The 51,594-nt window shown below is 40.4% G+C and carries 48 protein-coding genes, 1 tRNA gene and 2 pseudogenes; 25 read left to right on the top strand and 26 right to left on the bottom strand.

All coding sequences use genetic code 11. The annotated features are described in order from the left end of the window. Positions 1–63 precede the first annotated feature (63 nt). Positions 64–216 (bottom strand): annotated as a pseudogene (locus DXB58_RS23050) (nucleotidyl transferase AbiEii/AbiGii toxin family protein); the annotation flags it as partial. Further along, positions 213–934: pseudogene (locus tag DXB58_RS23045) on the bottom strand (DUF6577 family protein). The pseudogenes DXB58_RS23045 and DXB58_RS23050, both read right to left, overlap by 4 nt. 522 nt (positions 935–1,456) lie before the next feature. On the opposite strand from DXB58_RS23045, the gene DXB58_RS23040 reads away from it, so the two are divergent. Next, positions 1,457–1,681: a hypothetical protein gene (locus DXB58_RS23040; protein ID WP_122138383.1), complete on the top strand. Its 225-nt coding sequence runs from the start codon at positions 1,457–1,459 to the stop codon at positions 1,679–1,681. A gap of 511 nt (positions 1,682–2,192) precedes the next feature. On the opposite strand, the gene DXB58_RS28275 is transcribed toward DXB58_RS23040, so the two are convergent. From DXB58_RS28275 to DXB58_RS28265, 3 genes are all read right to left on the bottom strand, one after another. Then, complete coding sequence (locus tag DXB58_RS28275; protein ID WP_255421190.1) at positions 2,193–2,519, bottom strand: transposase; 327 nt, start codon at positions 2,517–2,519, stop codon at positions 2,193–2,195. Positions 2,520–2,525: 6 nt separating this feature from the next. After that, on the bottom strand, positions 2,526–2,729 hold the full coding sequence (locus tag DXB58_RS28270; protein WP_032948242.1) for a hypothetical protein: 204 nt from the start codon (positions 2,727–2,729) through the stop codon (positions 2,526–2,528). Positions 2,730–3,016: 287 nt separating this feature from the next. Beyond that, on the bottom strand, positions 3,017–3,202 hold the full coding sequence (locus DXB58_RS28265) for a hypothetical protein (protein WP_050541345.1): 186 nt from the start codon (positions 3,200–3,202) through the stop codon (positions 3,017–3,019). A gap of 102 nt (positions 3,203–3,304) precedes the next feature. On the opposite strand from DXB58_RS28265, the gene DXB58_RS23025 reads away from it, so the two are divergent. The 5 genes from DXB58_RS23025 to DXB58_RS23010 all read left to right on the top strand — a co-directional run bounded on the left by DXB58_RS23025 (position 3,305) and on the right by DXB58_RS23010 (position 11,574). Next, positions 3,305–4,243, top strand: a complete 939-nt coding sequence (locus DXB58_RS23025; protein WP_309299923.1) for a hypothetical protein — start codon at positions 3,305–3,307, stop codon at positions 4,241–4,243. Further along, a complete protein-coding gene (locus DXB58_RS28490) occupies positions 4,188–4,562 on the top strand; it encodes a hypothetical protein (protein ID WP_309574114.1) in 375 nt (124 codons plus the stop codon). Before DXB58_RS23025 ends, DXB58_RS28490 begins: the two co-directional genes overlap by 56 nt. Before the next feature lie 1,396 nt (positions 4,563–5,958). Continuing rightward, the gene (locus DXB58_RS23020) at positions 5,959–6,585 is read left to right on the top strand and encodes a hypothetical protein (RefSeq protein ID WP_007844358.1); all 627 of its coding nucleotides are present in this window, start codon (positions 5,959–5,961) and stop codon (positions 6,583–6,585) included. Beyond that, positions 6,582–7,409: a nucleotidyl transferase AbiEii/AbiGii toxin family protein gene (locus tag DXB58_RS23015; protein WP_007844359.1), complete on the top strand. Its 828-nt coding sequence runs from the start codon at positions 6,582–6,584 to the stop codon at positions 7,407–7,409. The genes DXB58_RS23020 and DXB58_RS23015 overlap by 4 nt, the downstream gene beginning before the upstream one ends. 112 nt (positions 7,410–7,521) lie before the next feature. Further along, positions 7,522–11,574, top strand: coding sequence for a metallophosphoesterase (locus DXB58_RS23010; protein ID WP_122138382.1), 4,053 nt, complete (start codon positions 7,522–7,524; stop codon positions 11,572–11,574). A gap of 429 nt (positions 11,575–12,003) precedes the next feature. On the opposite strand, the gene mnmE is transcribed toward DXB58_RS23010, so the two are convergent. Then, positions 12,004–13,401, bottom strand: a complete 1,398-nt coding sequence (mnmE, locus tag DXB58_RS23005) for a tRNA uridine-5-carboxymethylaminomethyl(34) synthesis GTPase MnmE (protein WP_004304880.1) — start codon at positions 13,399–13,401, stop codon at positions 12,004–12,006. A gap of 134 nt (positions 13,402–13,535) precedes the next feature. Between mnmE and DXB58_RS23000 the strand changes: the two genes are divergently transcribed. Together DXB58_RS23000 and DXB58_RS22995 are read left to right on the top strand one after the other, a co-directional pair. Next, the gene (locus tag DXB58_RS23000) at positions 13,536–15,443 is read left to right on the top strand and encodes a PAS domain-containing hybrid sensor histidine kinase/response regulator (RefSeq protein WP_122138386.1); all 1,908 of its coding nucleotides are present in this window, start codon (positions 13,536–13,538) and stop codon (positions 15,441–15,443) included. 82 nt (positions 15,444–15,525) lie between these two features. Further along, positions 15,526–16,185: an NAD(P)-dependent oxidoreductase gene (locus DXB58_RS22995; protein WP_122138381.1), complete on the top strand. Its 660-nt coding sequence runs from the start codon at positions 15,526–15,528 to the stop codon at positions 16,183–16,185. A gap of 116 nt (positions 16,186–16,301) precedes the next feature. Here the strand turns inward: DXB58_RS22995 and DXB58_RS22990 are convergent, their stop codons facing one another. The 4 genes from DXB58_RS22990 to DXB58_RS22975 form a co-directional block, all read right to left on the bottom strand. Next, on the bottom strand, positions 16,302–17,180 hold the full coding sequence (locus DXB58_RS22990; protein ID WP_004302019.1) for a nucleoside phosphorylase: 879 nt from the start codon (positions 17,178–17,180) through the stop codon (positions 16,302–16,304). A 156-nt stretch (positions 17,181–17,336) separates the two neighbouring features. After that, positions 17,337–18,338: a flotillin-like protein FloA gene (gene floA, locus DXB58_RS22985; RefSeq protein WP_004302020.1), complete on the bottom strand. Its 1,002-nt coding sequence runs from the start codon at positions 18,336–18,338 to the stop codon at positions 17,337–17,339. 23 nt (positions 18,339–18,361) lie between these two features. Then, the gene (locus DXB58_RS22980) at positions 18,362–18,832 is read right to left on the bottom strand and encodes an NfeD family protein (RefSeq protein WP_004302021.1); all 471 of its coding nucleotides are present in this window, start codon (positions 18,830–18,832) and stop codon (positions 18,362–18,364) included. Between the two features lie 16 nt (positions 18,833–18,848). Next, entirely contained in the window at positions 18,849–20,270 is a 1,422-nt protein-coding gene (locus tag DXB58_RS22975; protein WP_122138380.1) for a tetratricopeptide repeat protein, read from the bottom strand. A 183-nt stretch (positions 20,271–20,453) separates the two neighbouring features. On the opposite strand from DXB58_RS22975, the gene DXB58_RS22970 reads away from it, so the two are divergent. Then, positions 20,454–21,200, top strand: a complete 747-nt coding sequence (locus DXB58_RS22970; RefSeq protein ID WP_122138379.1) for an ATP-binding protein — start codon at positions 20,454–20,456, stop codon at positions 21,198–21,200. 15 nt (positions 21,201–21,215) lie between these two features. Then, on the top strand, positions 21,216–21,587 hold the full coding sequence (locus DXB58_RS22965) for a DMT family protein (RefSeq protein ID WP_004304892.1): 372 nt from the start codon (positions 21,216–21,218) through the stop codon (positions 21,585–21,587). 67 nt (positions 21,588–21,654) lie between these two features. Here DXB58_RS22965 and DXB58_RS22960 read toward each other — a convergent pair whose 3' ends face one another. Genes DXB58_RS22960 through DXB58_RS22935 form a run of 6 tightly spaced genes read right to left on the bottom strand, consistent with a single transcriptional unit; the run spans position 21,655 to position 26,169 of the window. Next, complete coding sequence (locus tag DXB58_RS22960) at positions 21,655–22,668, bottom strand: FAD:protein FMN transferase (RefSeq protein WP_122138378.1); 1,014 nt, start codon at positions 22,666–22,668, stop codon at positions 21,655–21,657. Positions 22,669–22,698: 30 nt separating this feature from the next. Then, a complete protein-coding gene (locus DXB58_RS22955; RefSeq protein ID WP_122138377.1) occupies positions 22,699–23,283 on the bottom strand; it encodes a manganese efflux pump MntP family protein in 585 nt (194 codons plus the stop codon). 6 nt (positions 23,284–23,289) lie between these two features. Then, a complete protein-coding gene (locus DXB58_RS22950; protein ID WP_199488011.1) occupies positions 23,290–24,039 on the bottom strand; it encodes a DUF6048 family protein in 750 nt (249 codons plus the stop codon). Then, the gene (locus tag DXB58_RS22945) at positions 24,023–24,607 is read right to left on the bottom strand and encodes a DUF6452 family protein (RefSeq protein WP_004302040.1); all 585 of its coding nucleotides are present in this window, start codon (positions 24,605–24,607) and stop codon (positions 24,023–24,025) included. The genes DXB58_RS22950 and DXB58_RS22945 overlap by 17 nt, the downstream gene beginning before the upstream one ends. A 21-nt stretch (positions 24,608–24,628) precedes the next feature. Beyond that, on the bottom strand, positions 24,629–25,579 hold the full coding sequence (locus tag DXB58_RS22940) for a glycosyltransferase family 2 protein (protein WP_004302041.1): 951 nt from the start codon (positions 25,577–25,579) through the stop codon (positions 24,629–24,631). Between the two features lie 32 nt (positions 25,580–25,611). Next, positions 25,612–26,169, bottom strand: coding sequence for a DUF4199 domain-containing protein (locus tag DXB58_RS22935; RefSeq protein ID WP_015532571.1), 558 nt, complete (start codon positions 26,167–26,169; stop codon positions 25,612–25,614). A gap of 308 nt (positions 26,170–26,477) precedes the next feature. Between DXB58_RS22935 and DXB58_RS22925 the strand changes: the two genes are divergently transcribed. Beyond that, positions 26,478–26,551, top strand: a tRNA-Thr gene (locus tag DXB58_RS22925). A 159-nt stretch (positions 26,552–26,710) separates the two neighbouring features. Here DXB58_RS22925 and eno read toward each other — a convergent pair. The 5 genes from eno to DXB58_RS22900 all read right to left on the bottom strand — a co-directional run bounded on the left by eno (position 26,711) and on the right by DXB58_RS22900 (position 30,882). Further along, positions 26,711–27,991 (bottom strand): phosphopyruvate hydratase, encoded by a 1,281-nt coding sequence (gene eno / locus DXB58_RS22920; RefSeq protein WP_122138376.1) that lies wholly within the window; start codon positions 27,989–27,991, stop codon positions 26,711–26,713. A 179-nt stretch (positions 27,992–28,170) separates the two neighbouring features. Further along, entirely contained in the window at positions 28,171–28,833 is a 663-nt protein-coding gene (locus DXB58_RS22915) for a pentapeptide repeat-containing protein (protein WP_009000687.1), read from the bottom strand. 30 nt (positions 28,834–28,863) lie between these two features. Next, positions 28,864–29,241, bottom strand: a complete 378-nt coding sequence (gene crcB, locus DXB58_RS22910) for a fluoride efflux transporter CrcB (protein WP_004309778.1) — start codon at positions 29,239–29,241, stop codon at positions 28,864–28,866. 20 nt (positions 29,242–29,261) lie between these two features. Further along, the gene (locus DXB58_RS22905) at positions 29,262–30,038 is read right to left on the bottom strand and encodes a hypothetical protein (RefSeq protein WP_122138375.1); all 777 of its coding nucleotides are present in this window, start codon (positions 30,036–30,038) and stop codon (positions 29,262–29,264) included. 10 nt (positions 30,039–30,048) lie between these two features. Further along, the gene (locus tag DXB58_RS22900) at positions 30,049–30,882 is read right to left on the bottom strand and encodes a peptidoglycan DD-metalloendopeptidase family protein (protein ID WP_122138374.1); all 834 of its coding nucleotides are present in this window, start codon (positions 30,880–30,882) and stop codon (positions 30,049–30,051) included. A 268-nt stretch (positions 30,883–31,150) separates the two neighbouring features. Here DXB58_RS22900 and DXB58_RS22895 point away from each other — a divergent pair, with 268 nt between their 5' ends. From DXB58_RS22895 to DXB58_RS22870, 6 genes are all read left to right on the top strand, one after another. Next, a complete protein-coding gene (locus tag DXB58_RS22895; protein ID WP_122138373.1) occupies positions 31,151–33,310 on the top strand; it encodes a glycoside hydrolase family 97 protein in 2,160 nt (719 codons plus the stop codon). Between the two features lie 164 nt (positions 33,311–33,474). Further along, a complete protein-coding gene (locus DXB58_RS22890) occupies positions 33,475–34,884 on the top strand; it encodes an amidophosphoribosyltransferase (protein WP_122138372.1) in 1,410 nt (469 codons plus the stop codon). Between the two features lie 153 nt (positions 34,885–35,037). Next, positions 35,038–36,261 carry a peptidase T gene (gene pepT, locus DXB58_RS22885; protein ID WP_117931896.1) on the top strand — a complete coding sequence of 408 codons (1,224 nt, stop codon included), beginning with the start codon at positions 35,038–35,040 and terminating at the stop codon, positions 36,259–36,261. A gap of 68 nt (positions 36,262–36,329) precedes the next feature. Next, the gene (gene gcvT / locus DXB58_RS22880) at positions 36,330–37,415 is read left to right on the top strand and encodes a glycine cleavage system aminomethyltransferase GcvT (RefSeq protein WP_004302054.1); all 1,086 of its coding nucleotides are present in this window, start codon (positions 36,330–36,332) and stop codon (positions 37,413–37,415) included. A gap of 151 nt (positions 37,416–37,566) precedes the next feature. Continuing rightward, positions 37,567–39,840: a cation:proton antiporter gene (locus tag DXB58_RS22875; RefSeq protein WP_008644441.1), complete on the top strand. Its 2,274-nt coding sequence runs from the start codon at positions 37,567–37,569 to the stop codon at positions 39,838–39,840. Between the two features lie 49 nt (positions 39,841–39,889). After that, a complete protein-coding gene (locus tag DXB58_RS22870; protein WP_004302057.1) occupies positions 39,890–40,315 on the top strand; it encodes an HIT family protein in 426 nt (141 codons plus the stop codon). A gap of 134 nt (positions 40,316–40,449) precedes the next feature. On the opposite strand, the gene DXB58_RS22865 is transcribed toward DXB58_RS22870, so the two are convergent. From DXB58_RS22865 to DXB58_RS22850, 4 genes are all read right to left on the bottom strand, one after another. Next, positions 40,450–40,866: an RNA-binding S4 domain-containing protein gene (locus tag DXB58_RS22865; RefSeq protein ID WP_004302058.1), complete on the bottom strand. Its 417-nt coding sequence runs from the start codon at positions 40,864–40,866 to the stop codon at positions 40,450–40,452. 101 nt (positions 40,867–40,967) lie between these two features. Then, on the bottom strand, positions 40,968–41,534 hold the full coding sequence (gene pth, locus DXB58_RS22860; protein WP_199488012.1) for an aminoacyl-tRNA hydrolase: 567 nt from the start codon (positions 41,532–41,534) through the stop codon (positions 40,968–40,970). A 136-nt stretch (positions 41,535–41,670) separates the two neighbouring features. Next, a complete protein-coding gene (locus DXB58_RS22855; RefSeq protein ID WP_009000692.1) occupies positions 41,671–42,261 on the bottom strand; it encodes a 50S ribosomal protein L25/general stress protein Ctc in 591 nt (196 codons plus the stop codon). Between the two features lie 137 nt (positions 42,262–42,398). Then, positions 42,399–42,800: a PUR family DNA/RNA-binding protein gene (locus tag DXB58_RS22850; protein WP_122138371.1), complete on the bottom strand. Its 402-nt coding sequence runs from the start codon at positions 42,798–42,800 to the stop codon at positions 42,399–42,401. Positions 42,801–42,968: 168 nt separating this feature from the next. On the opposite strand from DXB58_RS22850, the gene nusB reads away from it, so the two are divergent. The 6 genes from nusB to DXB58_RS22820 all read left to right on the top strand — a co-directional run bounded on the left by nusB (position 42,969) and on the right by DXB58_RS22820 (position 47,015). Continuing rightward, positions 42,969–43,895, top strand: coding sequence for a transcription antitermination factor NusB (gene nusB / locus DXB58_RS22845; protein ID WP_009000694.1), 927 nt, complete (start codon positions 42,969–42,971; stop codon positions 43,893–43,895). Positions 43,896–43,934: 39 nt separating this feature from the next. Further along, entirely contained in the window at positions 43,935–44,258 is a 324-nt protein-coding gene (gene yajC, locus DXB58_RS22840; RefSeq protein ID WP_004302063.1) for a preprotein translocase subunit YajC, read from the top strand. A gap of 20 nt (positions 44,259–44,278) precedes the next feature. Next, entirely contained in the window at positions 44,279–45,292 is a 1,014-nt protein-coding gene (locus tag DXB58_RS22835; RefSeq protein WP_004309789.1) for a CdaR family protein, read from the top strand. After that, entirely contained in the window at positions 45,282–45,899 is a 618-nt protein-coding gene (gene coaE, locus DXB58_RS22830) for a dephospho-CoA kinase (RefSeq protein WP_122138370.1), read from the top strand. Before DXB58_RS22835 ends, coaE begins: the two co-directional genes overlap by 11 nt. 20 nt (positions 45,900–45,919) lie before the next feature. After that, entirely contained in the window at positions 45,920–46,348 is a 429-nt protein-coding gene (locus tag DXB58_RS22825) for a DUF5606 domain-containing protein (RefSeq protein WP_117931902.1), read from the top strand. Between the two features lie 418 nt (positions 46,349–46,766). Further along, on the top strand, positions 46,767–47,015 hold the full coding sequence (locus tag DXB58_RS22820) for a hypothetical protein (RefSeq protein WP_004309790.1): 249 nt from the start codon (positions 46,767–46,769) through the stop codon (positions 47,013–47,015). Positions 47,016–47,071: 56 nt separating this feature from the next. Here the strand turns inward: DXB58_RS22820 and clpB are convergent, their stop codons facing one another. Next, positions 47,072–49,660, bottom strand: a complete 2,589-nt coding sequence (gene clpB, locus DXB58_RS22815) for an ATP-dependent chaperone ClpB (protein ID WP_122138369.1) — start codon at positions 49,658–49,660, stop codon at positions 47,072–47,074. Between the two features lie 286 nt (positions 49,661–49,946). Between clpB and DXB58_RS22810 the strand changes: the two genes are divergently transcribed. Beyond that, positions 49,947–50,534, top strand: coding sequence for a DUF6621 family protein (locus tag DXB58_RS22810; RefSeq protein WP_122138368.1), 588 nt, complete (start codon positions 49,947–49,949; stop codon positions 50,532–50,534). A gap of 70 nt (positions 50,535–50,604) precedes the next feature. Continuing rightward, a complete protein-coding gene (locus DXB58_RS22805; RefSeq protein WP_122138367.1) occupies positions 50,605–51,501 on the top strand; it encodes a LysR family transcriptional regulator in 897 nt (298 codons plus the stop codon). Positions 51,502–51,594: the final 93 nt, after the last annotated feature.

Below are 51,594 nucleotides of genomic sequence, written 5' to 3'. Positions count from 1 at the left end.
TGACTCACCTTAAGTTGGTTTCAGACTGTTTTTATAAAAATGGTTATGTATAGCTATACATAAGCCTTTGAAAACCAAAGGACAGCCTGCCTCTACCAGCATTTCAAGCAGTGACAAGGCACGGATTACTTTTTCAATGAGATTCTTGTCGTTGTAGTGTAGGTCGGACGAAACTCGTTCAATCCATTCTGTCGTGAAACACTCTTTCTTTATCATACTATATTCAAATTTTCTAAGATTGTTGATAATTCTTCTTTCACTTTACGTCTGCCGGCATATCTGAAAAGTCGGCTTCGATTGATTGCATACAGATTAAAGGCATTTTCTATGATACGTTCGCTTTCACTATCTTGCAGATAAAAGAAGTCCACATCTCTCAATATGTCCACCAATAGTTTTTCCAACGTGGGCATAGGTACGCCCGATATGTGCTGTAAGGGAGCTTCTGATACAAGATTTTCACTATAAAAACACGGCTGTCCATATCTACATACCGGTATATCATCTCTTTGTTCGGCCGCAGATAAACATCTTGGTAATCGTCTTTCAGAAGATGGAAAACGGTTTCTGCTGTACCTCTATCCGTTTCCACATAAATAATGCGGTTGGGTGAAAGGTGATGCTGCAACGGTGCGATAATCTCTCCCTGATAGATGCAAAATTTGGCGAACGGGAAATGGGTTGTCAGCAAATCATAAACTTCTTTCACTTCCTCTGCCGGTTGCGGGGCAAAGGACGGTTTCAAAATTCTGGCATACATTCCACGCCCGGTTCTGACCAACTTGTTTTCATTCACGAGCTTGAATAAATACCATGCCAGGGAAGACTTGTTTATGCCAATCTTTTTGTGAAGATAGGCAAACAAATCTTCCATGCTGAATTTAAGATGGGTGTCAGCATATTCAAGTATGGATGTCGTTGTTTCGTTAGCCATATCACTTGTTTTACGTTGCAAAAATAGCAAATTTTCGGCACTAAATAGAAATAGTGCCGAAAATTTGTTGTTTGCAATCTTGAAATACAGCAATCAAAGCCAATTAATCGTCTTGCATTTGTTCATTTTATAACTCCACTCGATAGTATTGCCAACTTTATTATTTGCAAAATATCGGCACTAATTGAAAACAGTGCCGATATTTTGCAGGTGTCTACTTCTTTTTATACCATACACTGACTTATCCCTATTGTACGACTCAGGTTTTACCCGTTTGCTGGTAGGTCTGGTTTTCTCTTTTCGTCGGCAAAGGTAGGACAAAGCGCATAACGCCAAGCCGCATTTCATTCGGATAACGAAAACAGACGGTTGCACGGTCGGTTTTCTATCCGGGTTTGGCTTTTTATGCTCCACTTTATCCATTTCCTGCCTTAAAAAGCTGAAAAACAGACCTGCGAAGCAAAGCGAAAGCAGGGAAAGAAAAAACAGCTTCAAAGTTTAACCACTCAAAAACAAACTGTTATGGTAGAAGAAATTAAACAAGGCGACAAAGTTGTATTGTCGAGCGAGGACGGCTTTTCCGTACCCATGATTTTTAACAACATCTGCGGTAAGAACTTTTCAGGGGAGGAATACCGCAATTATATCAAGTATGTAGTCTATGACAGCATGGGGTTGAAACTGGGCATTGTCTCCTATTATCGGGACGGAGTTTTATACAAGAGCGGTACAATCCCGAAACTCTGAACGGACATTAACGGCGCAGTTTAGTCCTCACGAAAAGAACAAAGAAATGTGAAGTGAAATGAAAAATTGATAGATATGGAAGCAACGACAATTCATCCGGCAGGAGCCTACCTTCGTAACGCAGACAACCCGCCGTACTTGTACGTTTGGATAGAGGGAACACGGCCGACGGTGCGAACCGGGAGAAGATAGCATAAAGACTTTTAGAGATACAAACTCCGACTGTAAAGCCAGTCCGTGACAGTGTAAACAATATGGGTTAAACTTCTCTAAAAGTATCAACCTAAATCAAGGAAGGTCAATAGTGTCTTGTCCTGAAAAAAGTTGACTCATTACACTTCGGTATAATGGCGCATTGTAAGGAAATGTTTTAAGATATTCTAAAGGGTATGAAAACCGATGCCAATGAAAAGTATTTATTCTACTATTTCAGTAGATACTGACCAATTAATTGTCTCTGATAGCGGGAAAAAACCTAATTAGTTGGATAAGTAACTATTCAAAATTAATTTTATATGTATGAGTCATTCACATATAAATTCGTACCAACAGATGCAAGTGCCCTGTTTGTACAATAAAAAAGCGAGTCCTTAGTATTGTAATCAGCAGGTCTTATCCATTTGCCTTTCAATATACGCCATAGAGTTTCGGCAAGATTAAGTTCCGGAGAGTATGTTGGAAGATAGAAAAGATATAATCCTCTATCCTCCCATATCTTTCTCAGTTCCTTTATCTTCCGGTTTCTATGGACAGAAGCATTGTCAAGTATAACCACCGTTTTCTTCTTTATCTCAAAAGAGAACCTGTCAAGATAATCCACAAGTTTTTTTGCATTGATGGATTTCTATGCCAGAAAGCCTTTATACTGATTTCTTCGGGTTATCATGCCAAAGATATTAAGTCTTGCAGTTTTCTCGGATGGAATATAGACATTCTCATCTTTGAACTGCCAACCGTAAGGTACATAACCATCGGTACATACATGACTCTCATCTGCATAATAAAGTTCAATTTTCCCTTTGGAATCAAGACATTCAAGTTCTTGCAACTTCTCTTTCTTATATGCGTGGAGTTGCGGTGAGGGGATACCCCTTGGGTGTTTTCTTATTCGCCTATATCTTGCACCAATGCTCCTAAAAAACGTTTGAAAGTTATGTCACTGGCTTTTTTGCCGGAAGCCTTTTCTCAGACCTCACGCGCTTTTGAAACACTCTGACGATCTTCTTCTATAGCCTTACGGACTAATTCCTCGTCGGAACAGTCCATAATAGGCTTATGACCTTGACCGGGACGTGTTTCCAAACCTTTGATACCACTTTCTTTATAACGTTTTATTCATGCATATATTGTTGGGATTGTCACATTAAAAATTTCAGCTATTTCCGATGCAGATTTTCCAGATGACTTCAACAATATGGATTTGCATTTGATACGATAGTTATGAGTAGGGTCATTTTGATAGTCTTTCTCCAGTTTGAGGCGATCAGCCTCGGTTAATTCGAGCACTTTTATATGTTTCATGATTTACATTTTACAATGACATGATACGATATTAATATTTTGTGCTGAATATAAAAATATTTTAGATCACTTAATTAATTGTGTGTTAGAAAAAAAGTGTGGATGGACGAAAGAAAGATCATAGATAGAAGACTCCTTGCCGATTTGGCAAAGGAGATTGATCTGAATGCCTCGCATTTGGAGGAGTTGGGCGAAAGCCGCCAATGGGAGATTATCGTTGGTGGCGATATGCTTGAACGAATGGTTGAGATTCAACATCGGTTAGAGCGGCTGGCCGCAATGGGTGACGATAAGTATCGGGGATTCTATATCGAGGTGCTATGGCCTACGCCGGAAGAGTGGGGCGGTGCTGAGGAGTTGATTGCTTCGGGCGAGTATGGCAGTCGGGAGGCATTCCTTGTGGACTGGCTTGCGTTCAACCCGATGGAGACCAAGTGGTTCTATGTCGCTTCGAGCTTATACGGGGATTCTTGGTCAATTCGTGTTACAGATCAGAAACATACTCGCTTTATCATTACGAATCGCTCCAAGTGTTCGGATGTAGAGCCAGATGATACGTGGTGCAGGGAGAACCTAACTCGTTTCTTCGACTATTTGCAACGGATGATTGATGTAGTTGTTGCGAATCCCGGCGGGTCTAATGATTATGTGGCACGCAATCTGCCATACCAGCAGCGTACAGGACGTATTGCACAAAAGGAATTTAACCACATAGTACCGAATTTCAAAATCGAGGTGGAAGAGTATGAAACGGCCATCAAGGCTTTGGAAGACTCAGTACACGGGCATTCCGCCCCTCTTTGGGAAACCATGACCATCCGAAGGTGTTGTACTTATTACCGTATTGCCAACGAGGTATATGAAGATTATTACAGGAAACGGGGATTCAGTGGGCTCATCTATACAGATTCACAGGATGTTCTGGAAGAGTTGCGTGATGTGGCCTATTACAAGCGGAAGAAGTTCGTGGATGTGACGGAAATGTATGACATTGACAGACCGGAGGATTTCATGCAGTTTTGCAACGGACCATTACGGTGAACTGGGACTTTCGCGTCTGAATGTCTTTGCCTCAAATGACCGGCAGCAGGGGTTGAAAATTGTTGTTTCCAACAGTTATTCTGCCAATGCTGGATTAACCATTGAAGTAGCTACCGCCTTATATAAGGCAGGAGTGCCACTACTGATATACGACGCAGAGAAGCTCCTAAGAATACTGTGTGAAGAGGGTACTGTCTATGAGCTGCCGTGGGAATATGAATGCTTGGGTGATGGCAATTCGGCTATGACTCAGGAGCAATACCATGCGATTGTTTCACTTATAGAATGGCAGCCAGAGGCAAGAATAAGAATTCATTAAACGAGTGTATTTGAAAATCTACAAGCTAAGCGGCAATATGCAAATTATTAGCACAAATTTGACATAGTGCCGATAGTTTGTATAATTTCATATTTGAAAAACGAATTTTAATATGTTGGATTGAATCAAACATCTTCTGCATTGATAAGTAAGAAGGTAGAATATTCTAAAAACAGGAATTTTATTTTGCTCGTATGAAAGTATCATTGACAGACTTACTTCGTTGTATAGGAAAGTTGGTCTGGACTGCTTAATATTTTCTTTAGCAGAAATCATACAAGAAAATAACCCAAGAACGCTACAATATCTTATTTTTTATGACTTCATTTATATGTCAATAATATGTTTGCATATCTGTATATTGAATAATTGTAAGAAAAATTGTCTATGTTCTTACTTGAATAGATATAGCCTTCAACCACAAAATAATAAGTCATAAGGCAATACTGAAATATTTTGTTAGTGCATCAAAGGTCAATTTCTTTAAACTTGAAGCCGTAGATGCTAATATATAAGAGTAAAGACAAATATTTCAATAGAATGTTATTTGTTTTTATAATAGAATATCATCTGTCGTAATTTCCGTTCCGAATATTTTTTAATGTATATATCTGTTTATCAGTGTTATAAAAATTGAATATGTTCGAGACTGAGAAATAAAAAATATTATTCAGACATCAAATATTTATGATTTTGACAGATTTTATAGAGAAAATCTCAAAAATACATCGGGGGACATAATTTTGTCCCCCGATGCCACTATAGGGGACAAACTGGGGACAAAAATGTGGAAAACATAAGCTAAAAAGAGAAAATATGGTTCTCAAAACAGTTTATTTTATATCTATATAAGTTATTTTCTATCAGAAAATTACAAGTTGCTATTATATAACCATATGATTATTAATACGTTAATCCACTCACCAATGCAATATGTATTATAAAATCGTAACATATTGATAATCAGATATGCATTTGGAGGTTTTTCATACCGGGGGACAAACGGGGGACAAAAAAATAGAGACAATCTGCAAAGAAAACACTAATACATTTTCATTTTTGAAATACGTGGTTAAGGAGCCTGTCAAATCTCCTTTGTCCCTCGTGTCTCTCATGATTTGAAGCGGTGTATTTGCTCTTTGTACCTCTTTTCTTTCGTCACCTCTTATGTATAGAAGTTTAGTCTTGTTTATTGTATATCTATCAAAATTCTAAACCAAACTATTTGCCTACCAAAAGATACAGAGCCTTTTCTTTTTTTGGCAGGCAATACTTCGAAGATTATGAATGTTGCGTATGACTATATCTATTTCTTAAGATAGCTTGATAGTAATATTCTGAATAGAAAAAGAAGTATTATTTCTTTTATTGTTCAAATAATTGCTATATTTGCAGTATGGATAGAAAATTAAGTGAAATAGGAACCATTCCAGTAACGACTTCAATCATTGAATCGTTATATCCGGAACTTAAGTCTGCTAATAAGAAAGTAACCTGGCTCGAAAAACAAGGGGTTATCATCAGATTGAAGCGAGGACTTTATGTGATCAACCCCGAGTATTCTGGAAAGGCTCTATCAAGTGAGTTGATAGCCAATCATCTCTATACACCTTCATATATTTCAATGTCTACTGCACTACGATATTATGGACTTATCCCCGAGGCTGTATATGTTCATCAATCGATGACAGTAAAACATCCCCGAAGCTTTCAAACTCCAGTCGGCAGTTATGACTACAAATATATTTCAAGAAAGGCATTTTCGATAGGAGTAAGAAGTATGAATAAAGGTGACTATGCATTTCTTATTGCATCACCGGAAAAGGCTTTGTGCGATTTGATTGCCAATTCCTCAAAAGTCATTCTTCGTTATATGAAGGATGTAGAGATATATTTTGAGCAGGATATTCGTATGGATATGGATGAGTTCTATAAGATGGATGCAACCATATTTGAAGATTATATTCATGTGGGTAAAAAGGCTGATTCAATTTCGACACTTTTAAAATTCTTAAGGCGATGAAAAATGAAATATTCGACAATATGCTCTCCCTTTATGATTTAACAACGGAGCAACATAAGAGAAACGCCATATTTGAAGTTAACCAACAAATGATACTTGCAGGCCTGTATGCTGGAGGCTTCTTTGAGTCAGCTGCGTTCTATGGCGGAACTTGCTTGAGAATCTTTCATGGCTTGCAGCGTTTCAGTGAGGATATGGATTTCTCACTACTTATGCAAGATGATAAGTTCAATTTTACGAAATATTTCCCTGCTATCATTGACGCCTTTACAATGGTAGGTCGTGAGGTTGAAATAAAGAAAAAAGATAAGAAGAATTTCGGAAAAGTCGAATCGGCATTTCTTAAAGATAATACCGATGTGTATGATGTGACTTTCCAAACAGAAAAGTCAATAAAGATAAAGATTGAAGTAGATACTTGTCCACCGTTGAACTTCAAGACGGAACAAAAGCTATTGCTTCAGCCACATTCATTTATGTCCCGTTGTTTTACACTTCCAGACTTGTTTGCAGGCAAGATGCACGCACTGGTCTATCGTGTGTGGAAGAATAGAGTCAAAGGTCGTGATTGGTACGATTTTGAATGGTATGTACGCCATAATGTTCCGTTAGATTTTACTCATTTGGCAGAACGATGCAAGCAGTTTAACAATGAGGATATTACTCCAGAGTTATTCAAAGAGAAACTCATTGAGCGTCTCTCTACAGCTGATATAAAACAAGTGAAAGAAGATGTATTGCCTTTCGTACGCAATCCAAAGGAACTTGATATTTGGTCAAATGATTATTTTGTACAGTTGGCAGGGATGGTAAGAATGGGATAATGTTGGGTGAAATAGAGGGGGTATGAAGTGGAAAGAACCTTTTCTATCACACAATCCAAGGGTATTACGAATATGAAAAAAAATAACAAAGAACTAAATAACAACGACAATTATGGTTAATTGGCTGCATATATCTGATTTGCATTTAGGGAGTGGAGGTACCATAACGAACATAATGCGCGATGAATTACCTATCTACTTGAAAAGGCTGGGAGTAAAATGTGATTATGTATTCTGTACGGGTGATATCCGAACAGCGAATGTAAATCCCCATTTATTTACTGATGATATGGCAGCATATTTGATTTCAATATGCGAAGCTGTTCAAACGTCAGTAGATAGATTGTATATAGTTCCTGGTAATCATGATGTGGATAGAGATGTTGATGGTCGTCATGATGTTATCAGGAAAGTATTCTATGATGGCAAAGGATACTATCACCCGGATAATGGCATTATAGAGCCAGAAGACCTGTCGGTCATTATGACAGGAGAGAAAGATTTTCTTTCTTTTCTTAGCAAAATATACGACGCAGACCGACTGAAATTATATGGCAATCCGAAAATGCCGCATTTTAATATAGAGACAGAGCATTTCAATATTCTGCATGTAGATACCAACTTAGCATACACCAGCGGACAGGAACATAACGACTTGTTCGTTGGTACAAAGTTATTATATGATGCAATACATACGCTTAATAAGAATAAGCCTACTATATTGCTTAGCCATTATCCGGTTACTTCGTTTCTGCAAGGAGAGAAGAAAGTACTCTCGACGATGCTGCAACATAATGGAGTTCGCCTATGGCTGGCTGGTCACGAACATGACCAAGTTCTACAGAAAGTTCATTATATCTATTCTTTACAAGCGGGTGTTCTGCGCAATGAACAAGGTGTGCGTTCTTCGGTCCTTTTAGGACAATACGACCCGACAACTTGTAAGTGTTTTGTAAATGCGCATACATGGTTTGAAGAAGGTTGGGCTAAGTATCCTTATGTTGATTTGGAGAACACGCCTCAAGATGTTTTTTCCATAAATTTAAGTTCTAAATTAAATGATACGACCGCTATTCCTCAAGATTTGAAACAAGTGATGAACGGCCTTACATTAAGAGACGTTAATGTAGATTTAATTCAGCAGGAGCCGTTGCTTCCTGTAATTCAGAGCGATAATATCATAGAACGTACAGCTTTGTTGAATCGTTGCCTTAATGCATTGAATGATGGTAAAATACTCGTGATTTTTGGTTCTTTGAAAATAGGAAAGTCGACTTTAGCAGCACAAATACATCAGCACAGGCCAAAGACTGCCATATATGATTCTGTTCTGCAGACGGATTTGGAAAATAAGGTAAAAATACTGCTACAGGAAGGAAAGGGAGGTGAAAGTGTGTTGGTTAGCTCCGGAGCATTAAATCTAAATTTATCAGGGCTTGATGATAGAAGAGTTTTTCAGATTGAAGTACCTTTATTAACACTAACTGAAACCAAAGAACTTGTTGATACGTATGGACCAGAGCAGAACCCACATATGTTCATTTATGCACATAGTTGTGGACATCCTGCTCTTGTGCGAACACTTTGCGAATATTTGAAAGCTAATCATTGGCAATTAGATGAAAAACATTTTTCCAATCTTTTAGCTTATAGTTTTGACTATAATCTGAGTAGAACAATGGCTGAATTAATGCGGACATTGTTACCAGATACAACAGATCGTGCATTGCTAAATCGTTTGCTGATAGTGAATGGAAGTTTCACGGAAGAAGATGCCTGCAAATTAGCCGAAATTACTCCATCTATTGAAGAGCCAAGAATGCGCTTAAATGGATTGATTCCTACATGGGTAATGTCTTTAGATAATTGTTTTAAAACGAACCCACTTATCAGTAAATTATGGAAGCCCGATGTGTCAGAACAGACTTTCAAAGATGCCAATTTAGTATTGGCAGAAGGTATTTTGACTAAGAAAAAAGTACTTGGAGAACATGATGTATTGAATTATATCCTATACAGTATTAGAGGTGGTGCAGATGACAATGCTGGAAGAATGTACATTACAATCTTAATGAAATTGGATGATATTGGAGAATTGCCACATGGAAGCCTCCTTTGTAAATTATGGATGGATGTCCCCTTACCCGAGGGAATGTCTATTGATGTCAAGATAGGAGTACGTTATCTTCAAATTGCACTTATCAAAGATCTGAGTGCAACTCAACGATCATTCTTGATAAAGGATTTAAAAGACAATGTCTCTAAATGTACTGATGCAGAAAAAATACCGTTCTATAGTAGCATGATTACAATGATTTGCTGGATGGAAGGTGACATTGAGGGTGGGTTGTCACATTATCATCGATACCTGGAAAGTAAAGGTGATGACAACAAACTATTAAAGACTATTGGAGATGTAAAACCTGTTTTTGATAATAACATTTGGTTTTTCCTTCTGCTTTTGTCTAATGAACAAGCTTTCATTAACTGGCTTGATGTATTCAAGGCAGATGATGTTGAATACTCACATAACGACTATGTAATTTGCGAGTGTTGTTATCTTGCAATAGAACGACTTTGGAGGTATCATTTAGTGGGTGAACCCGTTAATGATCGTGTGGAAATATTATTCAGAATTTTGGCAAAAGCAGAACTTAAGCGCTGTTCAGAACTTGCTATCGCTTGTGTTTTTGCAATTATGGAGATTTTTAACTCTGAACACCGTTATGAAGAAGCTCGGTCGCTATATGAAAGCAAGTATTCTAAGTATGAGGAATTGCCATTTGCGCAGTTGATTTTGAATGGTTCAATGGGGAATAGCTACTTCCGAGATGTTGCTGAAGTACATGGTCATGCTCTTGATTACTTTAAAAGGTCACTTTCGATTGCAGATACCGAGTTGATTCCCAATATTATGTTGCATGTTAAGCAGATGATGGCATACGTTCTGGCTGAGACTAATATTAATGCGGCAGTAAAAGAACTTGAAGAGGCACTACAATATGTTTCTGATGTTAAACATCGTATAGATATATATGAATACTATCAGTGCATAGGAGAGTTGTCATATACATATTGGTGTGCGGGCAATAGACAGAAAGCTGTTGAAAAACTATCAGAATGTGTGCGTTTTGTCACGAATGACCTTCAAGATGGCAAAGAAAAATTTGCCAAGAGTTTTATCTGTTTATTAGGGTGTCTAATAATAAAGTATCAGTGTGATTTGGATAACAAACCTATGCCTAAAGATCAAGCGATTCCTCGTCATGGGATGTTCACTGAAAATGACTTAAGTTCATTTGATGATCTATATAGCGAAGACCGTATCTATACATCCAGTTATCAGATGTGTCAGCTGTGTAAAATGGTCGGCTTAAGGGATTTGGCTCGTGAATGGGCGCATAGAACACTGGACGCATGCAAGAAAAGAGGCGAAGTTCGCGAGATTCATTATCTACTCTTCCTGTTATTACCATATTTTATTGAGGATAATGATAAAGATGCCATACTTTTTGTAATTAATCATACATGTGAAGCGCAGCGCATTAGTTATGAGAATCACCCTGAACTGCATAAAGAAAATGCAGACTTTGAGTTTGTTGAGTTTCGTATAGTGCCTCTTCTAATGGCGTCGCTTGGTCAGAATCTTCGTGGAGATGATAGTGGTTTGAAACTCATTAAGAAGGTATTGGACAATTATCATCCGGTGAATAATTCTGAAAAATTTGAACTTGTGAAATCTGTGTTTGATAGACCTTCGTATGATAAAGACTATATAGCGGAAATTAATAAGTTGGACATGAATGATAACTATGTTGTCTATATTTGTGCTTATCTGATGACAGCTTATCAGAGTGAGGCAGATTATGCATTCTCACTTCTAATTGCACTTTTGCCTATGTTGGAGAAACAATTGATTCAAATCTTGGGTAAAGAGATAAAACCTATTATTAATCATTTTGTGACTGATTTTTGGAAGGCTAAAATTCTAACAGCTCCTAACGAATTCAAAGATTACAAGTTCCTTCGAGAAAAGGGGCTCCCACATATTGAAAAGTATGAAGGAACGATAAATCAGGCAAATCATACGATGCTTGTCGTTAGTAATCATGTAAATAAACTAGTTAAACTTAATGACTCACAGGAGGATTGGATGGATAGGTGATCTTTTTGTTATAGGGATAGTCGGTAGTGTAAAATTTAAACAGGCTCTAAGGTACAGTTTTAAATATTCCTTGGTCTTTTTCCATTACGATAAATGTTAAGGCACAGGCTAATGTTTCCCATTTGTCAGCTTCTTTTCTCTAAGTTTAACGAGCTCTTTCTTGGTTATCGCTTTCTTTGCCATATCTGTATTCTGCTTCAAGGAGTTATTACTATTGTTTTTGATTTTTGTTTGAGGGACATAATTTTGTCCCCAGTCTGACTTTTAGAGGACAAACTGGGGACAAAATTATAAAATTTAATACGGTATTTTAGGTTTCTTTATGTATATAAAATGCTGATTATTAGCTATATGGTGGTTGATTTTATTATTATTGAATTTTCCAAGGTGTATTTTGTAATCAGCTGATAATAAGCGGTTTAAATTTTGCTATTTCCCGATGCAAAAATGTTGAAAGATATTTTGAAGTACCATGTCATTCGTAACCTCACCCGCTATGTCCGAAATGAAGAAGATACACTCTCGTATGTCTTGCGAAAGAAAATCCCCAGAAATCTGCGAATCAAGTCCGTTTTGTACTCTATGAATAGCTTCCAAAGCTTTATTTAAAGCTTCGTAATGCCTTACATTTGTTACAATAATATCATTCTGTGTCACTGTAGGCAAGTGTGCTGCATCAATAAGCATTTTTTGTAACTCACTTGTATTCTCCCGTTGTTTGGCCGAGATGAAAATAGATTCCGTAGATTCTTTGGGGAAGTCTTTTAATAAAGATAATAAATCCTCTTTCTGTTTACCTTCAATCAAATCAGCCTTATTGAATACAACAATCAAATGTTTTCCTTCGCAACGTGGAATTATCTTCTCCGATAACTGTTCAATTTGAGAGGCGGCATTCACAGCATCTACCATCCAAAGAACAATCTCCGCCTGATCTAACTTCTGAAAAGTACGTTCAATACCCAAACTTTCAATCGTGTCATTGGTTTCCCGGATTCCGGCGGTATCAATGAACCGGAAAGTGATTCCTCCGATATTGACAGTATCTTCGATTACATCACGTGTTGTCCCGTGAATATCACTGACAATGGCTTTATCCTCATTCAATAATACATTCAGTAAAGTCGATTTTCCGGCATTTGTTTCACCGATGATAGCTACGGGAACACCATTCTTAATAGCGTTGCCGACACTAAATGAATGAGCCAACCGCGAAATGACCTGTTCAATTTCATCTGCCAGCTTCCTTAATGCCGAACGATCGGCAAATTCCACATCCTCTTCGCTGAAATCCAGCTCCAATTCAATCATGGAAGTGAAATTCAACAACTTGTTGCGTAGATCTGTCAGCTCTTTACTGAATCCACCCCGCATCTGGCTCATTGCCAATCGGTGAGTGGCAGCAGATGAAGAAGCAATCAAGTCCGCCACAGCTTCTGCCTGACTTAAATCCATCTTTCCATTGAGGAAAGCACGTTGCGTATATTCTCCCGGTTGGGCCATGCGGCAACCATTTTTAATAAGCAACTGCATCACCTGTTGAAGAATATAAGTGGAACCATGACACGTGATTTCCGTACTGTCTTCTCCCGTATACGAATGAGGAGCACGGAAAAGGCTGACGAGCACTTCATCAATCATCTCATCTCCGTCATAAATACGCCCGAATGTCAAAGTATATGGTTTTTGTTCGCTTAATAATTTGCCAGCTTTGGCTGGCTTGAAGATGCTGCCGGTAATAGAAATAGCTTCCGGACCGGAAACGCGGATGCTTCCGATAGCACCGCCTTGAGCGGTAGCGATGGCGCAGATAGTATCTTGAATCATTGTTTTTTCTTTTTGGATGAGCAAAGATAATTGTTTCTAAGTAAAAAACAGAAAATTGAGCACAACTTGTGCTTTATTTGTTTATATTTGCTGCCGTGCAGTGGTACACCAAACAAAATAAAACAATAATGCTTATGGAACCAGCGATTAATTTATATTCTTCCAATGAAAAGAGTGAACTCATACGGGAGAACTCACAAGAAATACTTTCTGTCCTTGCAGCTCATCAAATAGCTTTGTGGGAATATGATATCATTACGGGCAAATGCTCTTTTTCTGACGACTATTTCTCTACACTTGGTTTGAAGAATGCCGGAGTCCTTTTTGAAGATATTGATAGTTTCTATCGGTTTGTTCATCCGGACGATGCTGAAGCTTATAAGCAGGCTTTTGCAGAGATGCTTTCATCAGACTCTAAGACTTCACAAATCAGACTTCGTTGTATTGGTGAACAGGGAAAAGTGATTTGGCTGGAAGATCATTTTCTATCCTATAAAGAGAGTTGTAAAAGCCATCCGGGTAAAGTGATGGCGTACACGGTGAATGTCACTTCACAATGCGAAAAAGAGCAACATATCAAATATCTGGAAGAATATAACCGCAAAATTATTGAAGCACTGCCGGAATTCATTTTTATTTTTGATGATAATTTCTTTATTACTGATGTCCTGATGGCACCGGGAACGATATTGCTTCACCCTGTGGAAGTGCTACGCGGGGCAGATGGACGATCTATTTATTCACCGGAGGTTAGCGACTTGTTCATTTGTAACATTCGCGAGTGCCTGCAGGACGGACAGTTGAAAGAAATAGAATATCCGGTTGAAGTGGATGGGGGAGTACATTATTTTCAGGCACGTATCGCTCCTTTTGAAGGGAACAGAGTGTTGGCATTGATACATGATATTGGAGATCGCATTCAGCGTTCGCAGGAATTGATTGAAGCCAAACGTCGTGCGGAAGATGCCGATAAGATGAAGTCGGTTTTTCTGGCGAATATGAGTCATGAGATTCGTACCCCGTTGAATGCTATTGTTGGCTTTTCGGAGATTATTGCGGTGACGGAGGGTGAAGAAGAGAAAAGGGAGTATCTGGAGATTATCCAGAGAAACAGTAACTTGTTACTGCAGTTGATTAATGATATTTTAGACCTTTCCCGTATTGAATCCGGTAAATCGGAAATGCATTTCCAACAGGTTGAGATTGCGGGACTAGTGGAAGAAGTGGAAAAAGTGCACCAGCTGAAGATGAAGTCGAATGTAGAATTGAAAGTGATTCGTCCCGAAGGGGAATACTGGACTTCTACCGATCGTAACCGTGTGATGCAAGTATTGTTCAACTTCTTGTCGAATGCGATTAAAAATACGGAAAAGGGAAGCATTACTTTAGGCTTGAAACATGAAGGACCCTGGCTGAAACTGTATGTCAGCGATACGGGTTGCGGTATATCCAAAGAGAAACTCCCTCAAATTTTCACCCGTTTTGAAAAACTGAATGATTTTGTGCAAGGCACCGGATTAGGGCTTTCAATTTGTAAAAGCATTGTAGAACGACTGGGCGGCCGTATCGAAGTAACTTCAGAATTAGGGCAGGGGAGTGTGTTTGCACTCTATTTACCCTATCAGGAAATACCGAAGGAGGTTGTCGAAAGAAGACTTCCGCATAAGAAGAATGTCGATGAGGATAAACGTAAAAAGATATTGGTGGTAGAAGACATTGAGTCGAACTTTGCCCAACTTAATATTCTTCTGAATAAGGAATATATTATTTCGTGGGTACGCAACGGACAGGAAGCCATCAATAGTTTCATTCGCGAAAAGCCGGATTTGATTCTGATGGATATCCGTATGCCGATCATGGACGGTATTCAAGCCACTGAAAAGATCCGTACAATTTCTTTGACTGTACCTATTATCGCAGTGACCGCGTATGCTTTCTATACTGAACAGCAACAGGCTATTCAGGCAGGATGTAACGCTGTTATCTCAAAACCCTATTCTTTGGAAAGGTTGAAAGAGACAATAGAATCTTATATCGGATAATTAATTTTCTAAAAGAGAGCTAACATTCTGAATGTTGTGGTGTTATTTATTATATAGTAGTAACATTATAATATATTAGAATATGGAGAAAGTGAAAAAGATAGTCCTTATCGGGGCAAGCGGCTTTGTGGGCTCTGCCCTTCTGAATGAAGCATTGAATCGTGGTTTCGAGGTTACGGCAGTGGTTCGTCATCCGGAAAAGATAAAGATAGAGAATGAAAATCTGAAAGTGGTGAAAGCCGATGTCTCCGCGCTTGATGAAGTGGCTGCCGTTTGTAAAGGTGCAGATGCGGTTATTAGTGCATTCAATCCGGGATGGAATAATCCTGATATATACGATGAAACAATCAAAGTTTATCTGACCATTATTGATGGAGTGAAGAAAGCGGGTGTTAATCGCTTTTTGATGGTGGGCGGTGCCGGTTCTTTGTTTATCGCTCCGGGCTTGCGTCTGATGGATTCCGGTGAAGTACCCGAAAATATATTGCCGGGAGTGAAAGCTCTAGGAGAGTTTTATCTGAACTTTTTAAAGAAAGAAAAAGAAATAGACTGGGTATTTTTCTCTCCGGCAGCGGATATGCGTCCGGGAGTACGTACAGGACGTTATCGGTTGGGAAAAGATGATATGATTGTAGATATTATAGGAAACAGCCATATCTCTGTTGAAGATTATGCCGCCGCCATGATTGATGAACTGGAATATCCGAAACATCATCAGGAGAGATTTACGATTGGTTATTAATAAAAAACAATGGCTTGAATCCACACATATTATCAGTGAAAGATTCAAGCCATTATACCTTCTTTTAATTGCAATTTTATTCTTTCGATTACAATTTAATCCTCCTGAATATAGATTTATATCCTGTCAAGTACTGTCTTAATCAGCGTATCGATTGTATTCTTATATCCGGTGTTGGCCTCTTTGATAAGTCGGTTGGCTATCACCATGCAGACGGTCATTGCCTTGTGTCCCATCAATCGGCTAAGTCCTGCCAAAGCCGAACTTTCCATTTCGAAGTTGGTAATTTTGTAACCTTTATATTCGAACGCTTCAATCTTATCATTCTGTTTCGGGTCTGCTAATGGGATACGCAGTTCACGTCCTTGGGGACCGAAGAAACCTCCGGCAGCGATTGTCACTCCACGTACCATGTCATCTTTGGCGATCCGGTCGATCAATTCTTCACTGGCATCAATGACGTAAGGAGCAGGAGCGCACATATTTCCCGACCAACCCATGTGATTGAGGAAAGCACGTTCGAAAGGCAAATCGCATACGGCATTACGTCCGGCATAGAAATTCAGTAACCCATCGAAACCGATGGACTTTTGTGAACAGACAAAAGTTCCGACAGGCGTATTGGGTTGCAGACCGCCACATGTGCCGATACGCACTAATTCCAGTTGGCGGAACTGATCCTTTTCTTCGCGGGTGACAAAGTCGATATTGGCGAGTGCATCCAATTCATTCATTACGATGTCGATGTTATCGCAACCGATTCCTGTAGAGACTACCGTAATTCGTTTACCTTTGTAAGTACCCGTGATGGTTTTGAATTCGCGGCTTTCCACTTCACATTCTTTGTTTTCGAAATGAGAAGCTACGAGTGCTACACGTCCGGGGTCACCTACTAGGATTACTTTATCTGCCAACCATTCGGGTTTTACGTGAAGATGGAATACTGAACCGTCTTCATTGATTATTAATTCAGAGGATGGAAAGTACTTTTTCATGTCATTGAAAGGTTTTAGTTTTATAATAGGATTGTATCTATAAATAGAAACGCCGGAACCGGATTTAAGTTCAGAAGAAGTCTCTTTCTTTTTCCATAGGAAAGGAGAGAACGTCTTGCGACTGAAATGAAATCGGATTCCGGCGTTTGTGATAGATTATTTGCTCAATGGCTGATTGCCAGCATTGCCTGTTGTAGGCTTGGCGATATTCTCACGCATGGAAGTATCAGCTTCGATATTCTTCATACGGTAATAATCCATGATGCCTAAGTTTCCACTGCGGAAAGCTTCAGCCATTGCTTTAGGAACTTCAGCTTCTGCCTCAATCACTTTTGCACGAGCTTCCTGTGCTTTTGCTTTCATTTCCTGTTCGGAAGCTACTGCCATAGCACGGCGCTCTTCAGCTTTTGCCTGTGCAATATTCTTATCTGCATTAGCCTGATCGATTTGCAGAGCCGCACCGATGTTCTTACCTATGTCGATGTCCGCAATATCAATAGACAGGATCTCGAAAGCAGTTCCTGCATCCAGACCTTTACGAAGTACAAGTTTAGAGATAGAATCCGGATTCTCCAATACCGATTTATGGTTTTCAGAAGAACCGATAGACGAAACGATACCTTCACCTACACGGGCAAGGATCGTATCTTCACCTGCACCACCGACCAATTGTTTGATACTGGCACGTACTGTTACTCTGGCTTTAGCTATCAGCTGAATACCATCTTTGGCAACGGCTGTAACAGGAGGGGTGTCAATAACTTTAGGATTTACAGACATCTGCACTGCTTCGAATACATCACGTCCTGCAAGGTCGATAGCAGTTGCCATTTGAAATGACAATTCGATATTCGCCTTCGATGCAGATACTAAGGCATGGACTACTTTTTCCACATGTCCTCCCGCCAGATAATGGGCCTCCAGTTCATCACGGGTTATGTTTTTTAATCCAGCTTTGTGGGCCTCGATCATTCCCGGCACAATGATATATGGCGGAACATTACGTATACGCATCAGAAATAGTTGTATCAACGAGATGTTGACACCTGATACTTTGGCCGACAACCATAAAAAGAACGGCACATAATGGAAAAATAGTATTAGGAAAATAATACCTCCAACAATCAGAAGTATAGGTAAGTACAAGGATGTTTCCATTGATAATTTGTATTAAGTGAATATTATTCTTTGTGTTTCTCAACCATGATTGTACCGTCGGTGATGCGGCTTACGATTATCGAAGTCTTCTCATTGAGGAATCCGTCTATTGACTTTACCTCTACAATTTTTCCGTTAATCTCGGCATAACCGATTTGTGCGAGGCGGGTAGTACTGATTCCTGTATCACCCACTTTGACGCTATCTTCTGCGCTACGGTCTACTTTTGAATCGATATCTTTTTTCAACGCCAGTTTGTCCAGCATCTTCGATCGCATAAACCAAATCAGTGATCCGATGCAGGCAACCGCTGATATGCCAAGAGTGACAAATCCTCCTGCCATACCTAAATTGTCGAACGCATAGTAGTTGGCATACAGGATGCAAACCAATGCAGAAATTCCGGCCAGGCTAATGCCTGGGATGACGAACAGTTCTACCAGGAACAGTATGACTGCGGCAATAATGAGAACGGCGATAATGAGTATATCCATAGTTCAGAGTTATTATTTATTTTGTTTTTTCTGCATTACGTACATTCACTTCGAGAGCATCCAGTTCTTCGGACATTTGCAGTATCCGCTTTTCAAGGTCGAGAATGGCAGGAGCCATTTTTGCTTTTCCCTGTTGGTTGGCACCGGCATATTGTTGACGAAGGCTGTTCAGCTTTTCTTCTTGTTGATAATAGTCTTTTTCCATCTGCTGATAGCGTTGGAAAAGTGTCTTGGCTTTTGCGGATTTAAAGTCGCTCATCAGATAGTAAGTCATATGGTCGTCAATGACAAACTCAAAATCCATGGCACGGCGTTCTTTGGGTTTATGACTGATAGCAGCTTCCAATCGTTGCAGTGCTTCGGTAACCGCTTGTTTATCCTTCCAGGTTTCTTTTAGCGAATGAATCTGCGCCAGACGAATGATCTGTTGCTGCTCCATTGCTTCATAATTATAAGTCTGTTTGGAAGTGTTAGGAATGAATACATAAATGCATACCTTTCCTTCCGGTTGGAAACGGTCGGAAGCAAACCATCCGAGGTTGTTGTATTCATCAATGACGTACATATAATCGTTGTACGGCGAGTTGAACGGCATACCCACATTCTCCGGAACAAGATAAGTGTCGGTATTCGTGTTGTAGCGAGTGACAAAAATATCATAGCCACCCAGTCCCTCGCCATCGCTGGCGTAATAAACGGTGACTCCATCTGATAGGACAAACGGATAATTCACATTGCCGGAAGCATTAATACTACCCGGTAACGGGCGTCCGTCACTCCATTCATTCAACAACTTGTTCTTTGAAAAGATGTCAAGATTACCTTTCTCACCCTTTTCGCTATAATAAATTTTATTTCCGATTTCTGTTTCATAAACAGTTCCCGGATGATCTCCTTCTGTCTTGAAGAACTCATTAAAAGTAAAGAGCTTGCCCGATTCTTCGCTAATCTTATAAGCGTTCAGGAAAGTCGCTTTGTCCACAACGAAACTGTCGATGATACATACATCTTCAACTCCCTTCAACATACGGAGGTCGGATTTGCTTTTTTCCAGAAGCTTTTCTGCTTCTTCCGTCGTTTTTTTACGTTTACTTAAATCTGCGATATATTCCTCAAAGCAGTTCACAGCGTCTTCAAAGCGGTACGTCTCATTATATGCTTGTCCCAAATAGAGTTGTCCACCGGTGATACGTTTCTTTACCGCTATTTCAAGAGGTTTCACCGCCTCTTCCGCCTCTCCGGTTTTCAGGCAACATACGCCATACCAATAATTATAATTCCCGTTCGACGGTTGTGATTTAGCATACTTCTTAAAAACTGGTTTGGCTTGTTCGTACTCACCTTTGGTAAATAAGGTGCGTGCCTGTTCCAACGTTTGTGCAGAGACTTCGCAAAGGAAGAGGCTGCAAATTAAAAATAGAATATATTTTCCTTTCATCGTTTTGAGCGTTTATGAGTGACGGGTAGATTGAAAACATTGCTGCTTTCGGGCACCGGTCCATTTATCAATTGTTCAAAAGTACAAATTTATTAGAAATAAACCCTTTTTCAGTGATTCTATTATGTTAATTCTTCTTTAAATCATTCTTTTCGCTTACTTTTGCAGCCGATTTTCAAAGATATGACACAATTTACGGAAGAAGAGAAAACCATTCGCCGCATTGAACGGCGGTTTAGCAAAGGAGTGGTGCAATATGGATTGATAGAAGAAGGAGACAAAATCCTTATCGGACTGTCGGGAGGAAAAGATTCGTTGGCGCTTGTGGAACTATTGGGGAGACGCGCACGTATCTATAAACCTCGCTTTTCTGTCGTTGCCGTCCATGTAGTGATGAAGAATATTCCTTATCAGAGTGATACGGAATATTTAAAAGCGCACTGTGAAGCGTATGGAGTTACCTTTGTGCAGTATGAGACTGCCTTTGATCCTGCTACCGACACACGTAAATCTCCCTGTTTCCTCTGTTCATGGAACCGTCGGAAAGCCCTGTTCACAGTTGCCAAGGAACACGGATGCAATAAAATCGCTCTCGGTCACCATATGGATGATATTTTGGAAACTTTATTGATGAATATCACTTATCAGGGAGCTTTCAGTACAATGCCGCCCCGGTTGGTGATGAAGAAGTTTGATATGACAATTATTCGTCCGATGTGTCTGGTTCATGAAGCTGATTTGGTAGAATTGGCGATTTTGCGTCATTATCAGAAGCAAGTGAAGAATTGTCCTTATGAATCGCAGTCCAGCCGGAGTGATATGAAAGGAATTTTACGGCAGTTGGAAGCGATGAACCCGGAAGCTCGTTATAGCCTTTGGAGCAGTATGACTAATGTACAGGAAGAATTATTACCAGATAAAATAGATTAATTTGAATAGATTGTTATGAAAGGATTCTATACCATTTTGTTGCTGATCGTATCTAATGTCTTTATGACATTTGCTTGGTACGGGCATTTAAAGATGAAACAGGAGTACAGTTGGTTCGCAGCTCTTCCGCTGATCGGTGTGATTGCGTTCAGCTGGGCGATCGCCTTTTTTGAATATTCCTGTCAGATACCGGCCAATCGCATTGGCTTTATAGGTAATGGAGGCCCGTTTTCATTGATGCAACTAAAAGTCATTCAAGAGGTAATAACACTTGTTATTTTTACAGTGTTCACTACCATCTTCTTTAAAGGTGAAGCTTTACATTGGAATCATCTGGCTGCATTTGTCTGTCTGATTGCAGCAGTGTATTTCGTGTTTATGAAATAGATATTTGCCAATTGAATAGAGGTTCTGTTTTCTCAAGTAGAACCTCTATTTGTATAAAATATATATATTACGGAGTAGTTATGTATTTTTTCATTCCCTCCGTATAATAAGTCTTGAACTCTCCATTTTCTCCGCTATAGATAAAGTAGGCGTCAATCGTTGTATCCGCTTTGCAGAAAGCTTCCGCTTCTTCCAGTCCCATCACCATGAAGGCGGTGGCAAGGGCGTCGGCAGTCATACAGTCTTTGGCGATTACCGTAGAGGACAAGATATTGTGTTGTACCGGATAGCCAGTTCTAGGGTCAATCGTATGGGCGTATTTCTTCCCATCCTTATAATAATAATTACGATAGTTTCCGGAAGTAGCCAAGCCTAAATCTGTTATCTCAAGAATTGTCTGTAAGTCTTGGTTTACGGCCAGTGAATCGTCGATGGGTTTATTGATTCCAATGCGCCATAAGCCTTTGGAAGGATTTTTCCCTTTCACTACCACCTCGCCTCCTATATCTACCATATAGTTTTTTATTCCCTTACGGTCGAGCAGTTGTGCAATTACGTCTACCGAATACCCTTTGGCAACGGCACTACAACTTAACATGGTACGAGGATCCTGTTTGATAACTTTGCCGTTATCCATTTTCACTTTTTCATATCCGGTGATTTGTAACAGACTGTCTATCATTAATGAATCAGGAAAAGCACCTTTTTTGAAACCGAATCCCCAAGCATTGGCAAGAGGGGCCACTGTAATGTCGAAAGCACCCTTTGTCTCTCGGGAAATTTCCATCGAGCGATGGAAACATTTCTGGAAAAAACTATCAGTCACCAGCTCTTCATTGCGGTTGACGCGACTGATAACAGAACTGTCATTGAATGGAGATAAAGATTGGTCGAAGCGTTTCAGTTCAGCTTCTATTTCCGGTTTTAAATCACCATCATGCTGATAAGTAATCTTATATACTGTCCCAAACACTAAACCTTTGACACTGTAATAGTCAACTTGTTGATTATGTCTGACTAATATCCAGATAGTTGCCAAAATCAGGAAAGCCAGCCAAAGGAAACTTTTCTTTGTTTTCATACGCTCTTCTATTTGATGAGAAAACTCGTTTTATTGAAGAAATAAATGTTCAATTAATATCTTTAGTCCGATAATGACTAGAATGATACCTCCCCATAACTCTGCTTTCAGTTTTCGGGCGATGCCGCAGCCACATTGGATACCAAAGATCAGACCGATGAGTGACATGACAAATGAAACAAACCCGATGATGCTGATAGGAGGAAGGATTTCGGTATAGTCCTGAACTCCCAGAAAGGCAAAGGAAATGCCGATTGCCAATGCATCAATACTTGTGGCTATTGCCATGGTCAATACCACTTTCGGATTTGCCGGATTGAACAGTTTACAACATTCTTCTTCTTCTTTGAAAGATTCTAAAATCATTCGTCCGCCTAAGAAGGCAAGGATCGCGAAAGCAATCCAATGGTCTACACTTTCTATAAGATGACTGAATGTCTTTGCACACATCCATCCGATAAATGGCATGATTGCCTGAAAAAAGCCGAAAGCAAAAGCCATGACTAGCATGGGTTTCCATCGGGTACGTTTCAAAATAATACCGCTTGCAATTGAGACAGCGAAACAATCCATCGCCAGACCTATTGCAAGCAGCCAAATCTCTAGTCCTGTCATTGTATTCTAAAGAGGCAATTTATAAATAAGGGAATAAGTGATTCCCATGTTACTCGATTTAAATTTTCCGTAACCGGGCACGTACCATGGGTCTCCATATTCTCCGGTAGATGCTTTGGTTTTGTATTTCATACGTACTGACCACCCCATGTTGAAATTTTTGTAAATACGTACTTTGACGCCTAAAACGATTTCCAGCCATTGCACCGATCCTTTCATACCCAGATGACTGAATGGCACACTTCCTCCCCAATAATCGTCTTCCAAACTGGGGTTACCTATTACATCTCCCCAGATAGGATCATCTGCTGGCATCGTGGAAACATCATATTTAAATGAACTGAATGCATAGCGAAGTCCTGCATACAAGTAGCTGTTCTTCTCTTTTTTCTTTGCCATGGTGTTGTAGTCCACACCGATTCGGAAGAATGGGGCCATTTTGCTCTTATAGTGTATGCCTGTTTCGCTCCAGGTATCTGTTCCTCCCATACCAAACTCAATGGTAGGGATGAATTTATTCTTGAGGTTAACGGCTACGCTGACTTCAGAACTCATAAAGTCACCTCCCAGCAGCTTGCTTCCAATGCCATATAAATCCACACCGACATACGTACCATTGTAGAGCGGAATGGTATCTATCTCGGCAACCTCTTTTTTCTTCTGATCTCTTTTGGGCGTTTGCGCCGGACGTTGCTGTTGTGCCAGCAACGGAAGCCCAATGCAAAAGAGCAGAAGCAGACTAATTAGTCGTTTCATCAGGTGTGCGTTCTGGCCGATAATTATAGAATATCTGCAAGTTCTCGATTTCATTTGTATTGGCTTCTTTATTTTTTATATGAAGAGAATCTATCTGGTCCGGCTGCCCGTTGCCATAGGGAGGAGGGTTGCCCGGTCTTCCCGGTTTTCCAAATTTAGCGCTGATTATATTTTGTTTCATCATATAACCACATTCCATGGACTGGAAATAAGGAGTATTCTGTTGTACAATGTATAATGTGTCAACATCTTTTTCTCTACGTTTGGGATCGTATCTGAATATGAATACAGTAGTGTCACTTGTGTATCGTAGTGGCAACATCAGGGTATGCACATTCTTTTCATTGTTCAGGATGATAGAGTCGGTGCCCAATGCTGTGATTGTTAATGAATCAAGCGTGTCTTTTAATGCAATAGTAGGGTTATCCGGATTAATGGTATATATTGTGCAGTACATCATCGGACGTCCTGCCAATGAGCAATCGTTCTCATCCGAGCAGGCACTGTGTAAGCTGACTGCACCGCCAATGATAGTCAATATGAGAAAGATACGAATTAAATTCTTCATAGTCAGTTTATTGAATGTGAATCAAATTTTCTTTTCTATCTGATAGTTATTCCGTTCCGGTGCATTGCGCGAGATGAGTTCGCCAAGGAATCCGGCTAAGAATAATTGCGTACCTATAATCATTGCCGTAAGTGACAAATAGAAATAGGGAGAGTCGGTCACCAGTCGGTAGGGGAGACCGTTGTACATGGCATATAGTTTACTGGCACCTACGATGATGACAGAAATCATTCCGATCAGAAACATCAATGATCCCAACAGTCCGAAGAAATGCATCGGCTTGATGCCGAATCTGGAGAGGAACCAAAGAGAGAGTAAATCCAGATACCCGTTTACGAAACGGTTCAGTCCGAATTTTGTTGTGCCGTATTTACGTGCCTGGTGGTGTACCACCTTTTCACCGATTTTCTTGAATCCGGCGTTCTTTGCCAGATAAGGTATATAACGATGCATCTCACCGTACACTTCGATATGTTTTACGACCTCTTTGCGATAGGCTTTCAGTCCGCAGTTGAAGTCGTGCAGGTTTTTGATGCCTGATACTTTGCGGGCGGTAGCATTAAACAACTTGGTGGGCAGTGTCTTTGAAATAGGATCATATCTCTTTTGCTTCCAGCCGGATACCAGGTCGTAGCCATCCTTTGTAATCATCCGGTAAAGTTCGGGGATTTCGTCCGGACTATCTTGTAGGTCCGCATCCATCGTTATGACTACGTTTCCTTCCGCTTCAGCGAATCCGCAGTAGAGTGCAGGTGATTTACCGTAGTTACGGCGGAATTTGATACCTTTTACATGTTCCGATTGAGCTTTAAGCTTTTCGATCACTTCCCATGAATGGTCGGTACTTCCATCGTTAACGAAAATCACTTCGAATGAGAATCCGTTGGCTTGCATTACCCGTTCTATCCAAGCATAGAGTTCGGGTAGTGACTCTTCTTCATTGAATAATGGGATTACAACTGATATATCCATTTTTTAATTACTAATTACTTACGAATTACAAATTACGATTGAGACACTCCGTCATTTTCCGGTTTGGCCTTTTTCATTACCATCAATGCGGTGGGAATGGCCAGGATGCTTCCCCAAAATACATCCCATGACAATAGTTGCATGGTGATATTGATGGAAGTAAGTGAACGGGCGGTATCTATCGTTTCTTTTATAACTTCTTTGTTTTCTATCAGAGCCGGGGTGTTGGTCATCAGTTCGTCCCACAACTGGATGTAAGAGTTGATGATAAATCCATGATCGATGAATTGGAAATAGGCGTAGTGGGCCACAGCTACCAGTAGAGAAGCAAACATATACATAAATATGGTAAAGAGCATGGCATGCGAAAATTGGATACTTCCCCCGCAAATCTTATCCCGGTACATTTTCGCATAGTGATATCCGATGAAAGGTACGGATAATGTCAGGATTACAAATAAAAGCGAAAGGAAAGGTATGTGGAATCCCAGCGGAAATAATATGAACTTCAATATCCAGTAGATTCCCATATACGTGCCAAAATGCATGGCATATTTTTGTAAATAGCTTCTGTTCTCTGTCATCTTCATTTATAAATTGCGCACAAAGGTACAAATAATATCGGTTGGTAGGGGAAATCTGGTTGTTAAAGTTAATAAAGCAGAGGAAGTTGCTGTCTGAATATTTTTTTGCAATTTTAATTGCCTGAAATGTAGCCTGTTAGTCTTTTGTTAGTAAAAAAGTTGTCTGCAGCTATTGCAGAATACATAAAAATGTCTACCTTTGCAACCGCAAAACGGGTAAGTCCTATACGGCCAGCTCCCTTCGAATCCTCCAGGGCTTGATCGCAGCAAAGGTAGTTGGTTGTAGCGGCGCGATATAGATAGCTTACCCACCCGCCTCTTTAGCTCAGTTGGCCAGAGCACGTGATTTGTAATCTCGGGGTCGTTGGTTCGAATCCGACAAGAGGCTCAAAAAGGATATATAACAAATCCAAGAAAAAAGCATTCAGGTATTAGTCTGGATGCTTTTTTCTTTTTATACCTTTTATTAAGAGGGTAAACAATGTAAAAGAGGTGCGTCAAAAAAAGTTCTTGACACACCTCCTTTAGTTTTATAGGGATTCAGTTTTTACTTGATTCTTTTGTATCCATACACAGCCAAATCGCCCAATTCCTCTTCAATGCGGAGTAACTGATTGTATTTAGCCATACGGTCTGAGCGGCTTAAAGAACCTGTCTTGATCTGTCCGCTGTTAGTAGCTACTGCGATATCGGCGATAGTAGCATCTTCTGTTTCACCCGAACGGTGAGAAGTAACAGTAGTGTATCCATGGCGGTGAGCCATTTCGATAGCGTTCAGTGTTTCTGTCAGCGAACCGATTTGGTTTACTTTAATCAGGATAGAGTTGGCACAGCCTTTTTCGATACCCATTGCAAGGAAATCTACGTTGGTTACGAACAAGTCGTCACCTACCAGCTGGCAACGGTTGCCGATGCGTTCGGTCAGCTTTTTCCAGCCTTCCCAATCGTTTTCGTTCATACCGTCTTCGATAGAGTCGATAGGGAATTTGTTGATTAGTTCTTCCAGGTAGTCAACTTGTTCTGCGGAAGTACGTTTCTTACCTTTTTTACCTTCAAACTTGGTATAATCGTAAATACCATCGTGGTAGAATTCGGAAGAAGCACAGTCCATACCGATCATAACGTCTTTGCCCGGTTCGTATCCTGCTGCTTTGATAGCGGCCAGAATAGAATTCAAAGCATCTTCCGTACCTTCGAGGTTAGGTGCGAAACCACCTTCATCACCTACAGCAGTGCTAAGGCCACGGTCTTTCAAGACTTTCTTTAAAGCGTGGAATACTTCAGCACCCATGCGCAGACCTTCTCTGAAAGAAGGAGCACCTACGGGGCGGATCATAAATTCCTGGAATGCGATCGGAGCATCGCTATGTGAACCACCGTTGATGATGTTCATCATCGGTACAGGCATTACATACGTATTTGTTCCACCGATATAGCGGTATAGAGGAAGGTCCAGATAGTTGGCAGCAGCTTTAGCTACGGCAAGAGATACGCCGAGAATAGCGTTAGCACCTAAATTCGATTTAGTCTTAGTGCCGTCCAATGCCAGCATTGCGTAGTCGATACCTCTCTGATTGAGTGAAGACATACCAATCAGCTTCGGAGCGATGATTTTATTTACATTATCAACCGCTTTTTGTACTCCTTTTCCACCATAGCGCTGTTTGTCACCATCGCGAAGTTCCAATGCTTCGTGTTCACCTGTGGAAGCACCTGATGGCACAGATGCACGTCCCATAATGCCGGATTCCAATACTACGTCAACTTCTACTGTGGGGTTACCTCTTGAATCGAGAATTTCTCGAGCTACAATTTTTTCAATTTTCATCGTTTCTATTGTTTTTGAATAAGATTTCTGCAAAAGTACGGACTTGACGGGGAGTGAGAAATCACTATAAATAGGTATTCTTTTTATGTCTATTCCCTATATGTCGTTAGTCCGACCTTATACTATAACAACGGGACGATGCTTTTTGTTTGAGTGCGGCGGGGTGAATTTGCAGGATTTTAATCTTCGATAATAACCCCTAACAGTGGAAGCAAATCCATTGCTTGCAGGGAAGTGATGACAGCCCCTTTCAGATCGCTGATGTTAAGCGTGATTCCGCTGATACGGGAAGTGCGCAAATCTATTCCGCGAAGCGGAGCGTGTGAAAAATCGGCTTCTACGAGATCGCAACTCTCAAATGCGACGGATGAAAAACGGCAGTCGTTCAGACTTCCGTTGCGGAGCTGGCTGTGTGCAAAACGTACCTGGTTCATTTTACTCATAGCCAGATTGATATAACCTGCGTTGCAGTCATGCAGCAAGACGTGATTCATTGTTGTTTCCGATAAATTGGTACCCAATAGTTTGCAGGAAATGAATTCTACCCGGTAGAGCGAACTTTCAGCGAAAGAAATGTTGGATAAGTCGCAGTTCTCAAACCTGACATCGGTCAGTTGGGAGGAACGGAATTTACATTCGCTGAATGTCTGATGCTGAAAGGTGCAGTTTTTGAAACTTTTATAAGATTTGTCGATGCCTTCTTCTTTTCCTTTGCAGAATAAAAGATGAGAGACTGTTTCTTCTCTGTCGAGCCATTCCTGTAGGGTAGTAGTACTGACTTCCTGCTCTTCCATCATGGGAGGAACAACGCGGACGGGTTTGGTTGGGTTTCTTTTAATCATGCCGTAAAGGTAGGATTTATATTCGAATTATTAAATCTGTTTTCCCACATATCCGCCGGCTAACGTTGCGGCTAATCCTATTCCTATACTTAATAATGTATATAGAACAAATGCTCCGTAAAATTCTCCTTTCAGCAGACCTACGCCGTCACTGGAGAAAGTAGAGAACGTTGTGAAACCTCCACATAAACCCGTTGTCAGAAACAAACGGACCTCGAACGGAAGGTGGAATCGCTCTGAAAGGGCATAGAACAGACCGATGAGAAAACTGCCGAGAAGATTGACCGTGAAAGTGGCCCATGGAAAATGATAAGGGACGATTCGTTCGTGCATTAATAACTGGATGAAATAACGCAGTGCACTACCGGTTCCTCCACCGATAAAGATATAGATAACTTCTTTACTCATTTTTGATTGAAAGATTGATATTATTTGTAGACGGCTTCAAAATCCTTTTCGAATTGTTGGAAGCCTCCGGGATAAACAAGGTTGATTTGTTCTGAAACGGTTGACGGATCATTTTTGTTTTGCAGAACGGATATGAACTTTTTGAATATCTCGCGGGGAACGCTCTCTATCCAGAAGGTGACAAGCGCATGCGAAAGGATATAAGAGTATTGTTCGTCCGTCATTTGCTGTTTCATAAATTTGCCCTGGCTGCTATTTAAAAATGTAGGAAGGTTTACTTCTCCCAGCATATACATCGTCCGGACTCTCCCTTGTTCGTATTCGGTAAATGTGTGGCGGATTCCTTTTTTGTGAATGGTGCAATGTTCGAAGTACTCCGACAGTCCTTCGTTAAGCCAGCTTGGAGGACGCTTGCCGAGAATCTGCGAAACGAAATGATGACTCAGTTCGTGATAGATGATGGCAAGACTTCTCTCACGTCCATTCTCCCGTCCTAAGATGACTGCCTTTTGTAGCTTAGGTGAGTATGCACCGCTTGCCTTGATAGGTAGAGACACATTGATACTTTCTAAGTAATCGATTGCTTCTCTTCTATTTTCAAAAACATATAGTTGAAGGCTAAGCGTATCGGGCAGTCCGAATTGTGAATAGAAATCAACCTCATGTTGAAGAAACTGTTCTATCTTCTTCCGGTCTTTGTCGGGAAGCGGGTCACCGCCATATTCCACTTTTACGGTTTGGGCATGAAGCAAACCGCAGAAAAAGAAGACCGGGAAGAAAAGTAAAAATATGCGCATGATACATCTATTATTTCAGGTTGTGTAGCTTCATATATTTCTTTTTATCACGTTTACTCATGTCCTGCATGATAAGGTCATGGTCGGTCACAGCCTGATAGATGGTTTTCTCTTCCGGTTTCACATCTCCTTCAGTTGTGCGGAATACAGGAATAAAGTGGGAGTAAGGGTATCCGGATGATAATCCTCCTTTGAACTTATTTTCATCCAGAAAAAAGAAGGAGATGGCAGCACCTGTGGGGTCTGCCTTTCCTATGGCTTGTCCAACTTGTACTTCTTCGCCCGGTTCGATAAAATTCTCGTTCATCACCAGATAGGCTGCAAAAGTTTGATCGGGATGATAGATGAGCAGCTGTTGCGGGTTGGTGGTTTTACAGGCTATTCCGCTGCGGGTGGCGTAGATTGTATCACCTTGCTTGATGTGAAAATTCAAGGTCTTGAATGGTTCACGCGGATCGGTTTTCCAGGCTGTCTTTTGATTGTTTTTTACGGGTAAAGCATAAGGAGTCTGAATATTGAAATCTTTAGGAAACTTGCCCCGGTAGAACGTATAAGAAGAGGCACTTTTAAACGGATTGTCTACCTGTGCGTTCTTTTCTATTTTAAATATAGTGTTTTTTCCGTTACTTAAATTGTAGGAACGGTCGTTGGCACGATACAGATAATAGTCGCAATAGTCTTCATTGTAGTAATTGAGTTCGGTAGCTCCTTGGGCATTTTTTTCCCATTTTGACTCGATGATACCGTATGGACGTTCCAGCAGTTTACGTAAAGACTGCGCGGAAGTGTAGCTGGCGGACAATGTGAAAATCAATAGAGCGATCAATTTAAGGTGCTGTGCCATATTCTAAATAGTAAAATGTTTATTGATATAGTTGGGATAATACGTTGCAAATATAGAAAGATTATGTAATATGTGTCTTTAATCCTTTTAAATTCTTCACCATAGACACTATATTTTTTCTAGCTTTTGTATTTGTTATCTGCTTTATATTTAAATGTTTATCCCGTTTCAACTTCTATATTCGTCTATATTTTCTTTATAAAGAAAAACACCTCTATTGTTTCCTGTCTATCTTTGCCATACGATTATTAACTAACTCATTTATATCATGAAGAACATGAAAATAGGAACTGCAATATGGGTCTGCCTGTTGCTCTCTTTTTTCTTCGGCACATCAGCAAAGGCCGAAAGTATCACTTCTCCTGACGGACAATTAAAACTTAATTTCTCTGTCAACACGCAAGGAGAACCGGTGTATGAACTCTCTTATAAAGGAAAAGAGGTGATTAAACCTTCGAAACTGGGACTGGAATTGAAAAATGATCCCGGACTGATGAATGGATTCACTCTGGCCGATATTAAAACTTCTGCTTTTGATGAAACATGGGAACCGGTGTGGGGAGAGGTGAAATCAATCCGCAACCATTATAATGAAATGGCTGTTACCCTGAATCAAAAGGCGCAAGATCGTAATCTGATTATTTGTTTTCGTCTTTATAATGATGGCTTGGGGTTCCGTTATGAGTTCCCGCAGCAAAAGAATCTGAATTACTTCGTTATAAAAGAAGAACATTCGCAGTTTGCTATGGCCGGCGACCATAAGGCATTCTGGATTCCAGGCGATTATGATACGCAAGAATATGACTATACCGAATCCAAGCTTTCAGAGATTCGCGGATTGTTGCAGGGGGCAATTACTCCAAATGCTTCTCAAACTCCTTTTTCACCAACAGGTGTGCAGACATCTTTGCAAATGAAGACAGCCGACGGATTGTATATCAATCTGCATGAAGCGGCTTTGGTTGATTATTCTTGTATGCATCTGAACCTTGACGATCAGAATCTGATTTTTGAATCTTGGCTGACTCCTGATGCGAAAGGAGATAAAGGTTATATGCAAACGCCTTGCCGTTCACCCTGGCGCACGGTGATTGTCAGTGATGATGCTCGTGATATTCTGGCTTCCAAATTGACTTTGAACTTGAATGAACCTTGTGCCTATGAAGATGTTTCCTGGATTAAGCCGGTGAAATACATCGGTGTGTGGTGGGAAATGATTACCGGAAAAAGTTCCTGGTCGTACACGGATGATGTTTATTCTGTGAAACTGGGACAGACGGATTATTCCAAAACAAAACCGAGCGGGCGTCATGCGGCCAATAATGACAAAGTGAAGCGTTACATTGACTTTGCTTCGGAACATGGGTTCGACCAGATCTTAGTGGAAGGCTGGAATGAAGGCTGGGAAGACTGGTTCGGAAATTCGAAGGATTATGTCTTTGATTTCGTAACTCCGTATCCTGATTTTGACGTGAAGATGCTCAATGCGTATGCAAAGGAAAAAGGAGTGAAGCTGATGATGCATCACGAGACTTCCGCTTCTGTACGTAACTACGAGCGTCATCTTGATAAAGCCTATCAGTTTATGATAGATAACGGATACAATGCTGTGAAGAGCGGGTATGTAGGTAATATTATTCCGCGTGGAGAACATCATTACGGACAGTGGATGAACAATCATTATTTATATGCGGTAGAAAAAGCGGCCGAATATAAGATCTGTGTAAATGCTCACGAAGCAACCCGTCCGACAGGATTATGTCGCACATATCCGAATCTGATCGGTAATGAATCGGCTCGTGGCACGGAATATGAAGCCTTTGCAGGGAATAAGCCGTTCCATACCACCTTGCTTCCTTTCACTCGTCAGATTGGTGGACCGATGGATTATACACCGGGTATCTTTGATACAAAACTTTCTTTCTTGTCAGGCGACCACAGTTTTGTACGTACAACTTTGGCAAAACAGTTGGCACTTTATGTAACGATGTACAGTCCTTTGCAAATGGCAGCCGACCTTCCGGAGAGTTACGAACGTCACATGGATGCATTTCAATTTATCAAGGATGTAGCCGTTGATTGGGATGACAGTAAGTATCTGGAAGCGGAACCGGGAGATTATATTACCGTAGCACGTAAGGCAAAAGGTACTGATAACTGGTTTGTAGGTGGTATCACCGATGAGAATCCCCGTACTTCTGCTTTTACACTTGATTTTCTCGAACCGGGAAAACAATATGTAGCCACTCTTTATGCTGACGGAAAGGAGGCGGATTTTGAAAAGAATCCTACTTCTTACCAGATAAAAAAAGGACTGGTAACAAACAAGAATAAGATGTCTGTGAAGCTGGCACGCAGCGGAGGATTTGCAGTAAGTCTGATTGAAGCAACTCCCGCTGACTTGAAAACGATCAAGAAATGGAAATAAGATTCTGGTAAAAAGATTGTTTACGGATTCCCTGCTTTTTAATAAATATTAGTTGTGCTTCGCAAAGAAAACTAAAACTTTGCGGAGCGCTTTTTTTATAGGACGGATTCTTTTTTGTACTTTTGCGCCATCTTTTTTAAAACATCATCAATAAAGAGAACAACATGGGAGGTTTTTTCGGAACAGTCTCGAAAACTAGCTGCGTGACTGATTTATTCTACGGCACAGATTATAACTCACATCTGGGTACCAAGCGAGGAGGACTCGCAACATATAGTGAGGAAAAAGGTTTTATACGCTCCATTCACAATTTGGAAAGTACTTATTTCCGAACCAAGTTTGAAGGAGAACTGGACAAATTCAAAGGAAACGCCGGCATCGGCATCATTAGCGACACAGACGCACAACCTATCATCATCAATTCTCACCTCGGGCGCTTCGCCATTGTCACAGTCGCTAAAATAGTCAATATCCAGGAATTGGAAGAAGAACTTCTCAGTCAAAACATGCACTTCGCCGAACTTAGTTCGAGCAACACCAACCAGACGGAACTTATCGCATTACTTATTATACAAGGCAGAACTTTTGTGGAAGGTATCGAAAATGTGTTTAAGCACATTAAGGGTTCTTGTTCGATGTTGCTTTTGACGGAAGACGGAAGTATCATCGCGGCACGTGACTGGTGGGGACGTACTCCGGTGGTGATTGGAAAGAGAGACGGTGCTTATGCTGCAACGAGTGAGTCGTCCAGTTTCCCGAATCTGGATTATGAGATTGAGAAATATTTAGGTCCCGGTGAGATTGTTCGTATGTATGACGATCATGTTGACCAGCTTCGCAAGCCCAATGAGGATATGCAGATCTGCTCGTTTTTGTGGGTATACTACGGTTTCCCGACTTCTTGTTATGAAGGAAAGAATGTAGAGGAAGTGCGTTTCACTAGCGGATTGAAAATGGGACAGACGGATGAATCGGAAGTGGATTGTGCTTGCGGTATTCCTGATTCGGGAGTGGGTATGGCTTTAGGATATGCCGAAGGAAAGGGAGTTCCTTACCATCGTGCTATTTCAAAATATACACCGACATGGCCTCGTAGCTTTACTCCGAGCAATCAGGAGATGCGTTCGCTTGTTGCTAAGATGAAGTTGATTCCAAACCGTGCCATGCTGCAAAATAAACGTTTGTTGTTCTGTGACGATTCAATCGTGCGGGGAACTCAATTGCGTGACAATGTGAAGATTCTGTATGATTACGGAGCAAAGGAGGTGCACATGCGTATCGCTTGTCCGCCATTGATTTATGCTTGTCCGTTTGTTGGTTTTTCGGCTTCTAAAAATGCATTGGAGTTGATTACCCGTCGTATTATCAAGGAACTGGAAGGGGATGAGAATAAGAACCTGGAGAAATATGCTACTACCGGTTCTCCGGAATACGATAAGATGGTTAGCATTATTGCCGAGCGTTTCGGTCTCAGTTCATTGAAGTTTAATACGCTGGAAACGCTGATTGAGGCTATCGGATTACCTAAATGCAAGGTTTGTACACATTGCTTTGATGGTAGCAGCCATTTTTAAAGTAGTCAAATAGGATATTTAAGTATCCGGATAAAAGTATACAATAAAAAAGAGCCGTGAATTGCTTTGTAATTCACGGCTCTTTTTTTACCTTTACGGCACTATAAACTATCAATTTGTAAATTGTAATTAGTAACTTGTAATTAAAACAATATGACTTTAGTAGACAGATTTTTAAAGTATGTAAGCTTCGATACACAATCTGATGAATCGACAGGGCTTACTCCAAGTACTCCGAAGCAGATGGTTTTTGCTGAATACTTGAAAAAAGAGTTGGAATCTTTGGGATTGGAAGATATTACTTTGGATGAGCATGGCTATCTTTTTGCTACACTTCCTGCCAATATAAATAAAGAAGTACCCACTATCGGGTTTATTGCCCACATGGATACAAGTCCTGATATGACGGGTAAAGATGTCACTCCGCGCATTGTGGAAAAGTATGACGGTTCGGATATTGTGCTTTGTGCTGAAGAGAATGTAGTCCTTTCTCCGTCACAATTTCCGGAATTGCTGGATCATAAGGGAGAAGACTTGATTGTGACCAATGGAAAGACGTTGCTTGGTGCTGACGATAAAGCCGGGATTGCGGAAATTGTATCTGCAATGGTGTATCTGAAGGAACATCCGGAAATCAAGCACGGAAAAATCCGTATCGGCTTCAATCCGGACGAAGAAATTGGTGAAGGTGCTCATAAATTTGATGTAGAGAAATTCGGTTGCGAATGGGGATATACGATGGATGGAGGTGAAGTAGGGGAGTTGGAATTTGAGAACTTCAATGCTGCCGCTGCTAAAATTACCTTTAAAGGGCGTAATGTGCATCCGGGATATGCCAAGAATAAGATGATTAACTCAATCTATCTTGCCAATCAATTTATCACATTGCTTCCCTCGCAAGAAAGACCGGAGCACACGACCGGTTACGAAGGATTTTATCATTTAATCGGTATTCAGGGGGATGTGGAGCAAAGCACTGTATCTTATATCATCCGCGATCATGACCGTGCGAAATTTGAGAATCGTAAAAAAGAGATGGAACGCCTGGTTGCTCAAATGAATGCTGAACATGGAGCAGGTACTGCAACTCTCGAACTGCGCGACCAGTATTATAATATGCGTGAGAAGATAGAACCGGTAATGCATATCATCGATACCGCTTTTGCTGCGATGGAAGCTGTGGGTGTGAAACCGAATGTAAAACCGATTCGTGGAGGTACGGATGGTGCGCAGCTTTCTTTTAAGGGATTGCCTTGTCCGAATATCTTTGCCGGTGGTCTGAATTTTCACGGTCGTTACGAATTTGTGCCTATCCAGAATATGGAGAAAGCAATGAAAGTGATCGTAAAAATAGCAGAACTGGTGGCTTCCAAATAAAAAGACGGTAAGCTCCGGTAATACTTAATACCTGATACTTAATACTTAAAACTTAATACTTTAAAATAATGAAAACCACTCCGTTTACAGAGAAACATATAGCACTTGGTGCTAAAATGCACGAGTTTGCAGGTTATAATATGCCTATTGAATACTCCGGTATCATTGATGAACACATAACTGTTTGTCAAGGTGTCGGTGTATTTGATGTATCGCACATGGGAGAATTTTGGGTGAAAGGACCGCAAGCGTTGGCCTTTCTGCAGAAAATAACATCCAACAATGTGGCGGCACTGGCTCCGGGTAAAATACAATATACTTGTTTTCCGAATGAGGATGGGGGTATTGTAGATGATTTGCTGGTTTATCAGTATGAACCGGAAAAATACATGTTGGTGGTGAATGCTTCCAATATGGAAAAAGACTGGAACTGGTGTGTTTCTCACAATACGGAGGGAGCCGAGTTGGAAAATTCGTCGGATAACATAGCTCAACTTGCTATACAGGGTCCGAAGGCTATTTCGGTTCTGCAAAAGTTGACGGATATTGATCTTGCTACTATTCCTTATTATACATTTAAGGTTGGAACGTTTGCAAGTGAAGAGAATGTGATTATCTCCAATACGGGTTATACCGGTGCGGGAGGTTTTGAGCTTTATTTCTATCCGTCTGCTGCTGATTCTATATGGAAGGCTATTTTTGAGGCTGGTGAAGAGTATGGCATTAAACCTATTGGTTTGGGTGCCCGTGATACGCTCCGGTTGGAAATGGGCTTCTGTCTGTATGGCAATGATCTGGATGATACGACTTCTCCGATAGAAGCCGGATTGGGATGGATCACTAAGTTTGTGGAGGGCAAGGATTTTGTCAACCGTCCGATGCTGGAAAAACAGAAAGCGGAAGGTGTTACCCGTAAACTGGTTGGCTTTGAAATGGTTGATCGCGGAATTCCCCGTCATGGCTATGAACTGGTGAATGATGAAGGCGAGAAAGTGGGAGTGGTGACCTCCGGTACGATGTCGCCTACCCGTAAGATTGGTATCGGTATGGGATATGTGAAACCGGAATATAGTAAGGTGGGTACGGAAATCTGTATCGATATGCGTGGTCGGAAATTGAAAGCTGTAGTAGTGAAACCACCTTTTAGAAAGTAAAAAATAAGCTTGTTATTGTGTATAGCCCCGGATAAGTTACGACTCTATCCGGGGCTAACTTATTTTATGATGGTTATTGCAAAACATATCCGTAAATATGTTGTTTATCCCATAGAAATAATATAATTTTGTCATCAAATACGATAAAATAATGTCTCAATTACCTACTCTTATAGCTGACCTCGCACTTATATTGATTTGTGCCGGTGTTATGACTTTGTTGTTTAAGAAGTTGAAACAACCTCTGGTCTTGGGATATGTAGTTGCCGGATTTCTGGCAAGTCCGCATATGCCGTATACTCCTTCAGTGATGGATACTGCCAATATTAAGACTTGGGCGGATATTGGTGTTATTTTCTTGCTGTTTGCTCTTGGTTTGGAATTTAGTTTTAAGAAGATTGTCAAGGTGGGTGGTTCTGCCATCATTGCTGCCTGTACCATCATCTTTTGTATGATTTTGTTAGGAATAGGAGTCGGCATGGGTTTCGGCTGGCACAGGATGGACAGTCTGTTCTTGGGCGGTATGATTGCGATGTCGTCTACTACTATTATTTATAAAGCTTTTGATGATTTAGGATTAAGGAAGAAGCAGTTCACCGGACTTGTGTTGAGTATCTTGATTTTGGAAGATATTTTGGCCATTGTATTAATGGTGATGCTTTCCACCATGGCGGTAAGTCAACATTTTGAAGGTACCGAAATGTTGGAGAGTATCGGGAAATTATTGTTTTTTCTTATTCTGTGGTTTGTTGTCGGTATCTATCTGATTCCTGAATTCTTAAAGCGCTGCCGGAAATTGATGGGAGAGGAGACTCTGCTTATTGTGTCGTTGGCGCTTTGTTTCGGTATGGTAGTGATGGCGGCACATACAGGATTCTCTGCTGCATTTGGTGCATTTATAATGGGATCTATTCTGGCGGAAACAATCGAGGCGGAATCCATAGACCGGCTGGTGAAACCGGTAAAGGATCTTTTTGGAGCTATCTTTTTCGTATCGGTCGGTATGATGGTGGATCCTGCAATGATTGTAGAATATGCCGTACCTATTATAGTTATTACTTTGGCTGTTATCTTGGGACAGGCCGTTTTTGGTACATTCGGTGTTATTCTCTCCGGAAAGCCTTTAAAGACGGCTATGCAATGCGGCTTTAGTTTAACGCAGATCGGCGAATTTGCGTTTATTATTGCTTCTTTGGGAGTCTCTTTGCATGTAACGAGTGACTTTCTGTATCCGATAGTGGTAGCGGTTTCTGTGATTACTACTTTCCTGACTCCTTATATGATTCGTTTTGCCGAGCCGGCTTCTACTTTTGTGGATGCTCATCTTCCGGAATCATGGAAAAAAATAATGATGCGTTATTCTTCCGGTTCGCAAACAGCTCTGAATCACGAGAATTTGTGGAAGAAGCTAATCTTGTCAATGGTACGTATAACAGTTGTTTATTCAATTGTCAGTATGTCGATTATTGCACTTTCTTTTCGTTTTGTCGTGCCATTCTTTAAAGAGAATCTGCCTCATTTCTGGGCATCATTGTTGGGAGCGGTATTTATCATTCTGTGTATTGCTCCTTTCTTGCGTGCCATTATGGTGAAGAAAAATCATTCGGTTGAGTTTATGACCTTATGGCATGACAGCCGTGCCAACCGCGCACCGCTGGTATCGACAATCGTGATTCGTATTATGATAGCGGCACTTTTTGTTATCTTTGTTATTTCCGGATTATTTAAGGCGTCTATCGGATTGATTATTGGAGTGGCTGTACTTGTTGTATTGTTGATGGTATGGTCTCGCCGTTTGAAGAAGCAATCGATATTGATTGAACGTCGTTTCTTTCAGAATCTCCGTTCCAGAGATGTACGTGCAGAGTATCTGGGAGAGAAAAAGCCGGAGTATGCCGGTCGTTTGTTATCGCATGATTTGCATCTTGCCGATATGGAAATTCCGGGTGAATCCAGTTGGGCGGGAAAGACATTGATGGAGCTGAATCTGGGGAAGAAGTTTGGAGTTCATGTTGCTTCTATTCTTCGTGGAAAGAGGAGGATTAATATCCCCGGTGGTTCTGTCCGCCTGTTTCCGATGGATAAGATACAGGTGATAGGTACAGATGAACAATTAAGTGTGTTTAATGAGGCGATGCAAAACGGAGCGAAGATAGACTGGGAGGTCTATGAAAAGAGCGAGATGGCTTTGAAGCAGTTTATCATTGACAGTGATTCTGTTTTTCTGGGTAAAACGATTCGTGAATCGGGCATCCGCGACAAATATCATTGTATGATAGCCGGTGTTGAAAGTGAAGACGGTACACTGATGGTTCCTGATGTAAATGCTCCACTCGAAGAAGGCGATGTTGTTTGGGTGGTAGGCGAAAAAGAGGATGTGTACCAATTAGTCGATCAAAAAAACGAAAAAGTACAAGCCGGATAAGAATGGAATACTTATTTTTGCAACGATAAAAACTTAAAATAATAATATCATGAAGAGTGATCCGAAAGAATGTCTGTATTGCCAGAACAATGAAACGCTGCATAATCTGATGATTGAGATTGCGCAATTGAGTGTGTCACGTGTGTTTTTGTTTAAGGAACAAACCTACCGTGGACGTTGTCTTGTTTCTTATAAAGACCATGTGAACGATTTGAATGAATTGAGTGATGAAGACCGTAATGCTTTTATGGCAGATGTAGCGCGTGTCACTCGTGCCATGCAAAAAGCTTTCCAGCCGGAAAAGATTAATTATGGTGCTTACTCGGATAAATTGTCTCATTTGCATTTTCATTTAGCACCTAAATATGTGGATGGACCTGATTATGGAGGTATATTCCAAATGAACCCGGGAAAGGTTTATCTGACTGACGCAGAATATCAGGAACTGATTGATGCTGTTAAAGCAAATCTGTAAAAAGAAAGGGCGAACTGCAACTCTATAAGTGGTAAGCTATACAAATCGTAAACAATGAACGGTGAGCAAGCCTGTGGATATAACGCAGTCTGTTCACCGTTCATTGTTTACGATTCATCGTTTTTCTATTTATCCTATTCTTCAAAATCGAAATCAAAGTCAAAATCATCCATAAACTCTGGAGTTGTAAATTCTTCCAGTTCCCGGCGATCTTTCTTGGTCGGACGTCCGGTTCCACGTGCCCGGTCTACGAATCCGCTGATTTTGCTCATTTCAAGTAATTCATATTGATCGGGAGTCGTTACATTTTCCATCATTTCCGATACCAGTTTGGCTCCTACGCGTTTCTCAATCGGTTGTAATACTTTGAATGAGTATGTGATAGGTGGTTTCTTCACTTGAATAACATCACCCGGTTTTATCATACGGGCAGCTTTGACCAGCGAACCGTTGATGGTAATACGTCCTTTTTTGCAGGCTTCTGCTGCAATCGTACGTGTCTTGAAGATGCGGACAGCCCACATCCATTTATCTATTCTTGCTTCAGCCATTTTAGTTAGTTATTTAGTGATAAGTAATTAGTCGGTTAGTGGACGTTATCATTGATCGCTAACCGTTCATTGCTATCTTTATTTTTTATAGAACAGGTTCATCATTTCTTGTTGAACTGGTTCATTGTGATGTCGATACCGGCAAGACAGAAACTTTTGATAATTTCCCCTGCCATCTCCAGTCTTTCATCCATTGTCTTCCAGTCTTCATCAGTGAAGTGACCGAGTACGTAATCGATTTGTCCACCACGTGGAAAATCACTCCCGATTCCAAAACGCAGACGGGCATAGTTTAGAGTGCCCAGAGTGGCGGCAATATGCTTTAATCCGTTATGGCCTGCATCACTTCCTTTTCCTTTTAGACGTAACGTTCCGAAAGGAAGAGCCAGATCGTCTACTATGATCAGTACATTTTCCAATGGAATATTTTCTTTCTGCATCCAATAGCGAACGGCCAATCCACTCAGGTTCATAAAAGTCGATGGCTTGAGCAGGATCAACTGACGTCCTTTGATGGAAAAGCTGGTGGCGAATCCATAGCGTCCATCCATAAAAGGAGGAGCATTGTTAATTCTGGCCAATGCTTCTACTGTCATGAATCCGATATTATGTCGGGTTTCATGATACTCGGGACCAATGTTTCCCAGTCCGACAACTAAATATTTTATCATCGTTTTTCCGTAAAACAGTTCATTAATATAGAAAGAGAAACGCAGATTAATACAAATTAATGCAGACTGAACATCTGCTTTAATCTGCATTAATCTGCGTTTGAAGTATATCTCTTTACAGGGATAATCTCAATTACTTGCCAGCGGCTGCTGCTGCACCTCTTGCTGCACGAGTCAACTTAACAGCACATACAACGGCTTCTTTAGCACTAATCAGTTCAAGACCTTCGAAGCTCAATTCGCCAACTTTAACAGTCTTACCCAATCCCAGGTGAGAAACGTTAACGATCAGTTTCTCAGGAATTACATTGTACAAAGCTTTCACTTTGATCTTACGCATCTGCAGTGCAAGTTTACCACCGGCTTTCACACCTTCTGCAAGACCTTCCAACTGTACAGGTACTTCCATTACGATAGGTTTAGCTTCGTCAATCTGATAGAAGTCAACGTGCAGGATAGTATCTTTTACCGGGTGGAACTGAATATCTTTCAGGATAGCGTTTACTTTTTTGCCGTCGATAACCAGGTCTACAACGTAAATGTGCGGAGTATAAACCAAGTTACGAAGTCCTTCGTTAGTCACTGTGAAGTGAACTACTTCATTACCTCCGTAAAGTACACAAGGTACACCACCGTCTTTACGAATTTCTTTCAAAGCTCTAGCTTGTTCAGAAGAGCGTTCTGCAATTGTTCTTGCAGTTCCTTTTACTTCAATTGATTTCATTTCTTTAAAAATTTGTGTTACTCTAAATTAAGTTAGTTTGCTTAATTCACCATCACACGATGTGGATTATCACACGATGTTGCAAAAAAGCGGTGCAAAAGTACGTCTTTTTTTTGAAATATCAAAGAGTTACTTTCTTAAAAGTCAATATCGATCTTAATTTCGCTCTCTAACTTGTTTGCCCGGGCTTCTTCGATTGCTTTCTGTTCATTTTCTTCATCTGCTTCGGTGTTCAGGCGGGCGATGTATTCGTTCGCATCATTGCACTCAATGAAGTTGACTGCTTCTTCGAGTCCTGCCATAAACTTCTGAAAGTCCTCCCTATATAGGAAGATTTTGTGTTTTTCGAAACTAACCTGAGAATCGTCACCTTCTCCCGTTATCACTTTCTTACTCTCTGTAATAGCCAGGAACATTTCATCTTTACGATTCTTCTTTACGTCAAGGTAATAGATGCGTTTACCTGCTTTAATGGACTTGGAGAATACAATCTCCTTATCATTCATGTCTGCGCTCATTTTCTTTTTTAAATCTTCCATATCTTTCGGTCCGTTTATAATCGGCCTCAAAATTGGATATTTTTTTTAAACTGTCAAAAGAAAAAGCGCAGAGAATCAAATACTGCATTAAAAAATGTGATTTATTAGTGGAAACTCATTAAAAATATCTACTTTTGCAGTTCGATAACAACAGTATTAATTTGAATTATGATCAACAGAGTTCTTATTCGTCTTAAGATTATACAGATAGTATATGCCTATTATCAAAATGGCAGCAAAAATCTAGACTCAGCGGAGAAAGAGTTATTCTTTAGTCTTTCAAAGGCGTATGACCTTTATAATTATTTGCTAATGCTGATGATAGCATTGACAGAGTATGCACAAAAACGTATTGATGCGGCAAAAGCTAAATTGGCACCTACGAAAGAAGAGTTGTACCCCAACAAGAAATTCGTGGATAACAAATTTATTGCTCAATTGGAAGTCAATAAGCAATTGGTAGAGTTTATAGCCAATCAAAAAAGAACCTGGGCAAACGACCAGGACTTCATCAAGGAACTTTATGAGAAAATTGTAGAAACCGATATCTATAAAGATTATATGGCTTCTGACGACCACTCATACGAGGCCGATCGTGAATTATGGAGAAAACTCTATAAAACATACATCTTTAATAATGATTCTCTCGATCAGGTATTGGAAGATCAGAGTCTGTATTGGAATGATGACAAAGAAATTGTAGATACATTCGTCCTGAAAACGATCAAACGTTTTGATGAAAAGAAGGGTGCCAACCAGGAACTGCTTCCGGAATTTAAGGATGACGAAGATCAAGAGTTTGCACGTCGTCTGTTCCGTCGTACTATTTTGAATTCCGACTATTACCGTCATTTGGTTAGTGAGAATACAAAAAACTGGGATCTGGACCGTATTGCATTTATGGACGTTATCATTATGCAGACTGCATTAGCAGAAATTCTTAGTTTCCCGAACATTCCGGTCAGTGTTTCGTTAAATGAATATGTAGAGATAGCGAAGTTGTATAGCACAGCTAAAAGCGGTAGCTTTATCAACGGTACGCTGGATGGAATAGTTAATCAATTAAAAAAAGAAGGTAAGTTGACTAAAAACTGATACCTTTGTCCATATAGTAGAAACTAAAACAGATTATTTATGAACGTATTGACTGTATTATTGCAAGCTCCTGCCGGTGCTGCCGGAGGTGGAAGTATGATGTGGATCATGCTGATAGCTATGTTTGTTATCATGTATTTCTTTATGATCCGTCCTCAGAATAAGAAGCAAAAAGAAATAGCAAATTTCCGTAAATCTCTTCAGGTAAATCAGAATGTGATTACTGCAGGTGGTATCCACGGAACAATCAAGGAAATTACTGACGATTACATAGTACTTGAGATTGCTTCTAATGTAAAGATTAAAATAGACAAGAATTCTATTTTCGCTGATGCTTCAGCTGCTAGCAATCAATCTAAATAATAGTTGATAAATAAGTGCCTATGTTTGATCGTAGGAAAATAGAATATACATATTTAAAACTATCAAAGAAAATTAAGGATTTTCTGCTCAGTGATAAGAGCAGAGAGTTCTTAATTTTTTTATTTTTCTTCTTGATAGCCGGTGGATTTTGGCTGCTTCAGACTTTGAATAGTGACTATGAAGCGGAGTTTTCCATTCCGGTACGAATGAAAGATGTTCCCAATAATGTAGTGTTGACTTCGGAACCGCCTTCCGAACTTCGCGTCAGAGTGAAAGATAAAGGTACGGTGCTTCTCAATTATATGCTGGGGAAAAGTTTTTTCCCGGTAAATCTAGGTTTTCTTGATTATAAAGGAAAAGATAATCATGTGAAGATTTACGCATCTGATTTTGAGAAAAAGATATTGAGCCAATTGAATGTGTCCTCCAAAATTCTTTCAATCAAGCCGGATACATTAGAGTATATCTATTCTGAAGGAAAGTCTAAGTTGGTACCTGTCCGCTTTCAGGGAAAAGTGACAGCCGGACTTCAATATTATGTATCAGATACGATTTGTAATCCGGACTCTGTATTAGTTTATGCTCCGGAAGGAATTCTGGATACTATTACCACCGCATATACTCAAAAGATAAACCTGGAGAATATTTCAGATACAACCCGGCGACGAATTCCGCTGAATTCTGAAAGAGGAGTGAAGTTTGTTCCGGCTTCGGTAGAAATGACCTTTCCGGTAGATATTTATACGGAGAAAACAGTAGAGGTGCCATTGCACGGAGTTAATTTCCCGGCCGATAAGGCATTACGTACCTTCCCTTCCAAAGTTCAGATTACTTTCCAGGTGGGGTTGAAGCGGTTCCGCAGCATAAAAGCAAGCGATTTTATCATCAATATTTCTTACGAAGAGTTGTTGAAGCTCGGTTCTGATAAATATACGGTTAAATTGAAGTCGTTTCCGAGCGGAATCAATCAAATTCGTATTGTTCCTGAGCAAGTAGACTTCTTGATAGAACAAATTACTTCTAATGTCGATTAAGATTGGTATAACCGGTGGTATTGGTAGCGGGAAAAGTGTGGTTTCCAGGTTATTTGGAATAATGGGAATTCCTGTTTATATTTCAGATATAGAAGCAAAGCGTATCACGCAGACAGATCCGGTGATTTGTCAGGAACTTTGTGCGCTGGTCGGTCAGGATGTGTTTCAAAATGGTGTGTTGAATCGTTCTTTGCTGGCATCCTATATGTTCGGTCATCCGAATCGTGTGCAGAAAGTGAATGAAATTATTCATCCACAGGTGAAAGAAGATTTTCGTCGGTGGGTTGCCCGGTTTGGGGGTGAACAATTGGTAGGTATGGAGTCTGCCATACTTGTGGAAGCTGGTTTCAGGAGTGAAGTTGACTTTCTGGTTATGGTGTATGCGCCGCTGGAAGTGAGAGTGGACCGCGCCATAAAGCGAGATTGTTCATCGAGAGAACTGGTGATGAAGCGTATTGAAGCACAAATGAGTGATGAAATTAAGAGAAGTCATGCTGATTTCGTGATAGTCAATGATGATGAAACACCGTTAATTCCGCAGGTTTTGGAGCTTATTTCTTTGCTATCTAAAAATAATCATTACCTTTGCTCCGCAAAAAATAATTAATAAATAAAAGGATATATACTATGTTGAAGACTATCTTGTCTATCTCAGGTAAACCGGGATTATACAAACTTATTTCGCAAGGAAAAAATATGTTGATTGTTGAATCAGTCAATGCTGAGAAGAAACGTTTCCCCGCTTACGGTAATGAAAAAATTATTTCTTTGGCCGATATAGCAATGTACACAGACGATGCAGAAGTTCCTTTGTATGATGTGCTGGAAGCTATAAAAGAGAAAGAAAAATCAGCGCAGGCTTCTATCGACCCGAAAAAAGCTACTCCTGAACAATTGCGTCAATACTTGGCTGAAGTATTACCTAACTTTGATCGTGAACGCGTATATGTAGCCGATATCAAGAAATTGGTAGCTTGGTATAACATCTTGATTTCTAATGGGATCACAGAGTTCAAACCGGAAGGCGAAGTTAAGGAAGAAGCAGTTGCAGAATAATCTGCACCGTTTATTTAATCAAAAATAGAGAACATGATAATCATTTAAAATGGTTATCATGTTTTTTCGTATAAACACTTGTATGTTCAGAAAAAAATTAGTATTATTTGGGTAATCTTTTACTAAAATAAATATCTTCTACTTATATTGTAAATAATGATGCTTTTTTATGTATCTTTGCCGCTGTTCACTATTCTTGGGAATAGCAGTAGTGAACGGTGAATAACAATAGAGAACAAAAGCGTTATAAAGATATTATTCAAGACTTGAGACCTGGACAATATTGAACTACTTGAGAATGATGTTTAAACGCTCGTGTTCTGCCATGTATGTAAATATGTGGTATTGAACATTAGTTGTTTTGCATGATTTAGCTGGTAGATGTCTAAAGCGTCAAGGGGGATATTTGATGTAGGGTATGGAGACAATAACAAATAAAGAAGTAAACGTCCGTTTGGACAATGAAAAAGGGACATTATGCCTGACAGGTTTGTTGGCAGGTACAATGGTATTTCTTTACGATTCACAGGGAGAATTAAAAGGCAAACATAAATTTGCTTTGCCTTCATTGACTATGGAAATCCCTCAACAGGGTACCTATGTTTTGGTAATGAGCCATCCGAACTGCCAACCGGAAGTCCGGAGATTTACATATTCAGGGATATAAATAATGCCGGTATGCTTAATAAGAAGCATACCGGCATTCTATTTAAATGGAAACTCTTAATTTCTGAATACCAATCCGTCTCCACCAGCGTCAACGGTAATTGCTTTGCTACGGTCGACTTCCTGGGAAAGTAACTTTTTGGATAGATCGTTCAACAGATAACGTTGAATAGCCCTCTTTACCGGACGAGCTCCAAATTCAGGATCATATCCCACTTGAGATAAGAAGTCCAATGCTCCTTCCGTCAGTTTCAGTTCCACTCCGTTTTCGGCAAGCATTTTCTGAACTCCCTTGATTTGTAAGAGTACAATCTGCTTGATTTCCTTTTCATTCAATGGTAAGAACATGATCGTTTCATCAATACGGTTCAGGAATTCCGGGCGAATCGTCTTTTTCAACATATTCATGACTTCCTTCTTCGTTTCTTCAATCACTTCTTCTTTATTGGAATCGTGCAACTTCTCCATCTGACTTTGTATATAAGAACTACCCATATTCGAAGTCATGATGATGATTGTATTTTTGAAGTTGACCACCCTTCCTTTATTGTCAGTCAGTCGTCCGTCATCCAATACCTGTAACAGGATATTGAAAACATCCGGATGAGCTTTTTCTATCTCGTCAAACAGGACAACAGAGTAAGGTTTCCGACGTATAGCTTCTGTCAGCTGACCGCCTTCATCATATCCTACGTATCCCGGAGGCGCTCCGACTAAACGGGAAACACTGTGCTTTTCCTGATACTCGCTCATGTCGATACGAGTCATCATCGTTTCGTCATCGAACAGGAATTCTGCCAATGCCTTCGCCAGTTCGGTCTTACCTACACCAGTGGTTCCGAGGAAAATGAACGAGCCAATCGGACGTTTCGGATCCTGTAATCCGGCACGACTACGGCGCACGGCATCTGCCACGGCTTCAATCGCTTCATCCTGACCGATTACACGTTGATGAAGTTCCTCTTCCAAGTGCAATAGTTTATCCTTTTCACTTTGCAGCATCTTGCTGACAGGAATACCTGTCCAACGGGAAACAACATCGGCAATGTCCTCAGCATCTACCTCTTCCTTAATCATGGCTTTATCGCCTTGCATATCACGTAGCTGCTTTTGAGTATTTTCTATCTCTTTGTCCAAAGCCTGCAGTTTACCGTAACGGATTTCGGCTACTTTACCATAGTCACCTTCACGTTCAGCTTTTTCTGCTTCAAATTTAAGATTCTCTATCTCAACCTTATTCTGCTGGATTTTGTCCATCAGCGTTTTTTCACTCTGCCATTTGGCTTTAAAGGACTTTTCCTGTTCTTTCAGTTCGGCAAGCTCCTTACCGATGATTTCCAGTTTCGGTTTATCGTTTTCACGTTTAATAGCTTCCCGTTCGATTTCCAACTGCTTGATTTTGCGGGAGATTTCATCCAGTTCTTCAGGAACAGAATCTACCTCCATACGCAGTTTGGCTGCAGCTTCATCCATCAGGTCAATGGCTTTATCCGGCAGGAAACGATCGGTAATATAACGGCTACTCAATTCGACGGCTGCAATGATGGCATCATCTTTGATACGCACATGGTGATGGTTCTCGTAACGCTCTTTCAGTCCACGAAGGATAGAAATGGTACTCAAGTTGTCCGGTTCATCCACTTGTACGATTTGGAAACGACGCTCCAAAGCTTTGTCCTTTTCGAAGTACTTTTGATATTCGTCGAGGGTTGTTGCTCCGATGGAACGTAATTCTCCACGAGCTAAGGCAGGTTTTAGAATGTTTGCAGCATCCATGGCGCCTTCACCCTTTCCGGCTCCTACCAGTGTATGAATCTCATCAATGAACAGAATTATATCACCTTCTGATTTCTTCACTTCATTGACAACTGATTTCAGTCGTTCTTCAAACTCACCTTTATACTTTGCACCGGCAACCAGTGCTCCCATATCCAATGAATAGACCTGTTTGTTTTTCAGGTTTTCAGGTACATCTCCGCGAAGGATACGATGTGCCAAGCCTTCTACGATTGCTGTCTTACCAGTTCCCGGTTCACCGATTAGAATTGGATTATTCTTTGTACGGCGGCTCAATATCTGGAGTACCCGGCGGATTTCTTCATCACGTCCGATTACAGGATCCAGTTTTCCGCTACGGGCAGCTTCGTTCAGGTTGATAGCGTACTTTTCCAATGATTGATAAGTATCTTCACTAGATTGTGACGTTACTTTTTCTCCTTTCCTCAACTCGCTGATGGCATTGCGTAATTCTTTTTCCGTCATACCGGCATCTTTCAAGATAGTGGAGACGGTACTTTTCACAGTCAGCAATGCCAATATGATATGCTCTAATGAAACAAACTCATCGCCCATTTCTTTAGAATACTGTGTTGCTTTCTGCAATACTTCGTTAGATTCACGACTCAGATACGGTTCTCCGCCGGATACTTTTGGTAGTGAGTCGATCTGTTTGTCGACAACGAGAGCTACCTGCTGTCCGTTCATGCCAAGTTTCTGGAAGATGAAGTTAGTGACATTTTCACCTACCTTCATTACTCCCTGCATGATGTGGGCAGGTTCAATGGCTTGTTGTCCCCGGCTTTGTACCAGGTTCACGGCCTCCTGTACCGCTTCTTGAGATTTGATGGTAAAATTGTTAAAGTTCATATCTTTGTTCTCCTTTCTTATTTCACGTTTTTAATAACACCTAAGAGGGCGCAAAAGATTTGCCAAGTATAAAAATATGACAAAATAGCATGAGTATTAAGGAGTTAAAGGACAAAATGACCTTTTTTATCTGGGAGTAACTGACGAATTTACTATAAAATATCATTTGTTACCTGATACGCTTGTTTGTGTAATCTTAGCCTGTGAAGAAAGAAAATAAATATTGAAAAGTGGATAAATAAAAGTATTGTAGTATCTTTATCCGCTGTAATAATATAGATGGTATATGAGTGATAAGCCCCAAATAAAACTTGCTGAAACAGTGGTGTTGATTGACGCTGCTTTTTTGAATTTTGTAATAACGGATATAAAAGGATATTTTGAAGAAACTTTGCATCGTTCTTTACAAGAGATAGACCTTTCGATGTTGACCACCTATATAACCTTGGATGCAGGGATTACAGAAGGGAAGAACGAGGTGCAATTTCTTTTTGTGTATGATAAAGAATCCAGTCGATTGCAATATTGCCAACCTTCCGATTTGCAGGAAGAATTGAATGGAGTTGCGTTTCAGAGCCCTTATGGTGAATATTCTTTCGCCAGCGTTCCATCGGAAGGAATGGTGTCAAGAGAAGATTTGTTTTTGGATTTACTCTCTATCGTTTCCGATTCGGCAGACGTGAAAAGGATGATCGTTATTTCTTTCAATGAGGAGTATGGAAAGAAAGTGACTGATGCTTTGCATGAAGTGAAAGGCAAAGAGGTCATTCAATTCCGTATGAATGAGCCCGAACTTCCGGTGGATTATAAATGGGATATGCTGGCTTTCCCTGTCATGCAGGCGTTGGGGATAAAAGGGGAAGAATTGCAATAACTATTGTGCTTTTATTCTTTCTGTAATTCATTATTCGTCATTGATTTCTTAACTGTTAATCATAATTGCCGTGTCCGATTTTCGTTTAAAAGTATTTCAGAGCGTAGCGAAGAATCTAAGCTTTACGAAGGCTTCGCAAGAATTGTTTGTCAGTCAACCTGCTATCACCAAACATATTCAGGAGCTGGAGACTTACTATCAAGCTCGTTTGTTCGACCGTCAAGGGAGCAAAATTTCACTGACTAAGGCCGGAGAATTGCTGTTGAAACATAGCGAGAAAATCTTGGACGATTATAAACAATTAGAATATGAGATGCATCTGTTGCATAATGAATATATCGGCGAACTGAAATTGGGGGCCAGTACTACGATTGCGCAATATGTACTTCCTCCTCTGTTAGCGAACTTTATAGCCAAGTTTCCGCAAATCAATCTTTCTTTGATTAATGGAAATTCCCGGGGAGTGGAAGCTGCCTTGCAAGAGCATCGGATTGATTTGGGATTGGTCGAAGGGATCTTCCGCTTACCTAATCTGAAATATACTCCATTTTTGCAAGACGAACTGGTTGCCGTGGTGCATACACAGAGTAAATTAGCTGTCACGGATGAGATTACTCCGGAAGATTTGCTGAATATTCCTTTGGTTTTGCGGGAGAGGGGCTCCGGTACATTAGATGTGTTTGAACGCGCCTTATTGCAACATAATCTCAAACTTTTTTCTTTAAATGTATTGATGTATCTCGGTAGTACAGAGAGTATCAAGCTTTTTTTGGAACATACGGACTGTATGGGAATTGTTTCTATCCGTTCGGTGCATAAAGAGCTTGTAGCTGGCAATCTCCGTGTAGTCGAAATAAAAGGAATGCCAATGCTGCGCGAATTTAACTTTGTACAGCTGCAAGGGCAGGAGGGAGGATTGTCACAGGTATTTATGCGTTTCGCCGGACATCATAGTAAGAGCCTGTAAGCTTGTCTTTTTCTCTTGTTTAATCATTTCCCTCAGAATAGAAAAATGGTTCTTCGTCAAATTTGGTGGTAATCTCTTTTTTATTTCACCGGT

The sequence above is a fragment of the Bacteroides sp. OM05-10AA genome (genome assembly GCF_003439055.1).
GTDB classification, from domain to species: Bacteria; Bacteroidota; Bacteroidia; order Bacteroidales; family Bacteroidaceae; genus Bacteroides; species Bacteroides intestinigallinarum.
The sequence above is the reverse complement of the archived record's forward strand: the minus strand, read 5'-3'. Positions and strand labels throughout refer to the sequence as shown.

Bases quoted from the DNA above. Each gene is read 5' to 3' on its own strand.
- DXB58_RS22850 (WP_122138371.1), bottom strand. From the start codon at position 42,800: ATGGAAGATTTAAAAAAGAAAATGAGCGCAGACATGAATGATAAGGAG.
- DXB58_RS23025 (WP_309299923.1), top strand. From the start codon at position 3,305: ATGGACGAAAGAAAGATCATAGATAGAAGACTCCTTGCCGATTTGGCA.
- DXB58_RS22955 (WP_122138377.1), bottom strand. From the start codon at position 23,283: ATGACAGGACTAGAGATTTGGCTGCTTGCAATAGGTCTGGCGATGGAT.
- yajC (WP_004302063.1), top strand. From the start codon at position 43,935: ATGAACGTATTGACTGTATTATTGCAAGCTCCTGCCGGTGCTGCCGGA.
- DXB58_RS28490 (WP_309574114.1), top strand. From the start codon at position 4,188: ATGACATTGACAGACCGGAGGATTTCATGCAGTTTTGCAACGGACCAT.
- DXB58_RS22865 (WP_004302058.1), bottom strand. From the start codon at position 40,866: ATGGCTGAAGCAAGAATAGATAAATGGATGTGGGCTGTCCGCATCTTC.
- DXB58_RS28265 (WP_050541345.1), bottom strand. From the start codon at position 3,202: ATGAAACATATAAAAGTGCTCGAATTAACCGAGGCTGATCGCCTCAAA.
- DXB58_RS22965 (WP_004304892.1), top strand. From the start codon at position 21,216: ATGAAAGGATTCTATACCATTTTGTTGCTGATCGTATCTAATGTCTTT.
- DXB58_RS22810 (WP_122138368.1), top strand. From the start codon at position 49,947: ATGAGTGATAAGCCCCAAATAAAACTTGCTGAAACAGTGGTGTTGATT.
- DXB58_RS22820 (WP_004309790.1), top strand. From the start codon at position 46,767: ATGGAGACAATAACAAATAAAGAAGTAAACGTCCGTTTGGACAATGAA.
- clpB (WP_122138369.1), bottom strand. From the start codon at position 49,660: ATGAACTTTAACAATTTTACCATCAAATCTCAAGAAGCGGTACAGGAG.
- nusB (WP_009000694.1), top strand. From the start codon at position 42,969: ATGATCAACAGAGTTCTTATTCGTCTTAAGATTATACAGATAGTATAT.
- DXB58_RS22890 (WP_122138372.1), top strand. From the start codon at position 33,475: ATGGGAGGTTTTTTCGGAACAGTCTCGAAAACTAGCTGCGTGACTGAT.
- DXB58_RS22950 (WP_199488011.1), bottom strand. From the start codon at position 24,039: ATGAAACGACTAATTAGTCTGCTTCTGCTCTTTTGCATTGGGCTTCCG.
- DXB58_RS22870 (WP_004302057.1), top strand. From the start codon at position 39,890: ATGAAGAGTGATCCGAAAGAATGTCTGTATTGCCAGAACAATGAAACG.
- DXB58_RS23010 (WP_122138382.1), top strand. From the start codon at position 7,522: ATGGTTAATTGGCTGCATATATCTGATTTGCATTTAGGGAGTGGAGGT.
- DXB58_RS22960 (WP_122138378.1), bottom strand. From the start codon at position 22,668: ATGAAAACAAAGAAAAGTTTCCTTTGGCTGGCTTTCCTGATTTTGGCA.
- DXB58_RS22980 (WP_004302021.1), bottom strand. From the start codon at position 18,832: ATGGATATACTCATTATCGCCGTTCTCATTATTGCCGCAGTCATACTG.
- coaE (WP_122138370.1), top strand. From the start codon at position 45,282: ATGTCGATTAAGATTGGTATAACCGGTGGTATTGGTAGCGGGAAAAGT.
- DXB58_RS22905 (WP_122138375.1), bottom strand. From the start codon at position 30,038: ATGCGCATATTTTTACTTTTCTTCCCGGTCTTCTTTTTCTGCGGTTTG.
- DXB58_RS22825 (WP_117931902.1), top strand. From the start codon at position 45,920: ATGTTGAAGACTATCTTGTCTATCTCAGGTAAACCGGGATTATACAAA.
- DXB58_RS23015 (WP_007844359.1), top strand. From the start codon at position 6,582: ATGAAAAATGAAATATTCGACAATATGCTCTCCCTTTATGATTTAACA.
- DXB58_RS23000 (WP_122138386.1), top strand. From the start codon at position 13,536: ATGGAACCAGCGATTAATTTATATTCTTCCAATGAAAAGAGTGAACTC.
- DXB58_RS22835 (WP_004309789.1), top strand. From the start codon at position 44,279: ATGTTTGATCGTAGGAAAATAGAATATACATATTTAAAACTATCAAAG.
- DXB58_RS22970 (WP_122138379.1), top strand. From the start codon at position 20,454: ATGACACAATTTACGGAAGAAGAGAAAACCATTCGCCGCATTGAACGG.
- DXB58_RS22875 (WP_008644441.1), top strand. From the start codon at position 37,567: ATGTCTCAATTACCTACTCTTATAGCTGACCTCGCACTTATATTGATT.
- eno (WP_122138376.1), bottom strand. From the start codon at position 27,991: ATGAAAATTGAAAAAATTGTAGCTCGAGAAATTCTCGATTCAAGAGGT.
- crcB (WP_004309778.1), bottom strand. From the start codon at position 29,241: ATGAGTAAAGAAGTTATCTATATCTTTATCGGTGGAGGAACCGGTAGT.
- floA (WP_004302020.1), bottom strand. From the start codon at position 18,338: ATGGAAACATCCTTGTACTTACCTATACTTCTGATTGTTGGAGGTATT.
- pepT (WP_117931896.1), top strand. From the start codon at position 35,038: ATGACTTTAGTAGACAGATTTTTAAAGTATGTAAGCTTCGATACACAA.
- DXB58_RS23020 (WP_007844358.1), top strand. From the start codon at position 5,959: ATGGATAGAAAATTAAGTGAAATAGGAACCATTCCAGTAACGACTTCA.
- DXB58_RS22935 (WP_015532571.1), bottom strand. From the start codon at position 26,169: ATGAAGATGACAGAGAACAGAAGCTATTTACAAAAATATGCCATGCAT.
- DXB58_RS22940 (WP_004302041.1), bottom strand. From the start codon at position 25,579: ATGGATATATCAGTTGTAATCCCATTATTCAATGAAGAAGAGTCACTA.
- mnmE (WP_004304880.1), bottom strand. From the start codon at position 13,401: ATGATTCAAGATACTATCTGCGCCATCGCTACCGCTCAAGGCGGTGCT.
- DXB58_RS22995 (WP_122138381.1), top strand. From the start codon at position 15,526: ATGGAGAAAGTGAAAAAGATAGTCCTTATCGGGGCAAGCGGCTTTGTG.
- DXB58_RS22915 (WP_009000687.1), bottom strand. From the start codon at position 28,833: ATGATTAAAAGAAACCCAACCAAACCCGTCCGCGTTGTTCCTCCCATG.
- DXB58_RS22945 (WP_004302040.1), bottom strand. From the start codon at position 24,607: ATGAAGAATTTAATTCGTATCTTTCTCATATTGACTATCATTGGCGGT.
- DXB58_RS22900 (WP_122138374.1), bottom strand. From the start codon at position 30,882: ATGGCACAGCACCTTAAATTGATCGCTCTATTGATTTTCACATTGTCC.
- DXB58_RS22855 (WP_009000692.1), bottom strand. From the start codon at position 42,261: ATGAAATCAATTGAAGTAAAAGGAACTGCAAGAACAATTGCAGAACGC.
- DXB58_RS23040 (WP_122138383.1), top strand. From the start codon at position 1,457: ATGGTAGAAGAAATTAAACAAGGCGACAAAGTTGTATTGTCGAGCGAG.
- DXB58_RS22990 (WP_004302019.1), bottom strand. From the start codon at position 17,180: ATGAAAAAGTACTTTCCATCCTCTGAATTAATAATCAATGAAGACGGT.
- DXB58_RS22975 (WP_122138380.1), bottom strand. From the start codon at position 20,270: ATGAAAGGAAAATATATTCTATTTTTAATTTGCAGCCTCTTCCTTTGC.
- gcvT (WP_004302054.1), top strand. From the start codon at position 36,330: ATGAAAACCACTCCGTTTACAGAGAAACATATAGCACTTGGTGCTAAA.
- DXB58_RS22895 (WP_122138373.1), top strand. From the start codon at position 31,151: ATGAAGAACATGAAAATAGGAACTGCAATATGGGTCTGCCTGTTGCTC.